The following is a 56947-nucleotide window of genomic DNA, read 5'->3' as shown; positions in this document are numbered from 1 at the left end:
CATCGTCCGCTCAACGACCCAGCGGAAGGTGCCCAGTCCCGTCCCGTGCGGCTGGCCACGCTCGGCGATCGCGGGCGTGATGCCGCGCTGCCGCAAGAGCCGTCGGTACTTGTCGTGGTCGTAGCCGCGGTCGGCGAAGAGCATGTCCGGCCGTCTGCGCGGCCGACCGACGACTCCGGCCACTGCCGGGATCTTGTCCAACAGGGGCAGTAGTTGTGTGACATCGTTGCGGTTTCCGCCGGTCAGAGACACCGCGAGCGGGATCCCTTGGCCGTCGGTGATGATGTGGTGTTTGCTGCCCGGGCGTGCGCGGTCGACCGGGCTGGGGCCGCTTTTGGGCCCCTGCGTGCGGCCCGGACGTGGGAAGAGTCGATCACCGCCCGCGACCAGTCCAGCTGGTTCTTCGAGCGCAGCTTGTTCAGCAGTAGCTGGTGCAGTTGGCCCCACACGCCGGCCTCGTTCCAGGCCGCCAGGCGGCGCCAGCACGTCATGCCCGAGCCGAAGCCCAGTTCCTGCGGGAGGTACTCCCACTGGATGCCGGTGTGCAGGACGAACAAGATCCCGCACAGGGCTTGACGATCGGGCACTCGAGGTCTGCCCTCGACCTGCTTCGGGGGCGGCTCGGGCAGCAACGGCTTGATGAGCGACCACAGTTCATCCGACACGATCCAGGGTCGTGACTGACGCTTCCCCATGCCCACATCAACGAACGATCAAGCGGACAGTCACATGAACAACCCGCTTTTGTTAGAGCCAGTAAGCGCGTCTGGAGGCGCGGGCGGCATCTTGCGCCTGGCAGCTGGTCATGTCCCGCTGAGTGGTGTAGTCACGGCAGCTGTTTCGATTCCGGTTGCGACGTGATCTGCGGTTCGGGCGGGGTCGGCGTGGTGAGGAGATCGGCCATGGAGGCTTCGGAGAGGTAGCGGCGGTCGAAGACCTGCCACTCGTCGTGGAGTTCGGCCAGGACCGCAGCGGCGAGTCGGTCCAGGGCTGCGGGGTTGGGGAAGACCTGGACGACATCGGCCCGTCGTTTGATCTCCCGGTTCAGCCGTTCCAGCGGGTTGGTCGACCAGATCTTCTTCCAGTGCGCCGGCGGGAAGTCAGCGAACGCCGTGATGTCCGTCGCCGCCTCCAGCAGCATCTTCTTGACCTGCGGGAACTGCCGTCCGAGCATGTCGGCTACCACGTTGAGCTGGGTGCGGACCTGCTCGCCGGTGGTCTGGGCGAAGACGGTGCGGATGGTGGCGGCGACCATCTCCCCGGAGCCCCTCTCGATCACCGAGAACACGTCCCGGACGAAGTGAACCCGGCAGCGTTGCCACGCCGCACCCAGGAAGACGGTGCGGATCGCGGCCACCAGCCCGCTGTGGCTGTCGGAGATGACCAGCTGGACGTTCTCCAGGCCACGGGCCCGCAGTGAGCGCAGGAACTTGGTCCAGAACGGCTTCGACTCACTGTCGCCGACCATCAGGCCGAGGATCTCGCGGTGCCCGGTGGCAGAGATCCCGGTGGCGATGACCACGGCCTGCGAGGCGATCCGGTGATTCACCCTCGCCTTGCAGTACGTGGCGTCCAGAAATACGTAGGGGAAGACGGTGTGATCCAGCGGCCGTTCCTTGAACGCGGTCAGTTCCTCGTCCAGTTCGCCGCAGATGCGGGAGACCTCGGACTTGGAGATCCCGGAGTCCGCGCCGAGTGCCTTGACCAGGTCATCGACCGAGCGAGTCGACACTCCGTGCACGTATGCCTCCATCACCACGGCAAACAGCGCCCGGTCGATCCGGCGCCGGCGTTCCAGCAGGGAGGGGAAGAACGACCCGGTCCGCAGTTTCGGGATCTTCAGGTCCAGGTCGCCGGCCTGCGTGGTCAGCAGACGCTCACGGTGCCCGTTGCGCCAAGTGGTGCGCGTCGCCGTGTGCTCGCCCGGGGCCGCACCGATTGTCTCGGTGGCCTCGGCCTCGATGAGCTCCTGCAGGATGCGCTCGCACGCCACCCTGATTGCTTCAACTCCATCCGCCCGATGTAGTGACTCAAGCAGCCGCATGAGCTCAGACTGGGACAAGGCCATCGCGTGCTCCTCCGGTTGAACTGCCCGTTCACCAGGGAGACTTGCGCGATGGCCTGCCCTTGTTCAGGGAGCACGCACGGTCAGCGGATGCACGCCCCGGGGCGGACACCGCGCGTTCCGGACCACGGCTCGGCTACACCACTTCACGGGACACGATCTGGCAGCTCGGTACTGACGGCCGTATGGCCGTTTGCGCTGCTGCTGTCCCGGAACGGGGAGCGTGCGACGGACGCTGAGCCGAGCCTGTCCCCGGTGATCGGCGCGGTCGGCGTGCATGCTCGTCCCTGGCCGGCGCGAGCGGTCCGCCGCGGCGCCGCAACGGCCTCCCTCCCGCTCCAGGACCCGCGACGCCAGCGGCCAGTGTGCCCATGGCCTGGCGGCGCGACGGGTGGCGGGAGTGCAGTTTCCCCTCGCAGTCCGGACCGGCACCCCCCGCCTGTCAGTGCATCGCATCAGAGCTGATCGGGGCCCTCCTGCCAGTCCTCAGCCTCGGTGAGACTCGCGAGGCAGCCTGCCGTCCTTGACAAGCAGTCAGGTGATGATTCTGAGGTGGTGTCAACGTCCGACATGCTTCCGATGTTCCGACAGGGTGAAGGGCCGCCGGTTCTTTCACCGGCTTGGCTTAATCTCCTCGCCAAACTTCCTGCAATTGCAGCTATTTGACGAGGTATCAGGGAAGTTCGGACTGCTCGTCAGGTGCTTTCGCGTGCGTCCGGTTGGCGGCTGCGCGTCACACGTTAGTGATCTTCGAGATGCCGTCGGAAATTGACGTCCGTAGGTTCATTTCCAGATCGGCAGATCAGCCGATTTCCCTGCAAGAAGGAGAAAACTGATATGCAGACGCGTACCGTCGCCCTGATCGCAGCCTCTGCGGCTGCCGTGGCCGTGACTGTCACCGGCGTTACCTACGCCTCCGCGGACTCCCCCCAGTCCGCCTCGTCCGCCCGTCCTGCCTCGGCCCCCCTCGGTGGCGGCGGCGACCACGACTGGAAGGACGACGGCTACAAGAAGGACCACGACGGGCACAAGAAGGACGACGGCAAGATCCAGATCAACGAGCGGACGTACTCGGACGACCCGGGAGCCTGCGTCAGCGTGACCAACCTGAACACCCTCGCCACCGGCACCTTCAACATCGCCAACGACACCGACAGGGTCGTTGAGTTCTTCGACGGGACCAACTGCAACAATGGCAACCCCGTCGCCGTGGTCCTGCCTGGTGACTCCAGCTTCGGAGTTGGTGACGGAACTGGCGATGGCAGCTTCCGCGTGATCGACAACTAAGGGACCGCGCAGCGACCGACCCCGAAGTAGGCGCCGCGGGATGTGACCGTCCCACCGATGCGTCACCAGGAGCCCCGGCCCGCCGTAATCGGGCCGGGGCTCCGGCGCACAGTACTTCCTTCAGCTGAAAACACCCAGCTGGCTCGTTTCACACTATGCGCCCACCCCGCAGTGACCGCAAATGCACGCGGGCATACAGCTGATCGGCGGCTGGGAGCGTCCATTACCCGGGAACCGGCGCGTTGCATTGGAAAAGCGCGATCAACTGACGGCACTGTGGAATCACTACCGGACGAGTACGGGAGTGATTAATGTGCTGTTGACGTTTGTCAGACAACAGAAGAGTCGTGCCGCTGTACAGCATGTCGACGGCACGATCCTGCGCCAGCTCGACAGCAGCGCCGTACGTGCTCGTTACTGGGTGAAACGAACGCCGAGAGAATCGGTTCGTCTGCTGCACAGGGCGCGCGTGTACCACATCGCTGGGGCCACACTCAGCATCATCACAGGGCTCGCCGCCTGGCCGGTCATCGCCGACGGTTCCCGCTTCAGAGCACAGGTAGTGATTTCCGCACTGGCCTGCCTCGCCGCGGTGACCATCGCCGCGCCCTACGCAACTGGCCTGCACGACCGCGCCGAGGAATCCATCATGCTCTGCGGAAGGTACGGAGCCATCTACGGTGAACTCCTCCGCGCGCAGAGCCAGATCGGCACGCAAGCCACCACGCAACACCGTGTCAGGGAACTCATCCAACAGTTCGATGACGTCGCCACACGCAGGGACGCCCTCGGACTTGCTGCACCAGCACCAGATTCCGGCCAGGCATCCGGTGAGCATTCCCGGTCAGTCCAGTGAACGGAGTCTGTGGAGTTGTCAGGGTCCAGCGAGTCCTACGACTCAAGGCCCGGGCTCGTGTGCAGTGGCCTCAGGACGCTCCGTCTCTTCCGGAGGAGACGGTGGGCCGCGGAGCACGACGTCCTCGAGCATCCCCATCGCAAGCATCAAAGCCATCATCAGCGCGGGCAGGCACAGAGCTATGAGGGGCACAGCGCCTCCCAGGTGACTGGATGTCGCGTTCTCGGACCGGATCTCGCTGGAGGCTGCGGGAAAGACGCGTAGTCGGAGTGAACGTTCCCCCTTCCCGGCGGCTTCGGTCCCGGGGCGTTTCGTGAGGGACGGTCACAGCCTTCAGTGTGGAGCCGAATTGGTTACCGCGCCTGCCGGGACTCCCCTCGTGCAGGCGGCGGGTGAGCGTGCAAAGCCACGGACGTGCCGGTGGCCAGGGAGCGGGCACACCACCGCTCGGCCTGCCCCCTCCGCCGCGGAGCCGGGCTGCCGGTCCGTGCGCGTGGGCGGTGTCCTGACGATGCACCGATCAGCGCGCCGTCCTCAGTGCCCAACGAGATCACGAGAGCGCCCGCGCCTCCAGACGCGCTTACTGGCTCTAACAAAAGCGGGTTGTTCATGTGACTGTCCGCTTGATCGTTCGTTGATGTGGGCATGGGGAAGCGTCAGTCACGACCCTGGATCGTGTCGGATGAACTGTGGTCGCTCATCAAGCCGTTGCTGCCCGAGCCGCCCCCGAAGCAGGTCGAGGGCAGACCTCGAGTGCCCGATCGTCAAGCCCTGTGCGGGATCTTGTTCGTCCTGCACACCGGCATCCAGTGGGAGTACCTCCCGCAGGAACTGGGCTTCGGCTCGGGCATGACGTGCTGGCGCCGCCTGGCGGCCTGGAACGAGGCCGGCGTCTGGGACCAACTGCACCAGCTACTGCTGAACAAGCTGCGCTCGAAGAACCAGCTGGACTGGTCGCGGGCGGTGATCGACTCCTCCCACGTCCGGGCCGCACGCAGGGGCCCAAAAGCGGCCCCAGCCCGGTCGACCGCGCGCCCAGCGCCGCCGCAGTCATTCCGCGTGCGGCCACACATCCTTCTTCCACAGGCCCACAGCCTGCTCGTCACGCTCGAGGGCTCTGCGGGCGGGAGATTGCCAGGACCAGCCGTGCCGGTGCAGCAGCCGCCACACCGCCGCCGACGAGCAGTCCAGCCTGAACTTCCGGGCGATCAGCACTCTGATCCTGGCCAGGGTCCAGCGCCGGTCTTCCCAGCCGTGCACGGCCGGCCCCCGCGCCAGCTCTTTCTCCAACTCGGCGAACTGCTCATCGGTCAGCCGGGGCAGTTTCGGCGGTCCAGCGGAGGCGAGCGCGGCCATCCCGCCCTGCCGCCAGGCGCGACGCCAGCGTTCCACCGACCGCTCACTTACCCGCAGGTCCTTCGCGATCACCGCGGTTCTCTCACCACGAGCGAACTGCTCACCAGCCTCGAACCGGATCCGCTCGCGAAACCGCCGCCGCTCCGCGGTCAGCCCACCACCCTGTGCGTACCGCATACCACGGGCCTACCGCAGGGATCACCACACGTCACTGCCCCCGACAACAATCCGAAGAGCTCAGTAACGGCAGCGATGCCTGCTGGGAAAGTACTTGCCGGTTGGGAAACTCCACGCTACTTTCCTTGCAGGAAAGTACTGCGAGGAGGGCAAATGACTGACCAGGTACGGCCGGAAGAGGCCGCGCGCGCGCTCACCGAGATCGACCAGCGGCAGGAGCAGATCATCCGGATGGCCAGCCTTCCCCGCTGGTTCTGGGGGGCCATCGCCTTCCTGATGGTCGCGTTCGCAGCGGTCGTCGACACCACCCAAGGTGGTCTCGTCCAGGGGATGGCCACCGCCTTGTTCGTGGCCGGTGTGCTCACCACAGTTGGGTTGGTGGCGTTGCGCTCGGTCCGTAGCGCCCAGCCCCACAACAGCCTGTTCGGCCCCCGTATCATGGCCGCGGACCTAGCCTTCGCGGCGGTCATCGTCGGCGTATCGCTGGCGGCAACGCTCATCCTGAAGGCGTCCGGGGTTTCGTACGCCGCGACCATTGGTGCCTCGATCACCGCCGTGATCCTTGTCGTCGGTGGACCGACGTACACGCGGTACCGTCAGGGCCTCATGCTCGCGAACCGGTCCGGGAGCCGACGGTGATCACGCCCAAGTTCGACGAGCTGATCCACGCACCCACCCGGCTCTCGCTCGTCTCCCTGCTCGCGGCCACCGAGTGGGCGGACTTCCAGTTCCTGCGCGACAGCGCCGGCCTGTCGGACTCCGCCCTGTCGAAACAGCTCACGACGCTTGAGGGCGCCGGCTACATCGAGATCCGTAAGGGTTTCGTCGGAAAGCGGCCGCGCACGTCGGCGAGGCTCACCAGCGTCGGCCGGGCGGCCTTCGACCAGCACGTCGCGGCTCTGCAGGAGATCGTCGCCAAGGCGGGCGCGTCAGTGCTCCCCTCGACCTGAGAGGCGCAAGGAAGGCGCCCTTGACGGCAACAGCGGCTCCAGCCACTGCCCTTGGCCGCCCGTCAGATCACCCCGAGGCATTCCATGATCGCTTCACGACCTTGATCAACATCTCAAACACGGCCTAGTCGCAATGCCGTTGCGTTACGGGTTTGCGGGTTGGGGTCTTTGAATGCGGACTGCTCGGGTACCGGCCTGGGTGGGTTGGGGCCAGGTGCGGTGTCCGGCCCGTTTGAGCCGGTAGTTGGACATCTTGCGTTTGACGACGCGGGGCTGACTGCGCAGGCGTCTGGTCGGCAGGAGTCGTTCGAGTAGGTCGTGCTGGAGCAAGACAAGGGCTCTGACCAGCAGTTCAGGGGGAAAAACTGCCCGGCGTGACGGTCACACTGCGCCGGGCGGAGCGCAGGGTTTCGGTGAACGAGATCCGGTCGGCATCCAGGCCCCGGGTGGCCGCGGTTCTCACCATCAGCTCACGCAGCGCGTGGTGGACGAGCAGGTGGGCCCAGATCTGCTGCAGGATTCCGTCGGGTGTCTTGCTGGTGAGCACGACGTGGGCGCCGCGTTGATGAGTCTTGAGCTCTGCGAAGACAGCCTCCGCTTCCCAGCGTTCCTGATAGAGCGCAGCCAGCTGGCGGGCGGGGTAGCGACGGGCATCGAGCAGTGTGGTCACCAGCCGGTAGTTCTCGCCTTCGCGGCTGGTGCCGTGCAGCTGATAGGCCACCACCCGCACTGTGACCGGATCACGGTGCGCGGGGTCGGTGTGGGCGTGGATGCGGGAGATCCAGGATCCGTCCCGTAACTGCCGCTCGACGGGCAGGATGCGGTTGGCGGGCACCCGCCACAACAGATCGGCACCGCTGTCGGTGAAGGCCCGCCAAAGCGGCACGCCGAGGAACTCCCGGTCTGCCAGGACCAGTTCGCCGGGCTGGCAGGAGCGTGGAAGGCGGCCCACCAGGGTGACTTCACCGGTGCGGCAGCCGGCCAGTTCCGCGTCCAGGACGAGGTGGGTGCCCACCTCGATCAGACAGGCCATCCGCACCTGAGGAAAGGAGGATTTGTCGTGGCCGCGGCTGTTTCCGGGACGGCCGAAAGCGGCCTCATTGGCCGGACTGTCGGCCACGTCCCAGCAGGTGCCGTCCACTGCCAGCAGCCGCAGCCCTCGCCAGAAGCAACCCGGCGTGGTCTCGGTGCCCATCGGCTTCGCGGTCGTGGCAAACAGCACCCGCAGTGGCTCCGATCCCAGCCGCTGGCGAGCCCGAAACAGCGACGACTTCGCAGGGATGCGCCACTCGCCCAGCAGGCCCTGGCTCCGCAGGCCCTCGACCAGATGCCGCATCACCTCCAGATACGGGGCCGGCGAGAACAGGGCAAGGGCGAGCACGAAATACACCACCAATCGAGCTGGCAGCAGGCGTCTGCGCTGCTCGCCACGACCGCAAGCGGCCACCACACGATCCACCAACCCAGGCCGATACACCCAGGTCAGCAGCCCCAGCCCCGATAACTCGCCGACATCCGCAGACACCCGCACCACCCCCGGGAAGCACTACGCAGCAGCGTACGCCCGCAGGCTAAAGCAACGGCATTGGGCCTAGTCGCGGCCACCAGTGCTGGAGCAGCGACGACTTGCCTCGGCGGAGCCGTCACCTTCACGAAGCCGGACGGCGAGTACTACCAGCCGAGTTCCCCCACCGTCTACAAGACGACGAGTCGTTGCGCCGACATCAACCTCCGGCTCAACACCGGCAAGTCCGTCAAGGTCTGCTTCTACAAGAGCGATTACACACTCAACTACTGCCAGTCCAACTACACGCAGGTCCCGTGGGACAATTGGACGGTGGTCGCCAGTGACGTCAACGACGGCACCCTGTTCCGTTTCCGGTACCTGAGCGACCTCTCGTCGACCAACGCCAAGGCAGCCTTCTGAGCCTGAGGCCGCGTCGTCCTGACAGGTACGATCATCGGCCCCGCCGGGCGTCCCGGTGGGGCCGCAGTAGTTGGAGTTCACAGGCACCGCCTGCGCCTCACTGCTCGAATGGGGTCTCGGGTTGCCTGCTCTCCGAGCGGGCGGCCGCCGGTTCACGCTGAGAGGGCAGCGGACGGAGCACGGCCGTACGGTCTGTCAGCTGTAGGCGCAGGAGTTGGTTCTCGGCTGCCGCTTGGTGCAGGGCACCGACAAGGGCTTCGACGTCGGCTTTGAGCTGGGCGATCTCCTCCACGTCAGCAGCGCGTAGTTCCTTGAGCCGGCGGACCTGCTTGCGAAGGCGCTGTTCGCTGTCCGGGGTGCCGCCTCGGGCGCGGACCTTGTCGTAGAACTCGTTCTTCAGGTCGGTGTGCCGTTGTGTGAGTGCGTTGCGCGGGACACCGGCTTCGACCGCGAGCGCGACGATCGTCAGGGCGCCGTTGGAGTGCTCGGGGGTATCGCCCAGGATGCGTTCCATCGCGGCACGGATGCGGTCGCGTTCGTCTGGGGGCGGGGCTCATGATGTCGGCTCCTGGAAGTGGATGCGGTCCTGATCGTGGCGGTCGGCAAGTTTCCGTAGGCGCCCGGCGCGTTGGGTGAGCCGGTCGGCGAGCGGACCCGGCACCGTCTCTGGGGCGGCCTGTTTCTCCAAGGCCCGGGCGTGCCGCAGGAGTTCGTCGGCGTGCCGGCCACTGCGCGCGATGTTCGCGCAGGACGGTCGGCACCGGTTCAGGCTCGGGGTGTCAGCGATGTCCAAGCGGTGGCACAGGGCACGATCACGGTTGTAGACGCACATCAGGAACGCGTGCGGGTTGTCGTAGACGGTCAGGGCAGGGTTGTTGAGGATGTCCCGGGATTGGCGGTGCGTGCGGATGGACCCGGCGAACGTCGAGGCCTGGGCGGCGGCGTGGATCGCCGCCGGGCGGCCGTCCCCGAGACGCCCGCTCCGGTGGCGAGATCGTCGTGGAGGGTGGTGAGCGTGTCGGCGGTGGCCCGGGCGGTCTCGATGACGAGGAGCTCGTGGATGCCACCGCGGCCGCGAGCTGCGTAGCCGGCGCTCATCGTGGTGCGCATGTGCCCGTTAACGGGGACCGGGGTGGGTGGGCTGCGGGAGCTGGCGGCGCCGTTCGTGGTGCCCGGTGAGGTCTCGCTGTCGGTCTGACCGTCTGACGGTATGGCACCTGGTCCGCGGTGCCACGGTCCCCGCGTCCGCCCGTATTCTCTGATGGCCTGCCTACCGGTCGCTGCCGCCGATAGAGTCCGCCACGGAGGACTGACCGTGACGCGAATACCCAGACCGGCTGTAGCGCTCATGTTGGCTGCCTCGGCTGTCGCGATGACGGCGCTCGCCGGGTGCGGGGAGCAGAAGTCCGCGTCGGCGGTAAAGAGTCCGTCGGCGAGCGGGCCCACACCCGCACCTCACCCGGTCATTCATCTCAGTGCGGACGGCAACACCCTGGTCCCCGGGGGCCCGCCTCTGCCCCTCCACCTCTCCGTCGCGGGTCTCACCGCTGGGCAGGCCGAGCGACGCCATGTGGCGCTCTACATCGGGACCGTCCCTGACGAACTCCAGATCCGCGAGAACGGTTCCTGGCATGATGTGCCGTTGCAGTGGACCAACGAGCAGGACGACAACGGAGAGTTCGCCGCCATCGTGCCGCTGTCGTATCGCGGCAAGGCACGGACGGAGCTCGACTTCCGGCTGTTCACCGCTGACCAGCGCATCGACGACGTGGATGGAAAGGTTCCTGCCGTGACCACCACGGTGGCCGCGGAGATGGCCAAGGATGCCGGTTATGCGGATATCCACCCGGCAGCATCCGCGACGCGCCTGCGTTTTTCCGTCGACCCCACGCATCTCACCGTCAAGGTCCCGCAGATACTCCGGGCGACCGAGGGCGGGACGCCGGTGGAGTGGTACGTGCGGGTGCGCAACGCCGCGGGCAAGCTCACTCGCTCCCACCTCCGCATCGCGATCTCCCTCGCCCCCGGAGAGATCAGCCAATCCATGCGACAAGTGCACTGGTCGATCAACCGCGAGGGCCGTTGGGCCGACCTGACAGGCCAAACACACGTGGAGACGGACGAGTTCGAGCTCGAGCCCGGTCAATCGCGGACCGTGCGGATCCGCCTCGCTCTGCCGGCCGACGCCAAGCCAAGCAGGTCCGACGACGTCGGCGCCGTACTGCGGGCGGCGGTCACGGCTCCTTGGTGGCCCTCCGACCCGGATCAGCCGTCGGGGGTCACGCACGACGCGGTGGCCACGAACATTCTCATCGAACGCTGACCTGAGAACGACAACCCCTCGTGGGCCGACCTGGCGCCTTACCAGACTGACCGGGGCGCGGGCCCGGAAGAGCGAAACGACGCCGGGCACGCCGCGGCAGGCCGACCTTGGGTCTGCCCCCGGAGGGTCGGACTGCATCACAAGGGTCCGGTCATCCACGTCGTCTCGGAGGCAGGTCGTCGAAAAGACCCAACTCGTCATCGTCGGGCGCCTGAAAGAGCTTCACATACTCCTCGAGCAGCTCGCGGCTGACCGGGACGGTCCCTGGCTCACCCTCCCGGCTGCGGACTTCGAGGCAGCGGCACAGCTCATCGATCGACACGGCAAGGTAGTGGAGTTCAACGGGAACCCCGAGTGCGCGCGCCGCCAAACGCTTGTCATCCCGCTCAGAACGCCCCCAGAAACCGAACTCCAAAATCACCGTCTGTCCGAGCCTCAGCAGGTCCTGGGCATGCTCCCAAAACCGCCCCTCAAGCCGGTCGCGCGTTCGTTCATCGAACAGATCGACACCGAGATCCGCCAGCCATTCGTCCGGACACAGGCGCACCGCTGGAATCTCTCTCGCCAGGCGTTTGGCCAGCGTTGTCTTCCCGGAGCCAGGAAGCCCGCACAGCAAGATCAGCCTGGGCTCGGGACTCGCATCCGTCAGGCGCCTCCACAGCACCACAGCAAGGTCATTCCGGCTCTCCCCGCATGGGGCCACTTCTCAATCTTGAGGCCACGCCGTAGCTGGTGGCTGCGTCGAGGTCGCCGCTCTCTGCCGCTCGGCGGAGCCAGGCTTCGGCAATCTCGCCGCGTCCCCTGAGGACGTCTCCGAGGAGGGCCGCCCGGGCATGGCAGGCAGTCCCCTTCCTCATCGGCTCCGGCGTCAGGTCACTGCCTGCCGGGCCACGTCAGGTTGTCGATCAGCATTGCCAAGGCCGACGTCAACTCACATCAAAGAGCCTCATAAATGAGTTAGTTACCCCGAGAACGTTATGACTTAGCTGATCAAAATGAGTGGATTCTGGTATCATGGTGGGGAGTTGAGTATTTGGGAGGGTGCGTGAGTCAGGCGCCGCAGGCCGAGAACGCGGTGAACGCGACCGAGGCCCGTAAGGATCTCTACGCCCTGGTCAAGCGTGCCGAGGAACACGGGGTCACGACGCTGATCCATAAGCGGCAGGACCGCGCTCTGCTCGCGCCGTTGGACCGGCTTCCGGCAGCCCGGCAGGCCGAGGCGTTCCCGTCCCACGTGTTGAGCGCGGCGCAGAAGGACTTCGGGGACCTCATCACGCGGGCGGCTCAGGGGCAGCCGCAGGTGCTCCGGCGGAACACCACGCCGGTCGCGATACTGCTCCCCGTCGACACCGCCTCAGGTGCCCTCTCGTCCGACACGGCCGCGCACACCGGCGCGGCGCCCGCAGGAGGTGCGGTGAACAGCCAAGGCAACCCGGACCGCGACAGGACGCCCCGCAGGCTCGCCACGCTCGGCGACGCCATCGGCTCCGTACTCACCTCCAGCCCGAGCGGCCCCACGTTCGGGCTGCCCGGGCTGGACGCCGCGACGGGCGGTCTGCAGCCGGGCCGGCTGATGCTCGTCGCGGCCGCCCCGAACGTGGGCGGAAGCCTGCTGGGGCTGGCTGCCGCACGCCAGACCGCGCTGGTCGACCACCGCAAGGTCCTGTACGCGGCGTCGGGTCCGAACCGGGCCGACATCTTCCGCCGGGTCCTCGCCGCGGAGACCGGCGGCGACTACCCGCGCCTGAAGCAGGGTCACCTCACCGAGCACGAGCAGCAGGTTGCCCAGCAGCTGCGCCAGAAGGCCTCTGTGCTGCTGATCGACGACGGCAGCGACCTGACCGCTGAGGCCATCGCGGAGACCGCCCCACACGTCGAGGATCTGGCGCTCGTGGTCGTGGACCGGTTCCAGGCCGCCCACAACGCCCGCCTGCCGCTGTCCGGGAACCGCCTTCCTGACGCCTCCCAGGTCCTGGCCGGTCTCGCGCGCTCCCTGCACGTCCCCGTACTCGCCATTGTGGACAGCGACGATCCCACGCTCCTGAGCCTGTTGGACGCCGACATCCTGGTAACGCTCGCGCCGGCCGAGGACCCCTCCACGGTCCAGGTGACGGTCGCGGAACGCGACTTCGGGGCGATCGGCTCGGCGTACCTGCGCCCCGACCTGCTGCACGCCCGCTTCCTCGACGCCGGCATCGCCCCCGCCAGCGGTACGGGCGGCGAAGGCCCTGCGCGGAGCCTGGCCAGTGCGGTGGAGCAGGAGCTGGCCGAGGCGGCGCTTCCCTACACGTCCGGTGCCCAGCAGGGGCTGCCAGCCTCCGTCACCCATGTACTGGCCGCGCTGCGCACCGCACTGACCGATGGCGACCAGGAAGCCCTTACGGAACTCGGGCCGTCCCTGGCCCAAGTGGCTGCGCCGCCGCTGCAACTACCGGACACCGCCGAGGGACGCCGCCTCGCTGCCGCGCTGCGCGCCTACGCCACCGCCGGGAAGCCCGCCGCTGCCGCTCCCCAGTCCGGCGCGAGCACCGGGCACGTCCCGGACGACGCCAACGTAGAAGACACCGAGGAAGACGACGAGGACGGCCTGGCACCGGGGGACGAGGAAGACGAGCCCGAGGACGCGGTCTTCCCCGCCCTCAGGATCCTCAAGGACGCGGTGGACCGCTCGAAGATGCACCCGATCAAAGTCATCCGCCTTGAGGAGCGGGACAACGGTCCGTGGCCGCTGATCAGCGAGGACATGGACGGCGAGCCCCGCTGGGTCCACCCCGACGTCACCAGCACGCGCGTCGCCCACACCAGGGAAAACGGAAAGCGCGTCCGGCGCGACAGGCTCGACGTGCCCGACTCCTTCGGCGGCGGCGTGATGTGCCTGATCGACCGCAACGGCAGCTACCCGTCGGCCTGTTCGGCCGTCCCTCTCGCCCCGAACAAGCTCCTGCACACCGGCGCCCTCGAGGCGTTCGACAAGACCCACGCCGGCATCTACCTCATCGACATCCCGCAGTGGACCCGCACCGACATGCCGCACCCCCTGGGCCGGATCATCGAGCGGCCTGACGATCAGGGCCGCGTGTGGGTCACCACCCCCCACATCAAGCAGCTCGAGAAACTCGTCCGCGACGGCCACCTCGGCGCCGCGCCGACCATCCACGACTCATGGACCGGGAAGGCCAACGAGTCCCTCTTCAAGCCCTTCTACGAGGCCACCCGCAAGGCACGGACCGAGCTCGTCCAGGTCGGCGGTGACCCCTACAAGGCGTACAAGACCCGGCTGTCCATCGCCCTGCGGCTGCTGTGGCCCAAGCGGGAGGAACAACGCTCCCCGTTCTGGCGGCCCGACTGGCGCATGAGCATGGTCGCCGAGGCGTCCGTGCGTCACTGGGCGGTAGCCTTCCGGGCCGTCCAGGACGGGCACACGCTCATCGCCCTGCGCAACGTCGACGCGGCCGTCTTCTGGACGCCTGACGGCACGCCGCCCGCCACGTACACGATCGGGACCGGCTTCGGCGAAGTGAAGGCCAAGTACATCCAGCCCGGCGAGATCATCCCCGAAGGTGACGACTGATGGCCGGACCCACCGGCCGCGGAGGCTCCCTGGGCGCCGCCCTCAACGACCTCCTGCGCTCCCAAGTCACGCCCCGGCACCGGCTGTCGTCGTACACCGCCAAGCACTGGCACGCCCAGCTCAGCCAGCTCACCGGAACCCACCGCGGATACCAGGCCCTGGAAGAGGCCAGCCTCGACGTGACGCCCAAGACCCTGCTCAACTGGCTGTCCGATCCCGAGTACAACATCCGCCGCAGCTACCGCGACCTTATCCACACTGCGTACGAGAACGTCGCCATCGTCCCCGCTGACCCGATTCCGGACCACGTCAAGGACGGTCAGTTCGAGATCAGCGGCGTCGTCAAGACGGGCGACGACGAACGCGAGCGCGGCACACGGCGGGCCGCACCCCTGCGTATCGACGCGAGCAGGGGCGACTGGGGCGGGATCGAGGAACTCTGGGCTGCTGGCGAGCTCACCGACGACGAGTTCGAGGACCACTTCGTCGACGACGTCATTGTGGCGGACATCGGCGAAGGCACCGACGGATGGGAGTTCCCCGGAGGCTCGTACTCCGTCGAACTCAGGTGACACCGCCGCTCGCTGAGCGCTCGGTGGCCCAGGGCCTCACCTCGTTCGAGTCTAAGCCTGCCCTGGCAGGTCATACGGCCTGCCCCTCGACCTTGCCCTGGACTGTCCAGGTCTTGCGCACGCGCTGGGGGCCGTCGGTCTCTTCGATGAGCCGGATCACCACGCCCGGGTCGGTGCCGTAGAGCCCGACCCACTCCGTGTACCGGTCCTGGGCGGTGCCCGGGACGGCCCACTCGCCCTCGACGGCCGGGCCGTATTCCTCGTTCCCTGTCAAGTCAGTGTGTTGAGGTTGAGAAGCTGTGTCACAACTCTCGCTGCTGGTCATCGGGTTGAAGAAGCGTGACGGTTGGCGTGACGTTCGGCTGAGCGTCGCGGGAGGATCAACCCTTAAGCGGGACATGCGAACGGCCCGTGTCCTCAACCTGAGTGCTAGTGGTCGTCGCAACACCCCAGTTCAAGGGGTGCGATGGACTTCGAGATCCGCGAGGACAGGAAGTCGGGGGCTGCAAGCTGACCCAGGCCTCGATGCCGGCGCGCAGCACCAATCCCGGGTCGGGACCCGTCCCGGCAGGCTTGCGCTACACCTAGGGATGTCGCCTGAGGCGGGAAACATCCGCAGCTACCGGCGGCGTGGGTGCCGGGGAATCTCCCGTGGCTCAATTCCCCGGCGCACCGGTCCGTCCTCTCGGAAAGGAAACGATCGTGGCGCGAACTTCGCGAATTGCGTTATTCGTCATGGCCTTGCTCGGCGTGACCGTCCTCAGCACGCCGGGCAACGCCGTGGCGGTCCCGGCACCGACGGCCTACAACACCTACACCCAGTTTCTGACGCACGAGCCACGCAACGGCATGCCTGAAAGCTGCACCCAACGCCGGATCTATTTGGCAGACGGCGAGTACAGGTGGGGCGGGGAGATGAAGCCCGTGGCCTCCGGCGCCGCAGCCAGGGGCCTCTTCGTCGATGCGGGGTGGTACACCTGGCGGGACTGCCTGGACCCGAAACACAAGTACTACTCCCACAAGACGTCGCTGGCGCCCGAGGACTCCTCGGATTCGGGCCACACATACGGCTTCGAATGGCGCCTGCCGTTTTCCGGCACCTACACCTGGGGCTCGTCCCTCGAGCCGGTGGACATCGACCCGCGACCGAGCGCGGTGGCGCCGCGGTGATCCTGCACTCCCGGCGCCCCACCTGCTGACGGGTGGTCACTCGCCGCTTGGTGTCCGCCGTTGTAACCGTGGGACATCAGGCGGAAGGCATCTCCGTCCATGGGTGCACGCACAACGCTCGGCTGGGAAACCCCAGCCGAGCGTCTCCCTAAGCTCCTGGCCACGGCCAGTTGATCGCTTATGTTGCAACGACCCCTGGAATTCGCCAACCCACCGGCGGGGCGCTCGTGCGTCAGGCGGCGGTAACGAAGGATGCCGGCTGGCGGGCGTCCGCCCACTGCCGGAGGAGCCGTTCATAGGCCGCGGTGCGTTCGGCGGAGGGCGGCTGGTCCAGGAGACGGCGTATGCGGTCGTTGAGCTCATCGAGGGCAGGCGTCCTGGCCGTGAGGCCGGGGAGGGTGGGGCATGGCGTCCACGGTACGGCGCGGCACTGACACAGGGCCGAAGCCACGCTGTTCTATTCTGTTCGAGGCGATGCCCTCGCCTGAGCAGAACTGACGCACCCATGGCCACAGCCGTAGAAACCCCGGAGCAGCGCTACCCGTCGGCAGTGTGGGACTCCTCCGAGGAGGGGTTGTGCTGCAAGTGCTACGCGAAGTGCAAGCGCTACGGCAGCGGCGCCAATCCGCTCTGTCGCTCATGCTTCGTGGAGGCCGCGGCGAAGTGGGCACCGGGCGTGCGGCAGCAGGGGTACAACGCCTGACAGTCTGGACGGCCAGCCCCAGTGGGAGCGGGTTCGCTGTGGTGGCCGCGGGTGGTCAGGCAGGGCGGAGCTCTCGGAGCATGACGGCGAAGTTCGGAGAGTCCGGGAAGGGCTGGCGGTTGCCGACCTTCCGGTAGTTCCACGACTCGTAGAGGGTCTGCACCTTGGGGTGGTCGGGGTCGACCAGGAGGACGGCGAGGGCCTCCGGCCGGTTTTCCAGCAGGGCCATGTGCAGCCGCTCGGCCGTGCCGGTCTTTCGCCACTTCGGGCGCACCATGAGCTCAGACACGGAGAACGTCGAGTCATCCGCCGGCGCCGGGGCCACGTGCTCGCGCCACCACTCCCGGCCAGGGGTGGCCGGGGCGCCGTAGGCGAAGCCGACCGGTTCGCCGTCGTCGTAGCCGATGACGCAGGAGAACCCGGGGTTTCCGCCCCAATGGTCGACGAACCAGGGGAACCGCTGGTTGAACTCGTCTTCCATCTCATCCGCGTACGCGTCCGCGTGCACATCAAGCAGAGTCTGCCGGATCTGCGGTAGATCGTCGTGCCCGTAGTGGCGGAGTTCGACGGTTGCCGTGGTCAAGGGGTGCTCCATTCAGTCCGGTAGCGGTCGATCCATTCGTGCGCGATGTGCTCGGAGGGAGCCAGGGTGATGAGGTCGCGCTGGAAGTCGCCGAGGGTTTGACGCATGCGGCCGGGGATCGGGTCACCGGCCATGATCTCGAACACCTCACCACTGGTGGTGACTGCTTGCTCCACATCCCCTTGATGGAGTTGGGCGAGGGCGAGGCGCACGGTGGTGTTCGCGCGATTGCGGCGGTACCCCTCGGGCAAGGCAGCGAGCGCCCTGTAGGAAGCGGCCTCGGCTTCCGCCGCGTGCCCGACGACGTCCTGCACGATCGCGGTGATGGAGTACAGCTCCGCGGGCCCGTAGAAGGCCATCCAGATAGGCAGCGGGATCGACAAGTCCGCCTTGGCTATTGCGTCCTCGGCGTGGCCAAGGGAGCGCAGAGCTGCGCGGTGTTCCCCGGAGTGAGCGAGACCGATAGCAGTCCGGGCGTGGGCGAGGGAGGCATGCATCGGGCTGCGGCGGACGATGGACGTCGCCCGGGCTGCCTGGGCGGCGGCGACCGCTTCGGCGTAGTAGCCGCGCTGCCGGGCGAGCATGGCCCTCAGATTCCACACCTGCATGGTCATATCGGAGTCCTGGGCCATGCCTGCGAGGGTGAGCGCACGGTCGAGGTGTCGGCCAGCGTCGTCCGGCTGCCCGGCGTCGATCATGGACCAGGCGGCAGTTGCGGTGAAGTCCGAGGCGAGCGCGAAAAGACGTTGCCGCACGCGCTGTGTGGTGGACCGCTTCTGTAGGTCGATGGCTTCGTCAGCCCCCGCGAGGGCGGCCCGTTCGAGTGCGGTGTGTCCGCCGCGTTCCGCGTCCAGCTCGACGAGGTTCTCGACGGCGTCGCGGAGCCGGATCACGTCAGAGGTGCCGACGCGGGACGGGCGGGAGGCTGCACTGGCGAGGGGTACGGCGACGGCGGCGGCGGTGCCGGTGGCCGCCCCGACGAAACGGCGGCGGTGCACTGAAGGGTCCTCCGGTGGTGCGGGTGGGGGCGTTGAGACGGTCTTGGCTTTCCCCCGAGGCACGAACCCTAGGGCCGTGATGGTGAGGCCGGTGATCATCTCCAACGCGATGCGCTGGCGCTCCTGCGGCCATTTGTTCTCGCCGGATAGCCACCGGAACACAGTCCGCTCCGACGTGGCGCCGGGCTTGCCGGTGAGGTTTTGAACGGCGACATTGACGGCGTCGGTCAGCTCCGCGACCGACATTCCGTGAGCCTTGAGCCAGGCGGCTAAGGCTTCGTTTCGGGTCTCCCCCATGGATTCACGGTAGAAGGTGCCGACTGCGTCGGAGGGTAAAGGGCAAGTCAATTCGTCAGTCTCGGCGCAGGCAGCCCGACCAACTTCGTCATATACGACCCCTGGTGACGGTGGGTTAGCTGTTGTGCACGGCCCCGCAGAACTTCCCAACCTCACGTGCGATCTAGCGGGCACCGAGACGACGAAGAGGCCCCACCATGACCCAAGTAGGAACCTCGCGGGAGAACATCGCCGCTCAAGCCAACTCAGGTCCCACTGACGCCGGGCCGCACGAGGACGGCGGCGCGCTCGAGGCAAGAGGGCTGACGACCCTGGGGGAGCGGCAACTCGGCGTCACGCACTGGCTCCTCACGGCCGCGGAAGACCGCGCCCGCGCACGTGCGGAGTGGAAGGAGCAGGGGATCGCGCTCCTCACCTGCGGCGCCACCCTCTCCGCCGTACGCATCCCAGCCCACCTCGTGTGGGGCGCCGCGCGGACGGAGGAACTGGAGAAGGTGGACGCCTTCCTCCGCCGGTTCTTCGACGGCGGAGCGATGTTCATGGACATCCATGCCCACCACTACTACGCACTGGTGCCCGTGACCTCCGAATGGCGTTGGACCAACCGGAAGGCCCCCGGGGTGGAACGCCTCAGAGGCCGGACCTACTACCTCGGCGTCCCGCACATCGCCCTCACGGAGCCGAAGGGGCGCTCTTACTGGTCCCTTCCGATGGACACCGCCGGGGACCTCTGTTACCTGGACGAGGTGGAGAGCCTGGTCATCACCGGCCTGGCGGCTCGCGGTGAGGGAGTCGGTCGGTGACTGTTGAGGCCTTAGCGCCCTCACATTCCCCGCAGCTCGACGCGCAGACGATCCGCGCGGCGTACACCGGCGTTCTGGGGACGCCAGACCTCCCGACCGGGCAGCAGCTCGACGAGACGTGCGAGCAGATCACCGGGCACGTCGGACTGCTGGTCCCCAAGGTCACGGCGATCACGGCGCGGATGCGTTCGAGCATGCGGGTGGTGGCGGTTCACTGCCTGGTCCGCGCCCACCAGGCGCTCGCGATGGATCCGGGCGCCGGGAAACGCGAGCGCTACGTGTACGAGGTCGCCACGTGTGCTCGCGCGCTGCTGACGCTCCTCGAGCATCCGGGCCCGCTCGGCGAACCGACCGGCGCCGACGAGATCGAGCAGGTTGTCCGCCGGAAGATCTGCGGCGGCTGCTCCGGGTCGATAGAGGACGGCGAGGGCTTCGAAGAGGCGGTGTTCGCGTCGGAGGCGAGCGGAGGTACCCGCGGCTACCGGCACACCGACAGTTGCCCCGCCGTTGCCACCGAACGGCGCGGACTGCTCGCCATCGTCAAGGCGCCCGCCGAACACCCGGCGGGAGGTGCGTCCCCATGACGCAGCAATGGGTCATCGGTGACTGCTGGCTCGGCTGCGAGTGCACGGACCTGCCGGTGATCTGGCTCGGGCCGGTCACCTGGGACGGGCAACACGCACCGTTCAACGCGTGCCGCGACTGCCTGGACCGGCTGATGCGGCAAGCGCTCGCCTACTTCCTCGATCACCGCCCTGCCGACGCCGCGTCGTTGGCGGGATAGGACTCGCGGCCGGCCTCCCCTGCCGGTTGTGAGCCCCCTGGAGGCTCCACCCGCATCGTGCCTCCGGGGGTGTGGCCTCGGCTCGTCCGCGTCGCCCCCGTGGCGGATGAGCCGGGGCCACCACGGGGGATGGCGGGCACGCGCGGTTCTACGGGTGCGCGCCGCGCCGCGTCCCCAAGGCCCAAGCGCTCGCCCTCGAACTAAGCGGCCCTCTCCCGTCCCTTCGCCCCGAGGGGCGGGAGACCCGCGCGAGGCCCCACAAGCCCCCGGCCGGGGCGCCTCGTAGCTCCGCCCGCCCCGGCCGGGTTTGAAGATCCACTGTGACCGAGGAGGAGACCCATGCAGACCGAGCGAGACCACTTCACCGACCCACCCCCGCGCCGCCTGGGGGCGCTGGGCATCATCCGTAATCCCGCCGGTGCGGTACTTATGACCGAGAAGGCGAAAGCCGACCTCAGGGGCGAGGAGCGCACGCCCTGGTTCCACCCGGGCGGCTGTGTGGAGGAGAACGAGGCCATCCGCGACGGCCTCGTTCGCAACGTCCGCACCAAGCTGGGCATCAACCTCCAGCCCGGCCGCCTGCTGGGCGTGCACCACATGCCCGACGAGCAGCACGAGACGCATCTGTCGAAGGAGGGGGTGAACTTCCTCTTCGACTGCGGGGTCCTCGACGTAGACGCGCCGTTCATGTTCGGCGGCGGCAGCATCAAGGGCGTGCGGTGGATGCTCCCGGATGAGCTGGAGGAGCACCTGACACCGTTCACGGCGGCGCGTACGCACGCGGCGCTGCGGGCGCTGGCCGGCGGCGACGTAGAAGTGCTCACCGGGCATCCCGTGTAGCGCTGGCTTGCCGGTGCTGATGACCCCTGCCGCGTTCGCCGCGGCGGGGTGCTCCCCGCACCAACACCCCCGACAGCCTGTGCCTCGCCGCCCAAGGCCCAAGCGCTCGCCTTGGGCAGAACAGACACCCGGCGCGGGGAGAGCGGTTCCGACTGCTTCCCCACGGCAGGTCACTCACCTCGCACCGGGCCCTGTGCACTCGACCCACTACCCCAACTACCTCTCTGGACAGGACTTCAGTGACCCCGACCCGCTTCACCGTTCTTGACGACACCCGCGGCCACCCTGACCTGGCCGATCAGATCTCCGCGATTCTTCACCGGGTGGCGCCAACGGTGAAGGAGATAACCGACCTCCCTCTCCCCTCGGAGGGGGTCCGTTTCCGTCTGCTGACGCCGAAGGCGTGGCGGGAGGAGTACCGGCAGAACCTGCACCGCGTCCTCGCCCGCGACATCGCCGACCTGGACCTGTCGCCGAAACAGATCGATGCCGCCCGCACCGGGCTCAAGATCACGGGTTTCGTCCCGGCTCTGGTCTGGCCCATGGTGCTCGCCAGTACCCAGAAGGCCGCCGACGGCCAGTGCGGACGGTCATCGCCCCGAGGGCCCTGCATCACGGCGGCGCACTGGCCGACGAGCGCGTGCTCCTTCAGGTCGTCGCGCATGAACTGGTCCACCACCTCCAGGACGAAGCCCGCAGCGGCACGGTCTGGAAGAGCTTCTTCCCGCAGCAGCGGGAGATCCTTGCACCGCCGCGCAGTGTCTCAACTGTCCTGGAGGGGCACGCCACTTGGGTCGACCGGCAAGTCACCACGCGGCTTTTCGGCACGCCGGCCGATCACCGGCAAGCACGGAAGTCCTGGCGCTACCGCCTGCACAGCTCGTTCCCCGGCATCGGCCGCCTCGGCCCCAGCCGTGAAGGCTACGAGCAGGGGGCCCAGCTCATCGGCCACGCCATGGCGGCGCACGGCGTCGGCTTCGTCAACCGGATCTGGAAGGACCTGTCGCTCCTGCCCACAGCAGACGAGATCGCCGACCCCGAGGCATGGACCCTCCGCATCCATCCCCAGCCGTGACGAAGGGAAGACGACATGCACGAGCTCGTTGCGACACCGTTCGGAGAGCGGCGCCTCATCCTGCGACCGGGTAGTACCAAAGCCGTGCAGCTCCCGTATGCCAAGTTCGATGAGCTGCTCGCCCTGGCGTCGGTGCCCAGTACCGTGCCCCGGTGGCTTGTTGACGCCGTACGCGCGCAGTGGCAGATGGACTTGGCGGGCCGAAGGCTCGGCGAGGTCGTCCTGATGCGGGAGGCGTGCCTGTTCGAGTTCAGCCGGGCGACGTGGGAGATCAACCTGGGCTGTGACCTCGACTGCGTGATGTGCTACCTCGGCAGGAAGCGTTTCGAGGGCCTGGACATGGAGGGCAAGCGGAAGCTGCTGGCCGTCATGCGGGACGCGGGCGTGATCTGGCTCCAGATCACCGGCGGGGAACCGCTCATCGACCCGGACTTCCCCGAGTCGTATCGACTCGCGTACGAGCTGGGTATGCAGCTGGAGGTCCTGTCGAACGGTTCCCGGCTGCACAAGGACCACGTCCTGAACCTGTTGTGCACGTATCCGCCGGCCAAGCTGACGCTGAGCGTGTACGGCGCGACGGCCACGACCTATGACGCGGTGACACGCAGGCGCGGCGCATTCGGCCGCTTCCGGGCCGGCTTGCACAAGGCCGTCGACGCTGGTCTGAACATCGACCTGAGCCTGATCATCGTGCAGGGCAACGTGCACGAGCTCGACACGATGAGGGCCTGGGCGAAGCAGCTCGGCGTGCCGTATCGCGAGTACGCGAACATCTCGCCGACGATCCACGGAACCGCGGAGCCGCTGCCGTCGCAGTCACCCCAGTACCTCACCAACCGGGCCCCGTTCACCGGATGCCCGGCAGGCGTGACGTTCTTCCATGCCGACCCGTTCGGGCGGGCCTCGATCTGCAAGGTCGGCCGCGAACCGAACATCGACCTGATCGCCGAAGGCGTGGAGGGTCTGACCCGGCTCGGCGAGATAGCCGAGTCCCTGATGCTTCGCACCGGAGGATGCAGCGGCTGCACGCTGTCCGGCACGTGCCGGGTGTGCAGGCCGATGGCGAAGGTCTTCCAGGAGGCGAAGGCACCACTGAAGCACTACTGCCAACACGGAACGAGGTAGAGATGACCGCCGTCATGATCGAACTGATACGCAGGCCGGAGCCCGTCGTCGAGGACCCCGACGCGATCGTTCTCGTCGAGGACGTTGAAGCGCTGACCGTAGGCACCGTCCCGGGCTGCGGCGAAGACAACCCGTACAACTGACCCACTGTGTCGGGGCCGTGCTCACGCACGGCCCCGACCAGACCTCTTGGAGGATTGATGCCCACCCCGCGTCTGACCGAGCTACCGGACGCCGTGCTGCGGCTGATCGAAAAGGCCAGCGGTCCCATTGCCGGCGTCGAGACCGTGAGCACGGGTCGCAACAGCGCCATCGCCGCTCGCGTGCGCACGGCGGATCGCACGCTGTTCGTCAAAGGTCTCCCGCTCGATCACCCGTGGGTCTGGACGCAGAAGCGGGAAGCGGACGTCGGCCCGTACGTGAGGGACATCGCGCCTGAGCTCCACTGGCATGTGGAAGAGGACGGGTGGAGTGTCCTCGGCTTCGAACACATCGAGGGCGGACACGCCGACTTCACGCCCGGCTCCCCCGACCTGCCGGCGGTCATGGCCACCATGGCGAGGCTGGCCGACGTACCCGCCCCGGACGTCGACCTGAAGACCATGCCGCACCGGCTCAGGACCTACGTCGACGACCCCGCAGATCTGTCCTGGTTCACCGGAAACCGCCTGCTCCACAGCGAGTGGAACCCGCACAACGTCCTCATGACGGACCGCGGAGCCCTGTTCGTCGACTGGGGGTGGGCGTCGACCGGCGCGGCATGGATCGACCCCGCCTTGTGGCTGCTGTGGCTCATCGCCCATGGCCACACCCCCGGCCAGGCCGAGAGTGAGGCCGCCGCGCACTCAGCATGGCAGGACGCCCCGCCTGCCGGCCTTGACGCGCTCGCTCGCGTCCAGCGCCGACTGTGGGACTCGATCGCCGGCGAGAGCACAGACAACTGGGCCAAGCCGATGCAGCACGCGGCACAGGCCTGGGCCGAGCACCGGACCGCCAAGCCCTGACCGCCGTGGTTCATCGACGCGGCCAGCCACTGAGCACCCCCGAGCCCCCGCCCCTGGCGTCCAGAGGCGCGGACTTCCCGGCAAGACGGCCGCGCGGCCGGGGGCGGGCCCTTTTGCCGTCCTGACAGCACCAGGCGGCGAGTGCCACCGTAGGAGCGACCGAGACGAGGAGACCCATGCAGGCCATAGCGTCGGACGATCAGGTCACCCCCTGGGGCGTCAGCCGTATGAAGCCGTTCCCTCCCGCTGAAGTCCTGCCCGCGGCCCGCGCGGTCATCGACCCCGAGACGCAGACCGCCGCGTGGGTGGACCCCGACGGCACTCTGGTGCCGACGCTGGACAAGCACAAGCGGTCGGAGACGTCGAAGGAGACAACGACGAAGACCAGCATGGACGGCAACTCGGACCAGGGCAGCGACCAGCAGGGAGACTCCGACTGATGGCCACGGGTGGGCCGCCCGTCCTCGTCGTCACCCGCCTGGACGACGCAACAGCCGACGAGGTGATCACCGAACTCAACCGGCGCAGCGTGCCCGTGGTACGCCTGGACCCCGGAGACTTCCCCACGACGGTCACCGCGGCAGCAGTGTTCGACAGCAACGGGCCCGGCGGCACCCTGACCACTGAGACGCGCAGTCTCGACCTGGACAGCGTGCGCTCGGTGTACTGGCGGCGGCCCACCCCCTACACCGCCGACCTCGCCATGAGTGAGCAGACCGCCCGCTGGGCCGTGCAGGAGGCCCGCTATGGGCTCGGCGGCATCCTCGCCGCCCTCCCCGGCGCCCACTACCTGAATCACCCCTGGCGCAACCGGGACGCGGAGTACAAGCCGGCGCAGTTGGCGACGGCTGCCCGCTGCGGGCTGACCGTGCCTCCCACCCTGATCACCAACGACCCCGACCAGGCCCGCGCGTTCGCGGCCGAGCACGGGCCGGTCCTGTACAAGCCGCTGCGGGAAACCGACTACGACGACGGTGACGGCCGGGCGCTGACGGTGTGGATCGACGACGTCACCCCCGCCCAGATCGACGACCGGATACGGCACACCGCGCACCTCTTCCAGCAACGTGTGGCCAAGACCGCCGACATCCGCCTCACCGCCGTCGGCGAGCACCTGTTCGCCGTCCGGATCGACGGCTCGCCCGGTGTCGACTGGCGACGCCACTACGACCAGCTCACCTACACCCCCATCACCGTCCCGCCCGAGGTCGCCAAAGGGGTACGCGCTTACCTCGACGCCTTCGGCCTGGTCTTCGGCGCATTCGACTTCGGCCTCGACGCCCATGGCCGGTGGCACTGGTACGAGTGCAACCCCAACGGCCAATGGGCATGGTTCCCCGACCACATCACCGCACCGATCACCGTCGCCCTCGCCGATCAGCTTCAGCACGGAGGCCACACATGACCGACGACCCGGCCCAGCTCCGCCGCACCCTCGCCGCAGCCATCCCTGTCGAAGACTCCGCATGGCGTGATGCTCTCGAAGCGGTCCCACGCGAACTCTTCCTCGACGACACGGTGTTCCGCCCGTCCGGCACCCAGTGGGAGCCCGTACACCGCCATACGACCGGCGACGACGAATGGCTTCGCCTCGTCTACCAAGACACCACGTGGGTCACCCAGATCGACGGCACCGCCGCCGCGGACGCCCCCGGACCGCTGGCCGGCCGCCCCACCTCGTCCAGCACCCTGCCCTCACTGATCGTGCGCATGCTCGACCTCGCGCGCATCCGCGAGGATGACAAGGTGCTGGAGATCGGTACCGGCACCGGCTACTCCACCGCCATCCTCTGTCACCGCGTCGGCGACAAGAACGTGTACTCCATCGAATACGACCCGCACCTTGCCGCTGCCGCAGCCGACCACATCCACGCCGCCGGATACTCCCCGACGCTCATCACCGGCGACGGACTCGCCGGGCACCAGGACGCCGCTGACTACGACGCAATCGTTGCGACCTGCGCCGTCCGGCACATCCCTCCCGCCTGGCTGTACCAGGTACGCGACGGCGGAACCATCACCACCACCATCAGCGGGTGGATGCTCGCCTCCGGCCTCATCCGCCTCACCGTCCACGACGACGGCACCGCCACCGGCCACTTCGCCGGGGACCAGATCGGCTACATGCTCGCCCGCCCCCACGAACGCCCGCCACGCCCCACCTACTACCAGCACCCAGGCAACACCCGCCCCGCCCGCCTGGACCCCGGCCTTCTCGACGACTGGACCGGACAGTTCCTTGCTCAGCTCGCCGCGCCCTCCGCCGAACTCATGACCACCGGCGACGGCGTGATCCTCGTAGACGTCGCCACCGGCTCACAGGCATGGACCGAACCCGCCGGAAACGGGTGGCAGGTGCACCAGCACGGCCCCCTGCACCTGTGGGACGCCGTAGAGGACGCCCTCACCATCTGGCAGGCTGCCGGAGCACCCCCACAGTCCGAGTTCGGTATGACCGTGGGGGCCGACGGCACGCAACGTGTCTGGCTTGGGGAGCCCGACGGACCCGCTTGGTGCCTGCCGGTCTGACCAAACCGTAGGTGCGGAACCGGGCCCAGGCGGGGACGATCGACGAGTATTTCGAGGCCAAGCGACCGCTGCTGTTGCCGCTGCCGGAGGAGCCCGTTCGGGACCGGGTGGGTGTTTACGCCGCTCGTCGACCAGCTACGGCCAGATCGGGGGACGTCTCCCGCGTCCGCAAGTAGCTCAAACATGGGATTGGCCAGCGGTTGTTGCAACTTTGGTCGCGGCCCCCACCCCTGCATCATCCCTTGGTCGGGCGCCGTGCGACCGCCGACCGATATCGGGGCGTGTCAGGCCCTTTTTAGCGTGGGTCGTCGTTATCTAGTGCTGTCAAGTGTCTCTACAGGTCAACGTCTTGGAGAGGCGTAAGGCAAGTTAGGCATGTGGCTCTGCCCACGAGAACTAACAGCACTCGCGAGATGGAGGCGCCGAGCGCACCTGCCGCGACGAGCCCGTCGTGGTCCAGCGCCCCGAACCGGGGCACGAGGCACCGGCCGTCGAAGTCAGCGGACACGGAGTCGATATGTGACGCACGAAATGAAGGGCCCGCGTTGACGAGGCCCTCCATCATGGTGCCGATCGATCAGATGTACCGGTCGTCGGGTGTCGAACTTCGGCCGGGCACTTCCTGGGACACTCGGGTGCGACTACGAGGAGATGCCGGTGGCGGACCTGGAAAGTTTGATAGCGCAAGTCCGGAACCCGGACACGCGGCCGCTCGCAGAGGAAGCATGGCGCTGCTACAACTCCGGCGCCATCCGCGCAAGCATCGCCGCAACCTGGACGGCGGTCACGGCGGACATCATCACCAAACTCATCCAACTCGCCGACAACGGCGATGCCGGGGCAATCGCATTCCGCACCGAAATTATGAGTGCACGGGAAAAGGGCATCACGCCCGACGGCGTGCGCGCGATGCAAAACATCGAAGCCAGCTTGCTGACCCAGGCAGTTGACTTCGAGCTGATCGACTCGATCGGCCAGCGAGAACTCGAACGCATCCGCGAAGACCGCAACCTCTGCGTACACCCGTCACTACGCAGCTTCAGCGAGGTCTACGAGCCTCGCCCCGAAGTCGCCCGCGGACACCTCGCGGTCGCGCTGGCAACGCTGCTGACCCATCCCGCTACCCAGGGCGGGAAGATCTTGGACGCGTTTCTCGACTACACCTGCGACCCCTCGTTCGTACCGGTGGTGTCCCACATCCAGACCAACTTCTTCGACCGCGTACGCAAAGCTGCCCGCAGCAACATCGCCAAGCTCGCCGCGAAGCACGCCCTACGCGAACTCGATCCCAATGGACGTTTGGCGGCCATCGAGTACGCCAACAGGTCCGCCCTCGTGCTGTTCGCGTTCGCGCAACGCGACAGAGAGCTTGTCCGTTCCGCCATAGCTGGACAGCGTGAAAACTTCCAGACACTCGACGGCGAGACACAGCTTCGCGCACTCATCCGCCTCTGTGACCAGGATTTTTTCTGGGAAATGGTGGACGAACCACTCCGTGAGCGGCTTCAAGGTTTGCTGACCAGGAGCATTACTTCTGCCACCTGGGAACCTCTTCGCGCCGACATCGCAGCAAGCCTGGCGGTCGTCAGCAGCAGCTACGCGAGGGAACGAATTCCCGCGCTCGAACAACGCTTTGCTGACCTTCCCGAGCTGCATCGGATGAACGTGGTGGCAACGCGTCCCCACCCGTACTTCGTCCCCGCAGTGCTGAGGTTCATCGAGGTAGCCGGAAGCTGGCGTACCGGGGAGCAAGCTGGTCAACTCCTTGTCCAGCACGGCGTCTTCCTCGGCATCGACGATCTCCGGGCAGCGTTGACGACGTGGGCGGGCAACCACGAGTGCCGCACCGCCGCCCAGATGCCCGACCTTGCCGTGGCGCTCTTCCGTAACACGGCGCATCTGGGCTTGGCGCAGCCCGCGGAGTTTGTCTCCTTCCTCTCTAAGGTTCAGTCCATGGCCGAGGAGGGAGATAGCTTCTACCGGTACCCGGCGCTGGAGGCGGTCTTGCGCGCTGGTGGCCACATTCGGTGACACGCCTCCCGCGGACCTTCCGCGGCCGCGTCCCCAACGGCTTCCGGGACAACATCGAGCTCCGGGATGAACCGGAAGCTACGGCGGGCGTTGGGGCGATCGCCCGGCCTACGCCGCAGAGGGCGCGACAGCACGGCAGTATGGCGGCCATGGATGCGGGAATGGCGGCTGTCGCGGCCTCGGTGGTCACGGGCGTGGTGTCGCTGGCGGCAATCGGGGGCGGGCTGCTGACGTCCCGAATGAACACGAAAGCTATGCGGCAGCAGGCACTCGACCAGTCGGTGGCGGAACACGCTCACTGGCTGCGGGACAGACGGGCCGACGCCTGCCTCCGCTTCCTCCAGCAGGCCACCAAGACCCTCCTGAAGCTCGACGAGGTCGAAACGAGGGTGGACGCCGTCCGGGCGGACAGGGATGCGAGCACCCGCGTGCGCCACGACCTGCACGACAGCACCCGAGATGTGCTGTACCGCGGGATGACCGAGGATATGGCCGCCCTGGACAACACGGTCGCGCACATCCGGCTGATGGTGCCTGCCCTCGTGCCGGCCGCCACCGACTTCCAGAAGACCGTCCAGACGTACGTCCGGGCGATGTACGACGACATGACGCACAGGCTGGTGCCCGAGTCCGTGCCCCAGTACGAGCCCCTCGACATGGAGGGTTGGAACCACTTGAAGGACGAGTCCGGCGACCAGCTCCAGCGCTTCACCGACGCGGCGAACGCCGTTCTTGCCGAACTCCCCCGGCCGGCCGTCCGCCAGCATGACCTGTAGCTGTGGCACCGGGCTCGGCGGGAGCCCTGTACCCGCATCGGTGCCATGTTCCGCAACCGCGTGACCCAACTAGTCATATTAATACGGTCGTTCGAGCCTGACGGTTCACTCGGAATCTGGCATTCCTGTGTGAGATAGGCGACTCCTTCAAAGGGAACTGGCACTCCGTTCCGGACGTACGCCCAGGGGGCGTTGCAGGTAAGAGTGCCGTGATCGCGCGAAGTTGAGGATGCGTGCCCCGTGCAGCCGTCCGTCGCGGCACGCGGTGCCTCGCTCGCCTTGCGGCGAGGGGAAGTTGACGGCCCCACGGATTCCGCACCGTGCGGGTACGCTGCTCTGCAATCAGTCACCCCAGGGGTCCGCGAACACTCGTGCCTCCCGCGGAGTCCACGAAGGATGTGGACCCAACCACCGGACCTACGAAATCCGTAGGTCCCACGGAATGGGGTGATAGATCCCGATGGCCGACAAGAACGAGAAGCCAGAGGGGCACTGCCGCTGCTGCAGCAAGCGGATTCCGCCGCACCGACGGGCGGTCCGCTGGCTGGGGCCGGTCGTCTTCACGGTCTACAAGATCGTGCGGGACTACGGGCCGATGTAACGCGAAGAGCCCCGACCTAATGGTCGGGGCCGCGCTGCAGACGGAGTGCTGAGGGAGGGCCTCACTTGGATGCTTGGCCGGCGTCGGGTGGGGCCTTCCGTATTTCCGAATGCGGTTACCGCCGCGTACGCAAGCCAGAGGCCGCCTTTGTGGCGACGATCACACTCGGGTACGGCGATGCCCCCATCTTGCCTTGCGTTGTTGTGGTTGTGCATCGTGTAGCCACATGTTGATCTGCGTAGTTTGATCTTGCTTATCCGGTAACAGCCCAGGTTGGCACCCCTTTTTTACCCTTTGAGTGACGCACATCACACACTCTAGAGGGTGAGGGAAGGCACACCCGAGCGGTTAACTTTGGGTTGATTTGCCGGATGTTCACCCAGTGAAGTGGGCGGAATCCGTTGCCCCGCAAATGCGCGGGGGCACTGTACCCGCGCCCACTGACAGTCGATGGTCGCCGAGCCGTGGTTTCGTCCAGATGGACGGTGTGCTCACTGACCGTACGCTGCGGCACTGACAGCCTTCCCTGCCCGCGCTGTTGGTCACCCTTCGCGGAACGGCACGAAGTGGACAGGATCTTGGGTCCCTACGGGTGGGAGCCTATTCAACTTTCGTGAGAGCAGGCATGGCGGCAGTTGGCCCCCGGCGGTGGCCGGGCGACGGCGGAGACGAGTTCAGCACGTGGGCACAGACCACCCCACGGGGCGTTGCGCCCGCCCCGGCGGGCGCTCGGGCTGTCCTGGACCGTGTTCCACCGGGGCGAGCAGTCCCCTTGCCCGGACTCGAACTGGGGTCTCCCGCGTATGAATCTGTTCAAAGATCAATCCCAAGGAAGGGTTTGAGATTCACACACTTGGTGTTGCTCTTCCTGACTGAGCTACAAGGGGTTTGGCCCTCCCCCGCCCGGCGGGGATACGCAGGAGATTTGCGAACCGCGCGGGGGAGGGTGTCTAGCCTCGAAGTTTCGTGACGGTCCGCCGACGGAGTCGGTGGGCCGTTTTGTGCCGTGGGCTGAGGCTGTGCAGGCCGAAGACCCGAGTGTCGCCTTGGGATGGCGCCGGATTCCACTGCTCCGGGTGTTGAGGTGCTGTCGAAGGGACGGGGAATCTGCTGGTCAGCCAGGGTCGGGCAGTTGGGTGAGCCGATCGAGGGCTGCGGTGATGTGATCGGTCCAGGGCCAGTGCCGGGCCAGGCGGAGGATTCGCCGACGGCCGGTGGTCACGAGCTGTCCCGCTGCGGTGAACAGGCGGAGCCGTAGTCGGCGGGGCTCCCAGAGTCTGGTTTTGCCGGTCAGGGCGAGCATCGGCATCCAGGCCAGCAGGTCGAGAGCGATCTGCACGATCTCCAGCCATATCCGGTTCTGGGCCGTGCGGTGCAGGGGCAGGTTGCGCAGGCCGGTGGTTCGGGCGGCGCGGATGCGGTCCTCGGCCCGGGCCCGCAGCCGGTGACGGAGCTCGGGCTCGGCGATCGGTCGGCCCGAGGTGTTGGTGGCGAAACAGGTCAGCCGCATGCCGTCCGCATCCGTGAGCCGCAACTGGGCCCCGGGGTGCGGTCGTTCCTTCCTGACGATCAGCCGCATGCCCTTGGGCCAGCCGTCCAGAACGTCGCCGGTGAGTTCAGCGACCCAGGCGCCGTCGCGGATCTCGCCGTCCGTCTCGACGGCCGCCGTCCAGGCCGATGCCGGAACCTTCAGCACCTGCTGGTGGACCTGCTCGGTGATCACCATGCCGACCGAGTAGGACAGCCACCGTCCCCGCTGAGCGAGCCAGGCGACGAAGTCGTGAGTACCGCCCGCGGAGTCGGTGCGGATCAGGGTCCGGCGTCCGCGCCGGTACTTCTTCGGCAGCTGGGCCAGGGCCAGTTGGGCGGCGGTGATGTGGTCGGTGGCCGTGTTCGATCCCGCGTTGCCCGGTCTGAGCAGGGCCGCGACCGGTTCACCCGTGCCGCCGCTTCCGTGGTCGACGAACCCCATCAGCGGGTGGTGGCCGTAGGTTCGCTTCCACGTGGGTGCGGCGTCCTCCTTGTCCGAGTGCGCGATCACCAGCACCCCGTCGAGGTCCACGGTCACCGTCCCGCCCGCATCAGGCGCTTCCCTGTCGGCCAACCGCCAGACGTGCTGGCGGACTTCAGCCCGCGCGGCACGGATGGCCCGCAGGGCTTTCTCTCCGGAGGCTGCGAGGGTGTCGATGAGGCGGGAGACCGTCGGGTCGGAGGCCACCGGCCCGAACACGGCCGGCTCGGCCCGCAGCATGGCGACATCCGCGAGGCAGTCCCCGCCCAGCGCGACCGCCAGGGCCATGTCCAGCAGGATCTTGCCCGGGTCGTGCACCGCCCGAGCCTTCCGCCACGGCGTCAGCACCGCTGATATCGCGGTGTCCAAACCGGCCTTGCGGACGGTCTCGACCAGCAGCACGCCCCGGCCTGCGAGACCACCGCCCGGCCGCCGCCCTCGATGCGGACGTGCGGGTACGACCCGATACGCTTCTTCACCTGGAGAGTGCTTCTTTCCGTGCAGCCAACAGGACCCTAGACAAGTCCCATCGTTGCAGGTCAGGAGCACTCTCCGCTTATTTGATCAAGCCTCGGACGCCCCACTTGGTGAAAGCGTGAGGCTAGACCGACTTGAGCACCAGGCCGCAGGGCGAACCGTCAGGATTGGCCCCGGTGACGTGGCCGTTGTCCGCAGCATGACGGACAAGATCGCCGATATCCTCGACGAACTCGGGGGCGCTCACGCGCGCCCGATGGCCGCCGCGTTCATCGTCAACTCTGTCTCCTCCTACCTGCGGGCAGACGGAACCGAAGCTGTCAAGAACGACATGCGCGCCGCAGCATCCGATGATCGTGTCCCGTGAAGTGGTGTAGCCGAGCCGTGGTCCGGAACGCGCGGTGTCCGCCCCGGGGCGTGCATCCGCTGACCGTGCGTGCTCCCTGAACAAGGGCAGGCCATCGCGCAAGTCTCCCTGGTGAACGGGCAGTTCAACCGGAGGAGCACGCGATGGCCTTGTCCCAGTCTGAGCTCATGCGGCTGCTTGAGTCACTACATCGGGCGGATGGAGTTGAAGCAATCAGGGTGGCGTGCGAGCGCATCCTGCAGGAGCTCATCGAGGCCGAGGCCACCGAGACAATCGGTGCGGCCCCGGGCGAGCACACGGCGACGCGCACCACTTGGCGCAACGGGCACCGTGAGCGTCTGCTGACCACGCAGGCCGGCGACCTGGACCTGAAGATCCCGAAACTGCGGACCGGGTCGTTCTTCCCCTCCCTGCTGGAACGCCGGCGCCGGATCGACCGGGCGCTGTTTGCCGTGGTGATGGAGGCATACGTGCACGGAGTGTCGACTCGCTCGGTCGATGACCTGGTCAAGGCACTCGGCGCGGACTCCGGGATCTCCAAGTCCGAGGTCTCCCGCATCTGCGGCGAACTGGACGAGGAACTGACCGCGTTCAAGGAACGGCCGCTGGATCACACCGTCTTCCCCTACGTATTTCTGGACGCCACGTACTGCAAGGCGAGGGTGAATCACCGGATCGCCTCGCAGGCCGTGGTCATCGCCACCGGGATCTCTGCCACCGGGCACCGCGAGATCCTCGGCCTGATGGTCGGCGACAGTGAGTCGAAGCCGTTCTGGACCAAGTTCCTGCGCTCACTGCGGGCCCGTGGCCTGGAGAACGTCCAGCTGGTCATCTCCGACAGCCACAGCGGGCTGGTGGCCGCGATCCGCACCGTCTTCCTGGGTGCGGCGTGGCAACGCTGCCGGGTTCACTTCGTCCGGGACGTGTTCTCGGTGATCGAGAGGGGCTCCGGGGAGATGGTCGCCGCCACCATCCGCACCGTCTTCGCCCAGACCACCGGCGAGCAGGTCCGCACCCAGCTCAACGTGGTAGCCGACATGCTCGGACGGCAGTTCCCGCAGGTCAAGAAGATGCTGCTGGAGGCGGCGACGGACATCACGGCGTTCGCTGACTTCCCGCCGGCGCACTGGAAGAAGATCTGGTCGACCAACCCGCTGGAACGGCTGAACCGGGAGATCAAACGACGGGCCGATGTCGTCCAGGTCTTCCCCAACCCCGCAGCCCTGGACCGACTCGCCGCTGCGGTCCTGGCCGAACTCCACGACGAGTGGCAGGTCTTCGACCGCCGCTACCTCTCCGAAGCCTCCATGGCCGATCTCCTCACCACGCCGACCCCGCCCGAACCGCAGATCACGTCGCAACCGGAATCGAAACAGCTGCCGTGACTACACCACTCAGCGGGACATGACCCATCCGATCTCGTCTACTTGACGGGTTGGATGGCCATGTACGAGAAGGCTCACGGCCTTGGACAGCGGTACTACCGCCAGGCCCTCGGCCTGGCCAGGGCGGGCAGCGACGAGGTCACCTACTGCCGGACCCTGCGCGGCATGGCCCTTCAGGCCGCCAACCTGAAGCACGCGAACAAGGCCCTCGAACTTGCCGATTCGGCTGCAGAAGCCGCACCTCAAGCCGGACCCCGACTGCAAGCCTTCCTGCGCGGGCAACAGGCGCATGGGGCCGCCCTGGTGGGGGACCGGCGGCTAGCCTTCGCGCGACTCCGAGAGACGGAAGACGCTCTGGCGAAGGCTGACAACAGGCGGGACGCTGTGGGCGGTTACGACCGGGCAGCGTATGAGTTCCACCGATCGAGCGTCCTGTACGCCCTCGGCGACGTGCCGGGTTCCATCGAGGCCATGAGGGCATCGAACCGCGCACGGCCCCCGATGGAGAAACAAGGCAGCGCGCACGCGAACGGCCTACTTGCGCAACGACAGTTGGAAATCGGGCACCTCGAAGCGGCATGCGAGACGTGGGGCTTGTTCCTCGACGACTACGCGGCCTTGTCGTCCGCGCGGGCAGACGAGCACTTTGGCATCATGCGCCGACGCATCCGGCCCTACCTGGGCAACCCGAGGGCGCGAGAGTTGAACGAGCGAGCGCGCGAGCTTGCTCGACAGAAGGCGGCTGCGTAGATCGCAAGCGTTTAAACGCCCTCCGTGGCCTGCCGACTTGGGGAAACGAGCCACTGCAGGCGCGTGTAAACGCCCAACGGGCCGAACACCACACCTGGCCCCAGCCCACCCACACCGGCACCCGCGCAGTCCGCATCCAACGACCCGAACCCCTCAACCACGTAAAGCAACCCGGGTCTCCGACTGGGTGTCCAGCAACCCCAGAACTCGCCGCCGTACCACGCGCTGTGCGCAGCCGTCGCATGACCCAGACAACATCACCAGTAGAGTCACGGCATTGGTACTAGGGCGCCTTGCTCAGCACGGTGATGACGAAACCGGCCAAAGACACCAGGAACGCGACTGCCGCCCAGCGCAGTACCCGGGCGGCGGAGCGCAGTCGGACGTAGCGGAGGCGGTGCTGGCGGATGCCGATCCAGAGTTCGACCTGTGCGGCTTCGAGCATCGCCGCATAGCCCTGGTCGGCGACGGCCGTCCTGAACGCGGCATATGTCTTCAACTCCCGCACCGTGTCTGACGGGTTGAAGGTCAGGGCGAGGGGCAGGTCGTGGCCGTCGGTGAAGGTCTCCCTGCTGGCCTTCGGGGTGACGAGGACGCCGGTGGCGAAGATAAGGGACAGGACAACGAGTCCGATGCTGGTCAGCAGGCCCGCGCCGAAGAGCAGGGCCACAGTAGTGTCGAGCGGGGGATCTGTCCCGTCGATGAGGCGTACCAGGACGACTGCATTTCCTGCCGACAGGATCGCGCCTGCGCTGAGTACGACTGACGCGCGGGATGCTGTGGAGGCGCGGAGCCGGTCGTACCGGTCAAGATGCCATCGTAAGAGAGCCAACTTCTCGCTGGGCTGCGGCATTTGCTCCCCTGAACCATTTCCGCGTCGCGTCGGTCGCGTCATGCGTTCCTCCTGCTGGGAGACCGCCGAGGGATGACGGTAGATCACGCCGAGCCGATTGTCAGGGGGCAGGGGGGTCGCGATACTCGGAGCCCTTGGGACGAGATCTTCAGACCGAGGGGGGCCGGTCCATGGTCAGGACCGACAGAATCGGCAGGCTCCAGGGGGGCGAGCGCTGGCGCTCGGAACACGGAGGCGACGACGAAGAGTTCCGTCACGTCATCCGGCAGCTTGAGTCCTGGCTCCATGATCAGACCTTCAACCTGCGCTACCAGCGCTCACTCTCCGGCGGGGGCAGCGGGGCCTACGTCGCCGTCGTGCACCGCACACCGCACCGGCAGCCGCGAAAATGGGATCGCCTGATCGTCAAGCTGGTGCCGCCTGATGATGCGCATGTGGAGACCAACAACGTTCGGGACGCCATGGGTTCGGGCCCTGAGGCCTTTCGCTCGGCTCATCTCGTGGAGCTGGAGGAGCCATCCGGCAGGCTGGCGGGCGAGGGATCGTGGTGGATCCACCTGCAACGGGTGGTGCTGGGCGATCTCACCCTTGAAAGGGCGCCCAGGCTCGTTGACCTCGTCGATGACGAGGAGTTCGACAGGTACTGCGCCACCCTCGTGACAGCGATCATCACTGAGTGGGGTTTGGGTTCAGACCCAGTGGACGAAATCCCCAGCAGGTTCCTCGAGAGATTCCTCGGCCAACGACTCGAGGACCCTGCCGTCCGCGCGTTCTTGTCCGAAGAGGGCATCGACACCGTCGCGCCGGCGGAACTGATCAGGATTCCCGGGCGGCAGACTCCGCTTCCCAATCCGTTCGCACTTCTCAAGGGGGCGAAACAGGACTGGCAGGCGTCCGTCCCCGTGTTCCTCGGCAGCAGCCACGGGGACCTGCACGTGCGCAACGTACTGCTGCCGAGAACGGAGGCTGGGCAGGTTGAGGAGCACGCATTCCAGCTCATCGATCTGGGCCGGTACTCGACCACTGGGCCGCTCTCGCTCGACCCCATGAGGCTCCTGCTGTCCATCGCCGCCGAGTGGTTGCCGTCTCTCGTGCCGCATTCCGCGATCCGCAGCGGGCTCGCCGAACTGATGGTGGCCCCCGGACGTTGTGCAGCATCGCCGCCCATGGTCGGGTACCGGACCGTCGCAAAGGCCATTCACACCGCGGCGGAGGACGGGTCAGCGCAGCACGGTGATCGCGAAGCGTGGAAGAAACAGAACCATCTCGTCCTTGTCGGATGCGCGTTGCGTTTCTTCGCCCGTCCTGGCATGGCTCACCATGACCGCTGGTGGTTCCTGGAAGTGGCTGCCCTTGCGACCCGCGCCTTCGTAGGCGGCACGGGCACGCCGAAAGAAGACTGGACCACATCTCCAACCGAGGCCTGCGCAACAGGCCGTGCCCCACTGGGCAAGGGCGAGCCAAAGACAGCGGTCTCCGACCGCCTGGCCGAAGTCATCCCGCTCACTCCGCCACCACCAGATAACCAAGCCGCGGCAGAACTGGCCGCACTCGTACGTGAAATCGAGCGCCTCCCGCACGACGCGTCCGCCGCGCGGCTGGGCTTCATGGCAGTGAGCCTGCGCCGGCAAGCCGAGGATCTTGCGGATGCTCTCACCGATCGACGCGCCACACTGCTGCGCAACCAACTGAGAGATGCCGGCGCCCTGTTGTCCCAGTTCGGCGATGCCTCATCGCCCGGCGAAACGCTTCGCCGCGTGCAGCAGGCCGGAAGACGACTGCGCATATACGGGCAGCGTTTGTGGCCGGACGAGGTTGGCTGACGTCATCCCACAGGGCGCGCAACATGGCCACCGGTGAAGTCCCGCTGTCTCAGTTCCTTGAGGGCCAACTGAGAGAGGTGGAGGAGGCACTCGACAACCTCGGATCTGCCATGCGCGCACGGGATTACCAAGTACTGCTCGATGGTGTTCAGGCGGCCGCTCACATGCTCGACGAGTGGCGTCAAGAATTGGAGGAGCGGCTGAGACAGGAGTCGAGATCCAAGAGCTGGGACGGAACGGCGGCTGAGCGGCTGGAGAAACTGCGCACGATGATAAAAGGGGGAATCAGACCAAAGCTCCGTACACTGCTGAGCATCGCTGGCATGGCTCAGGCAGGACGCCATGGAGTAACCGGGTCACAGCTGGTGAATGCCGACTTTCGCAAGATCGGTGCGGAGATCGTCGTAGCCGAGGACGCTGTTGAGACAGAGATGGAGCACATACGCGACAGCCTTGAGGAGGCGCTCGACAGTGTGAGGGACGCTCCGGAGACAGAGCGTCCCCCTGGCGGCCGCGAGAGCCGGGCGTCGACCGCCCGACGCGCTGAAGTCCGCCTCCTGCTGCCGCCTGAACGCGACGAGAGTGCGTGAGCCTTCGTGCTCGAAACGACGCTGATCAGCCTGATGCCGCGGAGGACCGCCCACCCGGGCGCCGTGCGCTGGCGGGTTTCCCTATGCGCCTGGCCGGCGGCCCGCATATGCAACAGGACGTGGTAGGCGTCGGTGCACTGCGCCCCGCGGTACGGCCGCGGGCGCGCACGGTGGTCATGCCAGGTCCGTCAGGTTGTGAAGGTCCCCGCGGATGAGGGTGTCGCGGTCCGCCGCACTCAGCCAGTGGGCCCGGGAGCCGTGGTGGTCCTTTTCGACCCACAGCACGTCGTGCACGGTCTCGGCGACCGGGCGCAGATGGCTGATGACGGCCAGCAGCTTGTCGCTGCCGACATGGGTGCGCAGGACCTGCAGGGCGCTGTCGAGGGAGGCGGTGTCCAGAGTGCCGAAGCCTTCGTCGAGGAAGAGGCTCTCCAGGCGGGTGCGGCTGCGGCCGTGCATCTCCATCAGAGCGAGGGAGAGGGCGAGTGAGGCCTGGAAGGTCTCCCCTCCGGAGAGGGTGCGCGAGCTGCGGCGGGCGTGGCTGGCGAGGTTGACGATGTCGAAGTTGGCGGCGAAGTCCAGCCGGCCGCCGGAGAGCTGTTGCAGCTGTGGACGATCGCGTAATTGGTTCTGGCCGCGATTCCGTGAATCCCCAGGTCGTCGTGCGACTGCGGGAACGTTTCTCGTGGGGATTGCCCAGGTATGGGGGCCGTGGCGATCGAGGATGTGCTGTTTCCCGGGATCGATGTGCGTGTCACCGCGGTGCACGTCACTGCGGAGAGAGTCTCTGTCGAGGCGTCGTCGTGCGGGCGGTCACCAGTCTGTCCGGACTGCGGCTAGCCCGGACGTCGCGTGCACTCTCGGTATGTGCGGCGGGTAGCTGAACGCCCTGTGATGGGGCGGACGTTGGCGATCTGGCTCAGCGTGCGCCGGTTCTTCTGCGACCGGGCCTCATGCCGTCGGAGGACATTCGTCGAGCAGGTCCCGGATCTGAGCGAGCGGTACCGTCGCCACAGCGTTGGCCTTCGGCGATGGATGCGGAGCATCGCGACGTTCCTGGGCGGCCGTCCCGGTGAACGCCTGTGCCGGGTCCTCCAGTTGCCTACCGGCCGTACCCACCTGCTGGGGCTACTCACGGCCCCGGTGGCGCCCGAACAGGCGCCTCGGGTGCTGGGAGTCGACGAGTTCGCCTTCCGGAAGGGCTGGCGTTACGGCACTGTCCTGGTCGACATTGAGGCGGCCCGGGTGGTGGACGTCCTGCCCGACCGGGACGCGGCGACCTTCGCCGCCTGGCTGCGCGAACACTCCGGCGCGGAGATCATCTGCAGGGACCGGGCCAGCGCCTACTCCAGCGCTGTGCGCGAAGCCGCGTCAGGCGCCCAAGAGGTCGCCGACCGCGGGCATTTGCTCAACAACCTCTCCTCCGCGGTCGAGAAGACGTGCCACCAGCACCGCTCCTGCCTGCGCAAACAGGCCGAAGGCGACCGCATTGCAGAGCCCCGGCGGATCATCAATCCCCTGCCTCCGCCGACTCTGCCACCCACGAAGATCGCTGTCCGCACCGTCGACCGTTACTCAGACATCCACCGTCTGCTCGGGCAAGAATGGTCCGTCTCCGAGATCTCCCGCCGCCTGCACCTGGACCGCAAGACCGTCCGCCACTTCCGCGACACCGGCCTCGACGAGCTGCTGGCTTCCGCCCGGATGGGGCGTCCCAAGGGCGTGCTGGAGCCCTTCACCGAGTACCTGACCGAGCGGTTCACCAGCGGCGTGACCAGCCCGACCGACCTCTACCGCGAGGTCCGGGAACGCGGCTACCAGGGCAGCGACTTGCCCGTGCGCCGCTACGCCGCCGGCCTTCGAACCGGCACCGTCGAACCCGCCCGCGGCGCTATCCCAAGCCCACGCAAGATCACCAAATGGATCATGCTGCCCCGCGGCACCCTGGAGCGCCACGAGGAAGACGAACTCCTGAGGGTTCGCCTGGCCTGCCCCGACATCGCCCGAGCCTGCGACCTTGCCCGCACCTTCCATGACCTGCTCCAACACCGCCGTGGCCATCAGCTGTTGGCGTGGGTTCGCGAGGTCGAACGAGACGCACCCGCCCCCGTCCTCGCTTTCGCGCAGGGCCTGTGCCTCGACCTCGATGCCGTCACCGCCGGCCTCACCCTCCCGTGGAGTTCGGGAATTCCCCATCATCGGCAGCTTGAGCGTCACGTTATTCCCCGCTGGGGCAACGTTTCCGTTGGTGCGGGTGAGTGGGCCGATGGGTTCGATGTCCTCATGGCGCTTGACCACCTGCGGGGCGGTGACGGTGCACTACGGGTGGCTGGGCATGCAAGGCTCCTACTTCTGCGGGGCGATGCCCAAGGAGCGGATGAGTTGGGCCAGTTCTTCGCGGAACAACTTCTCCGGGCTGAGGGCCTGCGCCTGTAGGTGGCCGTAGATCTCCAGTGACACCAGGCCGTGCAGGTGGCTCCAGATGCGCAGGGCCAGGGCCACGGCGGCCGGGGGCAGCTCGGGGAAGGCCGGGCGGACTTTGTCCAGTAGACCTGGGTCGAAGTCGGACCAGTCGAAGTCGCTGTCCGCGTAACGGAGTTCGGCCTGTGGCCAGGCGGCGGCCGCGAGGGCGGTGATCCCGGTGCAGACGCGGTGGGCGGCGTCCGGTGCGGCGCCCCCCTCGGGGGGCTGGTAGCCGGGGACGGGATCGCCGTAGATGAGGCGGAAGCCCTCGGGATTGGCCAGCGCCCAGTCCCTGAAGGCGCAGGCCCATGCCTGGATCCGGGTGGCCGGGTCATGCGCGGGGGCGGCCTCCCAAGCCGCGTCCACGGTGTCGGCCAGCGAGGTGTAGACGTTGTTGATCAGCGTGGTGACCAGGTCGTCACGAGTGGCGAAGTATCCGTAGATGGCGTTGGCCGTCATGCCCATCTCGCGCGCGATGGCCCTCAGGGTGATCGCGTTGGGCCCGCCCGAAGCCATCAGCTCCAGCGCGACCTTCTTGATCTCGGCGGTCGTCTCGGCGCGCAGCCGCTCGCGGCGCCCCTTGATGCTTCCCACGCTTCCCATGGCCGCTCACTCTACAGCGTCACAAACTTGAGCGCCGTATTTTTACTTCATGGCGTATAGTTTCCGCGTGCCGTGCAGTATGGTCAGCGGAACCTACCCAGGGGAGAGCTCATGCACCTAGGAGTCATCGGGGCCACGGGCACCATCGGCAGTCGTGTCGTCACCGAAGCCCTCGGCCGGGGCCACCAGGTCACGGCCTTCAGCCGCGACGCCACCCGGATCGAGGAGAACCGGAAGGACATCACCTGGAAGAGCCTCAACGTCCTTGATGCCGATGCAGTCGCCGCTGCCATACCCGGCCTCGACGTACTGATCAGCGGATTCCAGCCCGGAAACGCAGCCCAGGACATCGCTGACACCGTGGCCCGCTCCATCGCCGATCCCACGGTCTACGCCACGGCCGCGCAGGCACTCCTGAAGGCGCTGGAGACCCACTCCCGGACACGGCTCATCGTCATCGGCGGCGCCGGCAGCCTGGAGATCGAACCCGGAGTCGTACGAGCCGACTCCGACGAACTCCTGAACGAAGCCCTTGACGCGATCGGCCTGCCTCGGGAGTACGCCGCCGCAGTACGCGGCCACCGGGACGCCCTGAACGTCCTTCGCCTCTCCAACCGGCTATGGACCTACTTCAGCCCCGCGGAGGACATCGCACCCGGGGAACGTACGGGCCGGTTCCGCGTCGGCAGTGACCAGACGATCCTCGACGCGGACGGACGCAGCCGCATCTCCGCGGAGGACGCAGCCGTCGCCCTCGTCGACGAGGCGGAACTACCTCGCTTCGTCCAACGCCGCTTCACTGTCGGCTACTGAGCACCCCAGCGCACCAACCCCCAGCCATCGGATGGCCCTGAGAGTGTGTCACTACGTCTGCCGAGACCATTGCCCACGGAAGCGACTCCGGGATCCCCATGGGGAAGTTCATGAACTGTCCCATGGGGAATATCGTGACCGTTCACAACCGAGGCACTCGCAACACGATTCATCCCCTTCACGTCTCTCCCCACCGCTCCTCTGGACCCGTCCCGACCGACACATGGGGCAACTCCTCACCGCAGAACGGTGAGGAGCTGCGCAGGGTTGAGCCGCCTCAACGGCATCGGCTCAGTAGGAACCGTTGGCCTGCCAGAACAGCCAGGCATCGCACGGACTGCCATAGCGGTCGTTCATGTAGTTCAGGCCCCACTTGATCTGCGTGGCCGGATTGGTCTGCCAGTCGGCTCCGGCAGACGACATCTTGGAGCCGGGATAGGCCTGTACGAGACCGTAGGCCCCGGAAGAGGGGTTGACCGCCTTGTAATTCCAGCCGGACTCGTGGTCCACGATGTTGCTGAAGCACTGGAACTGATCGCTGGGCACCATCTGCTGCGCGATAGCCCGGACCTGGGCAGTGGTGTACGAGGACTGCGTCGCGAGGCTGGAGTTGTCCGTCGCCGAGGAGTCCGTCGACGATCGACTGGCCTTCTGCCGCGCCTCCTGGCGCTCCTTGGCGTCATTGAGGGCCTGCTGCTTGGCTGCCTGCTGCTTGGCGATCGCGGCCTTCGCGGCCTGCTTGCGGGCCGACTCCGCCGCGGTCTTCCTTGCGCTGTTGTCCGCGGCGATGGCCTGCGAGTCGGCCTGCTGAGCCAGAGCGGCCGTCTGCACCTGAACTTGCTGCCCCGCGGGTAAGTCCGCGAGGAGGGTCGAGTTGCTCGCTGTCGTTTCGGTGTCGTTCACCGACTGGCCGGTGCTGCTCTGGGCAGCTCCCGCAACGGCGCCGACAGTGGTGACCGCAGTGGCAGAGGCCACCGCTAATCCCCGCACCAAGTTCCCGCTCACACGGTTTCCTTCCAGCATCGCTAGATCAAAAGTTCGAGCGTCGCAAGATTAAACGGTTGAGCGGCCGAACTGGCGGCAACGACTCCGAGCGTTGCCCGGAAGAAACAGCCGCCAGCGTGGTCGTGACGCCGTTGAGGGCCCCATCGTGACGGCTTGAGATGACCCCGCCTATGGAGGGACGGCTGCAACCGGCCCCACCGGACTCGTGCTGTGGCTCGCGGTGGCTGCTTCGTACCGTCATTGATCTTCACCTTGATGCAGCCGATGCGCAGGCGGCGTGCGCTCGCGGACCTACCGTTGCGTGCTGGTGCGGTGGTGGGTGAGAGCTTGCCAGCGTCGTTCGAAGTCGTCGGCTTCGTGGGTGAGGTGATCGGTGGTGATGGTTTTGTTGTACTGACCGGTGATCCCGCGGGCTGCGCATTCCTGGGCGATGGCGTTGAGCGAGGGCTGTGGGCCGTGCGCCCGGTGCTGGGCCCAGACGTTGTACAGGCGGAAGGGCAGGAGGTAGCGGCGCAGGTTGGCGGGGCTGACCGGTTTTCGGCCGCGGCCGTACATGCCCTTCGCGGCGAGAGCGGCGGACAGCTGCTCGGCCGTGGGCTCCTCGCCCTGCCCGGCCTGGCACTCCATCCATACGAGGTAGTAGCGGTCGACGGTGGTGAGGGCCGCTCGTTTCGTGGCTACGTCGTCGTGGCCTGGCAGCGGAGCATCGATGGGGGTGTTCACCTGCAGGCCGCGCCGCTCCGTGGCGGCTTGCGCGCCCATACCGGCGGGTGCCGCCTCGGGATGCTCCTCCTGCGGGAGTTCGTCGGCGGCCTGCCCGCCGGGATCGGCGGCAGCCTCATCGGCGGGTGATCCGATGCCGGTGAACTCGCGCTCCTTGCCGCTCATGACGAAGTCTGCCTGTGGTTCTTCAGAGACGGCGATCTCTTCGGTCTGAGGAACAGCGCGCCGTGGGAGTACCCGGAGCAGGGGCTGGGTCTGTTCCTCGGAGAGCGGGGCACCGGCTGCGGTGGAGATGCCGTACGCGTCGCGGAGCCAGAGGGCCCACTGCGCGGCGGTCGGCTCGACGTGGAACTGCGCAATGTACGCCTGGTAGGACTCGGCGAACCGGTCGACGGCGTCCTCGGTCGACTCCTGAGGGGCAGGTGACCGCTTGGGCGCGGAGGCTGGGACGTGTCGCGGCCTTGCTCCGTCCGGCTTGGTCATTTGCTGGTCAGGGACCGCCGGTGTCTCGAGGGAGGCGTGTTCTGGCGGGGTGGAGGCGCCGGCGCGCTCGGCAGGGGGTCGGAAAGTCGGTGCGAGGCCTGCTGCAGCCAGTCCTGCGGGGGCTGTGTCTGCCAGGGGGACGCCGTACTTGGCGAGGCGTAGGGGCATCAGGGACTCGACCGGGGCCTTGCGGCGCCAGCCGCGGCCGAAGCGGGAGCGGAGGCGGGCCTGGTAGACGAGACGTTCCTGCTCGAGCTTGATGACCTGGTCGTAGGAGCGGAGCTCCCAGAGCTTCATACGGCGCCAGAGGAGGAACGTGGGCACGGGGGCCAGGAGCCAGCGCGTCATGCGGACCCCCTCCATGTGCTTGTCCGCCGTGATGTCCGCTATGCGGCCGATCGCGTGGCGGGCGGCCTCGACCGAGACCACGAACAGGACCGGGATCACCGCGTGCATGCCCACACCCAGCGGGTCCGGCCAGGCCGCCGCGCCGTTGAAGGCGATCGTCGCCACCGTCAGCACCCACGCCGTCTGGCGCAGGAGCGGGAAGGGTATGCGTATCCACGTGAGGAGCAGATCCAGGGCGAGCAGGACGCAGATGCCCGCGTCGATGCCGATCGGGAAGACGTAACTGAAGTCCCCGAAGCCCTTCTGGAGGGCCAGTTCGCGGACAGCGGCGTACGAACCCGCGAAACCGATGCCGGCGATGACGACGGCACCGAAGACGACCACGCCGATCAGAACCCGGTGCGTCCGTGTCAGCTGCACCGGCGCGGCCACCCGTACCCCTCTCCCACTACGTGCTGTACGTCGTGGTCGTCTCTTTCCGGCTGCGTGCGGGCAGCGGATCGTCCCCTGTTCGTCATTCATCTGCCCTGGGCTCGTGCAGGAGAGGTCCGGGTGAGGAGGGCGCGAATGAGGTCCTCGGTCTCCGTCTCGAGTGAGCAGTCCAGTGCCCGGTTGACCTGTTGGACGCGGGTGATTGCGGTGTGCAGCCCCTGCCGGTTCCCGGCAGCATGCTCGATCCGGAGCCAGTCCCGATACAGCAGTTCCGCCGTGTCGTCGACGTCGAGACCGGTCGCGACGGCCCGGCGGGCCGCGCTGAGGTCACGGTGGGGGCCGGCGGGGGTGCGGTAGGTGGCCACGGTGTGCGCGACGTCGATGATCCGCGTGATCATTTCCTGCTGGTAGGGCTCGGCCCAGGGCAGGGGTTTGCCGCCGAACGGTTTGCCGCGCACCAGAGTCAGCGCCCTCTCCAGGTCGGTGAGGCCTGACGGACCCATCGGCAGGGCCCTTTCGACGAGCTGCAGGAAGCGGATCCAGTCGCAGTGCACGCCGGGGGCGAGCCGGTAGGGGTCCTCGCCGGTTTTGCGGCGCGGTACGTAGGGGCTGCCGGCCGGATCGTTGCCCAGGGAGCGACGCAGGCCCTGCAGCCGGGCGTTGAGGGTGCTCGCCGTCCAGGGGCTGAGAGGGTCCATGTCGGCGCACAGTACGTCGGAGCTTCGCCCGGGTCGGAAGAACAGCAACGCGGCGAGCTGCGCCATCCGCGGGCCGTGGCCGGTGCTGTCCACGTCCGTCACCTCGACGGGGCCCAGCACGCGGATCTCCGGGGCGTGCAGGTCGTGCGCTTCGCACTCCTCTGCCTCCGCCGCCGTGGGTTCTTCGGCGGAGTCCTCCTGGTCGTCCGCCTCGGCGGCTTCCGCGGCCGCCGGGGGTGCGGGGGCCGGAGGCGCTGTTGCTTCGACGACTGCGTCGGGTTCGTCGGCAGGCATGGTCGACGACGCGGCGGAGGACAGGAGGCGGAGCCCGGACGGATCGGTGGTGGCGGCGAGCAAGGCCGGGAAGACCTCGCCGCTCGGGTCCGCCGACGCCGTCGCGCGACTGGTGGCAGCGGCGGCGGGCGCGGTGGACTCCTCCGGGACGGTCTGCTCGGGCTGCTGCAGGCTGTCGGGCTCGTCCGGGACGTCCTGCCAGGGGCCTTCGGCCGGGTGGGACGGCTGTCCGGACACCCTCAGGGCCGTGGTGATCTGCAGGTAGGCGGCGTGCTCCAGGCGCTGCACCGTGATGTCGGTGCCGGCGTAGTCGAGGCTTTGCGGTTCGCTGAGGGAGGCGTTGAGGATCTCCGCCTCGGGGAAGTGCGCGGCCGCCGTGCTCGCCGGGGCGATCAGCGTGACGGGGACCGTGCCCGCCTTGTCGATGACGTCGGCGAACTGCCAGGCCGTGTCCGTGTCCAGAGAGGACGCGCACAGCAGCAGATACGGCTGATGCTGGGTTTCGGGCATCTGGTGCGCTTCCAGCAGCCGTTCGCTCAGATCGCGCAGCGCGTGCGCGGCCTGCCGCATGTGGGCGATCCGCGCGGTGGGCAGCAACTGCGGCAGGTCCTCGCCGAACCCGACGGTGACGACTTCGATGTCGCCCGCCCACGGGCTCATCGCGAGCTCCAGGGCGAGCGAGGTGCACACCTCGGTGATGTGAAGCGGGTTGCCGTCCAGCAGCAGTGCGGGAAGTTGCGCGAGGTTGAGCAGCAGGAGGTCATCCGCCGCGGTGCGGCCGATCGTGACCAGCCCGGGATACGGCGCGGGCACCTCGCGGGCGGTCTCTTCGTCCAGGAGCACGGCATCGGCGGGCAGGACCCACCATCCGCCCTGCCCGGAGACGAAGGGCGCCTGCGGCTCGTGAGCGAGGTCCTCGGGCAGCACCTCCACCGTGCGGGCGCCGATCCGGGCCGCCCGCAACGGCGGCAGGAACACGGTGTCCTTCTCCTGCTGGGCCGCGTGGTGGGCCAGGGTCCGCAGCGCCGCGTCCGGGCGGGTTGCGCCGTCCGGCTCGGCGGCCGCCGCCAACTGCGCCTCTGCCGTGGACGTTTCCGAGGCGATGGCGATCGTCTCGCCGGGCTTGCGGCGGCGGCGCTGCAGTGTCCGGCGCAGGGCGAGGGCACCGGTGACGGCGGCGGCCAGCAGTGCGCTGGCGCCGAGCACGGTGCGCAGGTTCAGGTGGCTGTTGGCCGGAGCCGATGCTGGGGTCTCGGACGCCGTGGTGGCGGGGGAGGAGGCCACGGTGCCGGACGGTGCAGCTGGCGCCGACCGTGCGGGGGCAGATGATGCGGCACTGGGGTCGGGCGTCACGGCGGCGGCCGGAGCGGAAGGGGAGAGCTGTTCCTGCCCGGGCTGCTGGGCGGGGCGACTGGCCGGCGTGTCGGGGGCCGACGACTGCGGTGCAGGCGCGGTGCTCTGGCTCGGCGCGGGTGCCTGATCCGTGCCCGCGCCCGGCTGCTGTGTGTCGTCGGGCTTCTGGGCGGCCGGGGGAGTGGTCTCCTGGCTGCCCGGCTCATCACCCAGGTCACGGCCCTGGCCCAGCTGGTCGGACTGGGCTCCGGGCACAATGACCTGCTGCCCCGCGTAGATGACATCCGGGTCGGAGATGGCGGGCAGGCCGTGCGGCTGCGGCTTGCCCCGGCTGGCCTCGAACAGCTTCGGCCACTCGCTGCCGTCGCCGAGCTCCTCCTCTGCGATCTTCGACAGGTAGTCGCCCGAGTGGACCGTGACGGCGTGCCCGCTTGCGTCGGCAGCCGGGGTGCTGTCATCCAGCTGCGTACGAACTCCTCCCGCGGCTGTGGCGGTTGAGGGCATCTGAAGCTGCCAGCCGGGCTGCAGAAAGCCGTTGGCGTGGAAGACCTGGCCGTCGACCATGGGGCGGCCCTCGTTCAGGTCGGCGATCTCCCGCCACCGCTCGCCGTTGCCCAACTCCCGCTCGGCGATGCCCCACAGGCTCTCCGCTGGCCGCGTCTCGCGCACCGTGTACGTCGTGCGGGAGGCTGGCGTGCTCGCCGTCGATGCGGAGCTGGTGTCTGCCTCGGTCGTCTCTTGTGCTTGGGCTTGCCCGGGGACGTGGGTGGCGCTGACGGCTGGTGCGGCCTGGGCGGGGGAGGACGCAAGGGCCGAACTCGTCGGCAGGAGGACCAGGATGCTCCCGATCAGCGCGGCCGCGGCCCGCTGCGAGGAGCCCAGCCCCCGCGGTGCGTGCCAACTCCGGCCGCGCAACTGCGCGACCAGCTCCCGGATCGCGCAGAACGCGAACTGCCCCCAGCCGATCCACCCCACCACGATGAGCAGCATCAGGAAGGCTGCGCCGGTGTCCTGCCGGTCCAGCAGATGGGCCAGGTCGTCGCGGCCGGCATCCCAGACCACCGGACTGGCCCAGGCCAGCACGAGCGGCAGCCCGGCGACCGCGCCGGTCAGGACGAGCAGGCTGCACACGGCCTTGAGCACCCTGGCCAGGGTGCGACCTCGGGCGGCGGGGGAGTGGCTGGTGCGCATCATGGTCCTTAGGGAGCGGCGACGCCGTGCAGGAGGGTGGCCGTGGCGTGACCGGTCACCGGCATCGAGCCGACCCCGACCACGGGCAGGAACTTCGTGTCGTACGAGCCGTTGACGGTCACGGTGAGCGTTTTGCCGTCGGCGGACACGGCCACTGTGCCCGCAGCGTCGACGGAGCGCAGGTACGCCTGGGCTGCGGCCTGCGCATCCTGCGGATCGACGACGATCGCCTCGCCGGTGATGGCCTGGGCAGGGTCGATGGCCTGCCCACCCGCCCGGGCGGCCTCCCCCGCGACGAAGTCGGCTCGTTCGGTGGCGCGCATCTTGCCACCGCCGTCGACGGCCACGCCGACGATGCCGATCAGCGCGACCACGCACACCGCGACGAACACCGTGACCCCACCACGGTCGTCGAACCCGATGCGGGTGCGCCCCCGTACCTGCTGCAAGATCATCAGTTCCCCCGCTGCCGGTACTGGTCCACTACCGAGGTCGCGGTGGACTCCAAGGTGCGAGCCCCGGGCACGCCGGGTAGCAGGAGGTCGGACAGATTGACCGTGCAGTTCACGGTCACGGTGACGGTCCCTACCTGCCCGACGGGCACGTTGAGCCCGCCCGTGTTCACGGTGATGCTGCTGGAGGCGCACTTGATGCCCTGGTCGGTCAGTGACTCGTTCGCGGCCGAATGGGCTGCGTCCTGGGCGGCGGCCACGGTGCGGTGAATGGAGGCCTCTCGTGCGGCGTCCTCGGCCGCGGCGTTGATCTTCGCGCCGGAGGTGATGAGGCGGCCGCCGGCGATCGCCATACACACGAACATGATCAGCGCAGGGAAGATGATGGCCGCTTCGATCGCCACGCTGCCCGCATCCCCTTGGGCCACCCCCCACCGGGTCCTTGGCACGACGTTCACTCTCCCGGGGTCGTCCAGCGCTCCACGGCGCCGGAGGCCGACTGGCTGACCTGCAGGCCGTCGACGCCCGGGATCATCGACTGGGCCGTCCCAGTCACCTGGATCCGCACCCGCTCGGCGGTGCTGCCGGCCGTGGAGACGCCGGGGTTGATCAGGCTGTCCCCCGCCACGCGGCCCAGCACATCGCGGGCCCGGGCCGCGCCGTCGGCCGGGGTGGCCTGGTAGGAGCGGGCCGCGGTGGCACCTTCGCGGGCGGCCGTCAGGGCGATCTGCCGCGCGTAGTACCACATGGAGGCCTGGATGACCGCCATGGTGGCGAGCAGCACGAACGGGAAGACGATCGCCATCTGGATGGATGCGTCCCCGCGGTCGTCGCGCCATCGTCGCCCGCGCCACCAGTCCTTAAGCCGGCCGGAGACCATCAGATGCCGGACAGGCTGACGTTGTACTTGTTGATCACGATGGCGATGGTGCCGGCGATCGCCACAGCGCCGGCGACCGCGGCGACCCAGATGATGACGGTGGTGATGCTGATGTCGCCCCGGTCCGGCCGTCGGCCGGCTTCGCCAAGCCCGTCTTCCAGGCGGGACGTCAGCCAGCGGACGGCGCGTAAGCTGCGGGCTGCGGTGTGCTTCATGAGGGGAACCTCCACAGAGTTCGTGCTGTGCGTTGCATCAGTTCGGTCAGACGGTGAGCATGCGGATCACCGCGGGGAACGCCATCAGGAGCATGACCAGCACGGCGAGCAGGGCGCCGGGGGCGGTCATCTTTTCGCTGGCGGCGTTCGCCTCGGCGGCCTGCGCGGCGAGTAGTTCGGTGTTGAGCGCGGCGGTCCGTGCCCGCAGGGCTTTGTAGACGGCGGCGCCGTCGGTGGCCGAGCCGCGCATGATGTCGGCGACGTCCTCCAGGACCGGCAGGTCGTACTCGTGCGCCAGGTCCTCGAGTGCCTGATACGGCGGGATCTTCTCCAGCCGGGCGCGCCGCAGCGCTGCTTGCAGGTAGAGGAAGGGCCAGCCGCGGCCGACCGCGGCGGCCTTCTCCAGGGCCTCGGTTGGGCCCGCGTCCGCGGCCCGCTTGAGCGCCACCAGGTCCAGGTAGGCGGACAGCGCGTGGGCGAACTCCTCCCGGGCCCGCTTGGCCTGGTCCCGCACGACCAGATCGGGGGTGATGAACAGCAGCCCGGCGACGGCGAGCCCGGCGACGGCGGGCACGTAGAACGGCAGGGAAACACCCGCGATGATCCACGGAATGGAGACCAGCACCGGACAGAGCAGGCCGAGCCCGGCGAGCGCGGCCTTCTTCAGCATGAACGCTCCCGGCCCCTGCCCGAGCAGCGCCAGGTTCTTGGCGGGGATACGCACTGCGGGCAGGCGCCCCAGGCGGGTCAGCAGCCACCGGCCCCAGACCTCGTCCCGGTCCAGCTCCGGCTCCGGCTCCGGCATAGTCAACAGGCCCGGGGCACTGCGCTGCAGCGCCGCGGCCAAGGCGGGCTGTGGGCGCAGCAGTTCACGCACCAACAGGGCGACGCCGGCGCCCACTACGCCGCCGGTGACCACTGCAGGCAACAGGTTCACGAGCTCACCCCTTCAACCTCGCGCTCGCCCGGCACATCCGTCTCCACCAAGAGCGCGGGCAGGCGCACCGTGCTGCTTGGATCGGCCTCCAGGAAGCGCGCGATCCGGCGGAAGATGCCCAGCGACCTCATCAGGGCGAGCGTGCCGACGAACCCTGCGGTCAGGACCGCCAGCACCAGCTGCCCGAGTAGCGTGTTGTAGGGGCGGGTGAAGGAGGGCACGAAGAACCCGGCGACGACGATGCCGAGGGTGATGAAGGTCATCCAGCGCACCGTGGTGCGGGACTTGGCCCGGTCGGCCTCGACCTTCCGCTTGCCGGCGACTTCGTCGCGAACGGTCGCGGCGAGGTCCTCCAGTGCCTGGGCCAGGCCCGGGCCGCGGTCGTTGACGGACAGGATGAGCGCGGCCGCCACCTTGTCCGCGGTGATGTCGTCCAGCTCGTCTGCGAAGGCCCGCAACGCTTCCTCGGGCCGCCACCCCAGGCGCAGCCGGTCCGACAGGCCCGCGATCTGCTCGGCGAGCTCCTCCGGTGCCCCCTTCCGGCTGGTGATCATCGCTTGTTCCAGGCCCATGCCCAGTCGCAGCAGCCCGGCCAGGCGCTGCGTCCACTCGCTCAGGGCTTCCAGCTGGCCGATGCGTTCTTGCACGATTTGCGCTGGCGTGATCAGCCACGGCACGCCCACCACGGCTGCGCCGAGCATCGCACCGGCTACGAAGTTTCCCGAGACCAGCCACACCACAACGGACACCACGGCCCCGGCCGCCGCGAGCGTCCGCCGCCGCAGCCGGACATCCTCCGCCTGCCCCGCGCCCAGGACCTTCCACCGCTGCCTCAGCGACGGCCTGCGCGGCGCCGTGGTGCCCACGACGCCTGCCACCACACCGATCAGCCCGCCCATGACAGCCATGCCGCTCAGCAGTGCCAACAACAGCGTCATCGGCCCGCCCCCACCTTCAACGGCAGCGGCGCCGCCCACGCCCCGTACGGGTGCTGCAGCAGCGTGGAGTCGAAGCCGACCCGGCGCAGATCGTCGATGCAGCCCGGGTCCATGCGTGGCACTGCCCGCAGTTCGCCGAACTCCCGGCCGGGGGAGAAGATCTCGTTTGTCGCCGGACGGCCGGACTCGCCGATCCCGGTGAGCTCCAGGACGTGCGAGACGTAGCGGTGGCGGCGGCCGCCGATCTGCGTCTCGTCCGTCATGTCGACGTACACGATGAAGTCGAGACCGTTGGCGGTCTGCCGGTAGGCGAGCTGCTCGGACAGGTTGCCTTGGGCGAGCGCGTACAGCTCGGCGATCCGGTCGAAGATGATGTCGGGGCGACGCGCGTGGATGGTGCACAGGTTGCCGCCCGACCCGTTCGTCAGTGCCTGCATCATGGCGACGACTTCGGGACCACGGACCTCGCCGACCACGATCCGCTCCAGCGACATCCGCAGCGCCGGGTGCATCAGGTCCAGCAGCGTGACCTCACCGGCGCCGCGGCCGGTGACGTCCTTCTCACCGTTGGACTCGCGGCCCACCAGGGAGACGACTTGGCGGTGGTAGCCGTTGGCGTGGGCGAACAGTTCGTCCTCGGTCTGGACGGTGGCGAAGCGGCACTCCGGGTCGAACTCCTTGAGCATCGCCCGCAGCAGCGTGGTCTTCCCGGCCTTCTGCTTCCCCGCGATCATGATGTTCTTCTCGGCGCGTACACAGGCGCCGAGGAACTCCCGCAGGATCGGGTCGATCGTGCCCAGCCGGACCAGGTCGTCGAGATCGGCGTGGGAGACCCGGTGCCGGCGGATGACCGCGTAGGTCATCGGCCCGAGCCCTGTGATCGCCTGGAGGCGGGAGCCGTCCTGCAGCGACAGTGCGAGCGTCGGGTTCGCCGTGGAGATCGTGCGCTCGCTGTGCCCGGAGCCCCGGGCCAACTCCCGCAGCAGCTCCAGCAGTTCCTCCTCGGAATCCGCGATGGGGCCGACCATGCGGCGCTCGCCGTCGCCGTAGTCGAGCCACACCTGGTCCGGGCCCTGGATGATGATGTCCTCAACCCGTTCGTCGTCCAGATACGGCTGCAACCGGCCGGCCCTGAAGAGCAGGTCATAGGCAGCGCGTCGCAGGGCTTCGTCCTCGTGCGGGGCCATCGCCTGGGCGTCCGACCACAGCGCGACCGCCTCGTTGATCCAGTCCAGGCAGCGCTGCTCCTCGCTGGCCCGGTCCACGTCCGGCGTGGTCTTCAGCCACTCCTCGCGCTGTTTGGCGACCTGGGCAGCGATGTGCCGGGCGACCTTGTAATCCACGCTGACCTGCGGAGCCGCGGCGCCGAGCGCGTGCGCACTCGAGGCAGCTCCGGCCGGTGTTCCGTTCGCCGGACGGGGCCAGGCCTGCTGGGGGCGGCCGGGCGGCGGAGCGACGGTCGGATCGGCGTGCAGAGGCCTACCGCGCACGGGTCACCTCCCCCGTGGCAAAGGCGCCGCGCGGATCGAGGCGGGCCCGCCGCATCGCGGCCCGCTGGACCAGCACGCTGCTGGCTGTCCGGGCCGCCTTCATCAGCGGCGACTTGGTGAAGTGACGCGTCTGCTCGGCGCCGTCGGACAGCACGCGGGCATCCTTCGGCGCATACGGCAGGGTCGCCACCACCGGCACCTGCAGAACCCGCTGCACCTCGCCCGCGGGGTAGGGCCCCTCATCGATCACAATCAGCCCGACGTCGCCGACGCGCTCCTCCAGCTCGCTCACCCGGGCCTGAGCGGCCTGCAGGCAGCGCAGAGTGTTGCGGATCACCACCAAAACGGCGTCGGACTGCTCGGCCAGGACACCGGACGGCCCATACGCCCCCCGGCGGCCGAGGTCGATCAGGACGTCGTGGCCGGTTTCGGCATCGATGCCGCGGAACATCTGCGCCAGCACCTTCCACACCGAGCCCAGGCTCGCCGCCTGTGCAGGGTCGGTGATGCCCGGCAGCAGCAACCGGTCGCGCGGCGAGACCTGTTTGCCGTCCTCGCTGCTCAAGTCGATCAGCTGACGCCAGAACGCGTCGCTGAACTCGCCCTTGCGGGCAGCGACCGAGATGTTGCGCAGCCCGTACCGGTCACCGAGCGTGCCCTGCAGCAGACCGTGCAACACAGCCCCGCCGTCCGGGTCGCACTCGGCCAGGATCATCCTCCGGCCCGGCTCCAGCGGCCACGACAACAGCAGAGCGAGCGCGCTCGTGGTCACGCCAGGAGCGCCGCTGCACCCGGCCAGCGCGATGACAGCCATCAGCTGCCGTCCGGGGCCGCGAGGTTCAGGCGCAGGGTGCCGGCCGCCACCCACGCGGCGGCCGTCGGCCCCTCCTGCGCGGTGGTGGCGACGTCGACGACTACGATCCCCGTGCCGGGGGCGGCGCTGGAGGCCTTCACGACCCGTCCGGTGATGGTCTCCCGCAGGGTGCCGGACGTCTTACCTGTGTCCGCCTGGCCCTGGGCCGGGACGTGCACCAGATCCACCTTCTGGCCCGGAATCAGTGCCGTGGCCGGCACCTGCTCCGGCTTCAGCCCGATCGGCACCAACTGCTCACCAGCCTTCACCAGCGAGTCCTTCGTCACCTGGGACGGGGCGAGCAGGGAACCGGGCTTGAGCTCAACAGCGGCCCGCTTCCCCACCATCGAGTCCAGGTCGGTGCCGCGCACCGACTTGACGGCCGGGTCCAGGGCCACCGAAGCCGTGCCCAGGTCGTCTTCGGTCACGACCTGGCCGACCTGGACGGTGCGGACCACGGTTACCACCTCGGTGCGGTGGCCGACCTGCAGCAGCAGGACGGCAACCCCCGCTCCTCCGGCGGCGATCAGAGCCAGTGACAGGGCGATGACACCTGGTCGGCGACGGCGGGCCGACACCCGTGGGGGAGCGACGGGCCCGGCCCCACGTCCCTGGTGGGGGACCCCGTTCGAGCTGACTGCCTCTACACGATCCTGGGTCCTGCTCAACGTCTCGTCCTTCCGCGGCGCTACCTGACGACCTGCAGCTCGCCGATCGCCACCTGCACGTTGGTTTGCCGGATCTCGGTGAGCTGGCCGGCCGCTCCGCCGCCCTGCCAGTCGATCGTCCACGTCGAGGTCGCCGTGACCGGGTACTTGCCGCCCTGGGAGCCGCCCGAGGTCTTGGAGTACACGTGTCCGCAGGTCGGCGACTGGGTCATGCCTTCCGATGCCTCGTAGGGCGTGCCCGGGCCGTTGCAGGTCACGGAGGAGCCGTCGCCCATCTGCCACACGATCTTCGACACCTTTGCGGTCGCGGTGACGGTGATCCCGCCCGCCGTGGCCGACGCGGTGTTCGGTCCAAACGTCGTGGCGCTTTGGTTGACCCACATCCACATCGGGACGCCCACGGTGTACTTGCCGGCCGCCTTGGGGCTGGCGATGTCCGGGCGGAGCAGCGTCATGGAGTCGACTGCCTGCTGCGCCAGCTCCTGAGGATTCGCCTGCTGCTGAGGGGGCTGGCCGTTCGGCACGGTGATGAATCCGTCGGGGTTGTTCTGGCCGCCGTCCGAACAGGAGTAGAAGTACAGGTCGCTCTTCTTCGGGTCGGCGCCCTTCCAGAGCTCCTTCGCACTGACCGGCGGTTCCGGGTCGATCTTTGTGTACCCGCACTTCAACTTGCTCTCGCCGCCGCTGCCCTGCGAGCTGGCCTGCTGGTTTTCCCCGCCGGTCTCGCCGGGCACGCTGACATCGACACAGAACTTGACGACTTGGCACTTGCCCGCACCGACATCGGGACCGTCGTCGGCCTGGGCGGTGCCCGCGGCGGCCAAGACGAGAGCGGCACCGAGTAGGGCGGGGCGCCGTATCAGCAGGTCTGCGGTTGAGCGGTCAACTCTGTGACCATCCACTTCGTTCCCCACTTCTCGAGCTTTGCGGTGCTGACGTATTTGACGAGCCGCGTTGACGGCAGTGGGACCTTCTTCTTCGTGGCCTTGTCGATCAGCGTCCAGTTCGTGGTGTCGACGCAGTCCGTGAGGGTGGCCTTGGGAATCTCACCGTCGGTCATCTTGGGATCCCGCGGGCGGATCATCGGCTTCCCGATCGTCACCTGCCCGGCCTTCCGCATGGTCTTCAGGTCCTGCTCGATGAGCCCCAGGGCTCGCAGAGTGGTGGTCTTCCTCAAGTCGGTGCCTGCGGAAGACGCCTTGGCGTAGGCCTTGGTCTGGGCTTCCCAGGACTGGGTGTACGCGGCGAGGACCGCGGTCTCCTCCGGATCAGCGCTGGCAGAAGCTGTCGGCGACTGCGTGACCGTCGGTGACTCGTCGCTCGCCTCGTCTTTCCCGTCGGATGAGCTGCACGCGGTCAGTGCGAGCGCGGCGCACAGTGCGAGGGACGCGGTGGCGGTCTTTCGGAAGTGAACAGCGGAGTGGTGTGCGCGGCGTTTCACGAAGCCTC

Annotated in this window: 54 protein-coding genes, 1 tRNA gene and 5 pseudogenes; 32 read left to right on the top strand and 28 right to left on the bottom strand. The window is 68.0% G+C overall.

Annotated features, from left to right (window positions below; genetic code table 11):
* Nucleotides 1–3: 3 nt before the first annotated feature.
* A pseudogene (locus OG828_RS00600) lies at nt 4–695 on the bottom strand (IS5 family transposase); the annotation flags it as partial.
* A 131-nt stretch (nt 696–826) separates the two neighbouring features.
* Nucleotides 827–2068 carry an IS256 family transposase gene (locus tag OG828_RS00595; protein ID WP_328351705.1) on the bottom strand — a complete coding sequence of 414 codons (1242 nt, stop codon included), beginning with the start codon at nt 2066–2068 and terminating at the stop codon, nt 827–829.
* An 834-nt stretch (nt 2069–2902) separates the two neighbouring features.
* Between OG828_RS00595 and OG828_RS00590 the strand changes: the two genes are divergently transcribed.
* The 3 genes and pseudogenes from OG828_RS00590 to OG828_RS00580 all read left to right on the top strand — a co-directional run.
* Nucleotides 2903–3352: a hypothetical protein gene (locus tag OG828_RS00590; RefSeq protein WP_328499681.1), complete on the top strand. Its 450-nt coding sequence runs from the start codon at nt 2903–2905 to the stop codon at nt 3350–3352.
* Between the two features lie 181 nt (nt 3353–3533).
* Nucleotides 3534–4208: a hypothetical protein gene (locus OG828_RS00585; protein WP_328499680.1), complete on the top strand. Its 675-nt coding sequence runs from the start codon at nt 3534–3536 to the stop codon at nt 4206–4208.
* Nucleotides 4209–4853: 645 nt separating this feature from the next.
* Nucleotides 4854–5242: pseudogene (locus OG828_RS00580) on the top strand (IS5 family transposase); the annotation flags it as partial.
* A gap of 19 nt (nt 5243–5261) precedes the next feature.
* On the opposite strand, the pseudogene OG828_RS00575 reads toward OG828_RS00580, so the two are convergent.
* Nucleotides 5262–5741: pseudogene (locus tag OG828_RS00575) on the bottom strand (winged helix-turn-helix domain-containing protein); the annotation flags it as partial.
* Nucleotides 5742–5894: 153 nt separating this feature from the next.
* On the opposite strand from OG828_RS00575, the gene OG828_RS00570 reads away from it, so the two are divergent.
* Together OG828_RS00570 and OG828_RS00565 are read left to right on the top strand one after the other, a co-directional pair.
* Nucleotides 5895–6380 carry a hypothetical protein gene (locus OG828_RS00570; RefSeq protein ID WP_328505062.1) on the top strand — a complete coding sequence of 162 codons (486 nt, stop codon included), beginning with the start codon at nt 5895–5897 and terminating at the stop codon, nt 6378–6380.
* Complete coding sequence (locus tag OG828_RS00565; protein WP_319668554.1) at nt 6377–6691, top strand: winged helix-turn-helix domain-containing protein; 315 nt, start codon at nt 6377–6379, stop codon at nt 6689–6691. Before OG828_RS00570 ends, OG828_RS00565 begins: the two co-directional genes overlap by 4 nt.
* Nucleotides 6692–7043: 352 nt before the next feature.
* Here the strand turns inward: OG828_RS00565 and OG828_RS00560 are convergent, their stop codons facing one another.
* Nucleotides 7044–8216, bottom strand: a complete 1173-nt coding sequence (locus OG828_RS00560) for an IS4 family transposase (RefSeq protein WP_328357115.1) — start codon at nt 8214–8216, stop codon at nt 7044–7046.
* A gap of 60 nt (nt 8217–8276) precedes the next feature.
* Between OG828_RS00560 and OG828_RS00555 the strand changes: the two genes are divergently transcribed.
* Nucleotides 8277–8618, top strand: a complete 342-nt coding sequence (locus tag OG828_RS00555; protein ID WP_328499679.1) for a hypothetical protein — start codon at nt 8277–8279, stop codon at nt 8616–8618.
* Nucleotides 8619–8715: 97 nt separating this feature from the next.
* Here the strand turns inward: OG828_RS00555 and OG828_RS00550 are convergent, their stop codons facing one another.
* Complete coding sequence (locus tag OG828_RS00550) at nt 8716–9132, bottom strand: hypothetical protein (RefSeq protein WP_328499678.1); 417 nt, start codon at nt 9130–9132, stop codon at nt 8716–8718.
* Between the two features lie 858 nt (nt 9133–9990).
* Between OG828_RS00550 and OG828_RS00545 the strand changes: the two genes are divergently transcribed.
* Entirely contained in the window at nt 9991–10941 is a 951-nt protein-coding gene (locus OG828_RS00545; protein ID WP_328499677.1) for a hypothetical protein, read from the top strand.
* 151 nt (nt 10942–11092) lie between these two features.
* On the opposite strand, the gene OG828_RS00540 is transcribed toward OG828_RS00545, so the two are convergent.
* Entirely contained in the window at nt 11093–11608 is a 516-nt protein-coding gene (locus tag OG828_RS00540) for an AAA family ATPase (RefSeq protein WP_328499676.1), read from the bottom strand.
* Between the two features lie 378 nt (nt 11609–11986).
* On the opposite strand from OG828_RS00540, the gene OG828_RS00535 reads away from it, so the two are divergent.
* Both OG828_RS00535 and OG828_RS00530 read left to right on the top strand, forming a co-directional pair.
* Nucleotides 11987–14512, top strand: coding sequence for a DnaB-like helicase C-terminal domain-containing protein (locus tag OG828_RS00535; RefSeq protein ID WP_328499675.1), 2526 nt, complete (start codon nt 11987–11989; stop codon nt 14510–14512).
* Entirely contained in the window at nt 14512–15084 is a 573-nt protein-coding gene (locus OG828_RS00530; RefSeq protein WP_328499674.1) for a hypothetical protein, read from the top strand. The genes OG828_RS00535 and OG828_RS00530 overlap by 1 nt, the downstream gene beginning before the upstream one ends.
* Nucleotides 15085–15154: 70 nt before the next feature.
* On the opposite strand, the gene OG828_RS00525 is transcribed toward OG828_RS00530, so the two are convergent.
* Nucleotides 15155–15358, bottom strand: coding sequence for a hypothetical protein (locus OG828_RS00525; RefSeq protein ID WP_328349168.1), 204 nt, complete (start codon nt 15356–15358; stop codon nt 15155–15157).
* 428 nt (nt 15359–15786) lie between these two features.
* Here OG828_RS00525 and OG828_RS00520 point away from each other — a divergent pair, with 428 nt between their 5' ends.
* A complete protein-coding gene (locus OG828_RS00520; protein ID WP_328499673.1) occupies nt 15787–16254 on the top strand; it encodes a hypothetical protein in 468 nt (155 codons plus the stop codon).
* A 505-nt stretch (nt 16255–16759) separates the two neighbouring features.
* Complete coding sequence (locus OG828_RS00515; RefSeq protein WP_328499672.1) at nt 16760–16957, top strand: hypothetical protein; 198 nt, start codon at nt 16760–16762, stop codon at nt 16955–16957.
* A 55-nt stretch (nt 16958–17012) separates the two neighbouring features.
* Here OG828_RS00515 and OG828_RS00510 read toward each other — a convergent pair whose 3' ends face one another.
* Together OG828_RS00510 and OG828_RS00505 are read right to left on the bottom strand one after the other, a co-directional pair.
* A complete protein-coding gene (locus OG828_RS00510; protein ID WP_328349164.1) occupies nt 17013–17552 on the bottom strand; it encodes a GNAT family N-acetyltransferase in 540 nt (179 codons plus the stop codon).
* Nucleotides 17537–18835 (bottom strand): XRE family transcriptional regulator, encoded by a 1299-nt coding sequence (locus tag OG828_RS00505; RefSeq protein ID WP_328499671.1) that lies wholly within the window; start codon nt 18833–18835, stop codon nt 17537–17539. Before OG828_RS00505 ends, OG828_RS00510 begins: the two co-directional genes overlap by 16 nt.
* 197 nt (nt 18836–19032) lie before the next feature.
* Between OG828_RS00505 and OG828_RS00500 the strand changes: the two genes are divergently transcribed.
* From OG828_RS00500 to OG828_RS00435, 14 genes are all read left to right on the top strand, one after another.
* Nucleotides 19033–19638, top strand: coding sequence for a hypothetical protein (locus OG828_RS00500; protein WP_328499670.1), 606 nt, complete (start codon nt 19033–19035; stop codon nt 19636–19638).
* Entirely contained in the window at nt 19635–20222 is a 588-nt protein-coding gene (locus OG828_RS00495) for a DUF6415 family natural product biosynthesis protein (RefSeq protein WP_328499669.1), read from the top strand. Before OG828_RS00500 ends, OG828_RS00495 begins: the two co-directional genes overlap by 4 nt.
* Nucleotides 20219–20422 (top strand): hypothetical protein, encoded by a 204-nt coding sequence (locus tag OG828_RS00490; protein WP_328499668.1) that lies wholly within the window; start codon nt 20219–20221, stop codon nt 20420–20422. The genes OG828_RS00495 and OG828_RS00490 overlap by 4 nt, the downstream gene beginning before the upstream one ends.
* A gap of 339 nt (nt 20423–20761) precedes the next feature.
* Nucleotides 20762–21262 carry an NUDIX hydrolase gene (locus tag OG828_RS00485; protein WP_328499667.1) on the top strand — a complete coding sequence of 167 codons (501 nt, stop codon included), beginning with the start codon at nt 20762–20764 and terminating at the stop codon, nt 21260–21262.
* Between the two features lie 580 nt (nt 21263–21842).
* Nucleotides 21843–22337 (top strand): zinc-dependent metalloprotease, encoded by a 495-nt coding sequence (locus OG828_RS00480; RefSeq protein WP_328499666.1) that lies wholly within the window; start codon nt 21843–21845, stop codon nt 22335–22337.
* A 15-nt stretch (nt 22338–22352) separates the two neighbouring features.
* Nucleotides 22353–23462, top strand: a complete 1110-nt coding sequence (locus tag OG828_RS00475) for a radical SAM protein (protein ID WP_328499665.1) — start codon at nt 22353–22355, stop codon at nt 23460–23462.
* A gap of 2 nt (nt 23463–23464) precedes the next feature.
* Nucleotides 23465–23605: a hypothetical protein gene (locus OG828_RS00470; RefSeq protein WP_328499664.1), complete on the top strand. Its 141-nt coding sequence runs from the start codon at nt 23465–23467 to the stop codon at nt 23603–23605.
* A 57-nt stretch (nt 23606–23662) separates the two neighbouring features.
* Nucleotides 23663–24466: an aminoglycoside phosphotransferase gene (locus tag OG828_RS00465; protein WP_328499663.1), complete on the top strand. Its 804-nt coding sequence runs from the start codon at nt 23663–23665 to the stop codon at nt 24464–24466.
* 176 nt (nt 24467–24642) lie between these two features.
* Entirely contained in the window at nt 24643–24906 is a 264-nt protein-coding gene (tgmA, locus tag OG828_RS00460) for a putative ATP-grasp-modified RiPP (RefSeq protein ID WP_328499662.1), read from the top strand.
* Complete coding sequence (gene tgmB, locus OG828_RS00455) at nt 24906–25871, top strand: ATP-grasp ribosomal peptide maturase (protein ID WP_328499661.1); 966 nt, start codon at nt 24906–24908, stop codon at nt 25869–25871. Before tgmA ends, tgmB begins: the two co-directional genes overlap by 1 nt.
* On the top strand, nt 25868–26995 hold the full coding sequence (gene tgmC, locus OG828_RS00450; RefSeq protein WP_328499660.1) for an ATP-grasp peptide maturase system methyltransferase: 1128 nt from the start codon (nt 25868–25870) through the stop codon (nt 26993–26995). The genes tgmB and tgmC overlap by 4 nt, the downstream gene beginning before the upstream one ends.
* A gap of 651 nt (nt 26996–27646) precedes the next feature.
* Complete coding sequence (locus tag OG828_RS00445; RefSeq protein WP_328504770.1) at nt 27647–29026, top strand: hypothetical protein; 1380 nt, start codon at nt 27647–27649, stop codon at nt 29024–29026.
* A 161-nt stretch (nt 29027–29187) separates the two neighbouring features.
* A complete protein-coding gene (locus OG828_RS00440) occupies nt 29188–29802 on the top strand; it encodes a hypothetical protein (RefSeq protein ID WP_328499659.1) in 615 nt (204 codons plus the stop codon).
* A gap of 460 nt (nt 29803–30262) precedes the next feature.
* Nucleotides 30263–30403, top strand: a complete 141-nt coding sequence (locus OG828_RS00435; RefSeq protein WP_328499658.1) for a hypothetical protein — start codon at nt 30263–30265, stop codon at nt 30401–30403.
* A 767-nt stretch (nt 30404–31170) separates the two neighbouring features.
* On the opposite strand, the gene OG828_RS00430 is transcribed toward OG828_RS00435, so the two are convergent.
* Nucleotides 31171–31290: transfer RNA gene (locus OG828_RS00430), tRNA-OTHER, on the bottom strand.
* 227 nt (nt 31291–31517) lie between these two features.
* Nucleotides 31518–32893: pseudogene (locus tag OG828_RS00425) on the bottom strand (IS1380 family transposase).
* Between the two features lie 197 nt (nt 32894–33090).
* Between OG828_RS00425 and OG828_RS00420 the strand changes: the two are divergent.
* The 3 genes and pseudogenes from OG828_RS00420 to OG828_RS00410 all read left to right on the top strand — a co-directional run.
* Entirely contained in the window at nt 33091–33258 is a 168-nt protein-coding gene (locus tag OG828_RS00420) for a hypothetical protein (RefSeq protein ID WP_443062358.1), read from the top strand.
* A gap of 143 nt (nt 33259–33401) precedes the next feature.
* Complete coding sequence (locus OG828_RS00415; protein WP_328351705.1) at nt 33402–34643, top strand: IS256 family transposase; 1242 nt, start codon at nt 33402–33404, stop codon at nt 34641–34643.
* Between the two features lie 27 nt (nt 34644–34670).
* Nucleotides 34671–35393: pseudogene (locus tag OG828_RS00410) on the top strand (hypothetical protein); the annotation flags it as partial.
* 283 nt (nt 35394–35676) lie between these two features.
* On the opposite strand, the gene OG828_RS00405 reads toward OG828_RS00410, so the two are convergent.
* A complete protein-coding gene (locus OG828_RS00405; RefSeq protein WP_328499657.1) occupies nt 35677–36246 on the bottom strand; it encodes a hypothetical protein in 570 nt (189 codons plus the stop codon).
* A gap of 170 nt (nt 36247–36416) precedes the next feature.
* Here OG828_RS00405 and OG828_RS00400 point away from each other — a divergent pair, with 170 nt between their 5' ends.
* Both OG828_RS00400 and OG828_RS00395 read left to right on the top strand, forming a co-directional pair.
* Nucleotides 36417–38069: a hypothetical protein gene (locus tag OG828_RS00400; protein ID WP_328499656.1), complete on the top strand. Its 1653-nt coding sequence runs from the start codon at nt 36417–36419 to the stop codon at nt 38067–38069.
* A 23-nt stretch (nt 38070–38092) separates the two neighbouring features.
* Nucleotides 38093–38659: a hypothetical protein gene (locus OG828_RS00395; protein ID WP_328499655.1), complete on the top strand. Its 567-nt coding sequence runs from the start codon at nt 38093–38095 to the stop codon at nt 38657–38659.
* A 174-nt stretch (nt 38660–38833) separates the two neighbouring features.
* Here the strand turns inward: OG828_RS00395 and OG828_RS00390 are convergent, their stop codons facing one another.
* Complete coding sequence (locus OG828_RS00390) at nt 38834–39427, bottom strand: SbcC/MukB-like Walker B domain-containing protein (protein ID WP_328499654.1); 594 nt, start codon at nt 39425–39427, stop codon at nt 38834–38836.
* Between the two features lie 84 nt (nt 39428–39511).
* Here OG828_RS00390 and OG828_RS00385 point away from each other — a divergent pair, with 84 nt between their 5' ends.
* Nucleotides 39512–41095 (top strand): ISL3 family transposase, encoded by a 1584-nt coding sequence (locus OG828_RS00385; protein WP_328499653.1) that lies wholly within the window; start codon nt 39512–39514, stop codon nt 41093–41095.
* Here the strand turns inward: OG828_RS00385 and OG828_RS00380 are convergent.
* Nucleotides 41006–41725 (bottom strand): TetR/AcrR family transcriptional regulator, encoded by a 720-nt coding sequence (locus OG828_RS00380; protein ID WP_328499652.1) that lies wholly within the window; start codon nt 41723–41725, stop codon nt 41006–41008. The two genes, OG828_RS00385 and OG828_RS00380, sit on opposite strands and share 90 nt — an antisense overlap.
* 111 nt (nt 41726–41836) lie before the next feature.
* Here OG828_RS00380 and OG828_RS00375 point away from each other — a divergent pair, with 111 nt between their 5' ends.
* The gene (locus tag OG828_RS00375; protein WP_328499651.1) at nt 41837–42538 is read left to right on the top strand and encodes an NAD(P)-dependent oxidoreductase; all 702 of its coding nucleotides are present in this window, start codon (nt 41837–41839) and stop codon (nt 42536–42538) included.
* A gap of 291 nt (nt 42539–42829) precedes the next feature.
* On the opposite strand, the gene OG828_RS00370 is transcribed toward OG828_RS00375, so the two are convergent.
* The 14 genes from OG828_RS00370 to OG828_RS00305 all read right to left on the bottom strand — a co-directional run bounded on the left by OG828_RS00370 (nt 42830) and on the right by OG828_RS00305 (nt 56939).
* Nucleotides 42830–43561, bottom strand: coding sequence for a transglycosylase SLT domain-containing protein (locus tag OG828_RS00370; protein ID WP_328499650.1), 732 nt, complete (start codon nt 43559–43561; stop codon nt 42830–42832).
* Nucleotides 43562–43834: 273 nt separating this feature from the next.
* Nucleotides 43835–45529, bottom strand: coding sequence for a DUF2637 domain-containing protein (locus tag OG828_RS00365; RefSeq protein ID WP_328499649.1), 1695 nt, complete (start codon nt 45527–45529; stop codon nt 43835–43837).
* A gap of 86 nt (nt 45530–45615) precedes the next feature.
* Nucleotides 45616–49065 (bottom strand): hypothetical protein, encoded by a 3450-nt coding sequence (locus OG828_RS00360; RefSeq protein ID WP_328504769.1) that lies wholly within the window; start codon nt 49063–49065, stop codon nt 45616–45618.
* Nucleotides 49066–49073: 8 nt separating this feature from the next.
* The gene (locus tag OG828_RS00355) at nt 49074–49520 is read right to left on the bottom strand and encodes a pilus assembly protein TadG-related protein (RefSeq protein ID WP_328499648.1); all 447 of its coding nucleotides are present in this window, start codon (nt 49518–49520) and stop codon (nt 49074–49076) included.
* Entirely contained in the window at nt 49520–49921 is a 402-nt protein-coding gene (locus tag OG828_RS00350; protein WP_328499647.1) for a TadE/TadG family type IV pilus assembly protein, read from the bottom strand. The genes OG828_RS00355 and OG828_RS00350 overlap by 1 nt, the downstream gene beginning before the upstream one ends.
* Before the next feature lie 50 nt (nt 49922–49971).
* Entirely contained in the window at nt 49972–50397 is a 426-nt protein-coding gene (locus OG828_RS00345; protein ID WP_328499646.1) for a TadE family protein, read from the bottom strand.
* Complete coding sequence (locus tag OG828_RS00340) at nt 50397–50612, bottom strand: hypothetical protein (protein WP_328499645.1); 216 nt, start codon at nt 50610–50612, stop codon at nt 50397–50399. The genes OG828_RS00345 and OG828_RS00340 overlap by 1 nt, the downstream gene beginning before the upstream one ends.
* A gap of 46 nt (nt 50613–50658) precedes the next feature.
* Nucleotides 50659–51549 (bottom strand): type II secretion system F family protein, encoded by an 891-nt coding sequence (locus OG828_RS00335; protein WP_328499644.1) that lies wholly within the window; start codon nt 51547–51549, stop codon nt 50659–50661.
* Complete coding sequence (locus tag OG828_RS00330; protein ID WP_328504768.1) at nt 51546–52487, bottom strand: type II secretion system F family protein; 942 nt, start codon at nt 52485–52487, stop codon at nt 51546–51548. Before OG828_RS00330 ends, OG828_RS00335 begins: the two co-directional genes overlap by 4 nt.
* Nucleotides 52484–53977: a CpaF family protein gene (locus tag OG828_RS00325; protein WP_328499643.1), complete on the bottom strand. Its 1494-nt coding sequence runs from the start codon at nt 53975–53977 to the stop codon at nt 52484–52486. The genes OG828_RS00330 and OG828_RS00325 overlap by 4 nt, the downstream gene beginning before the upstream one ends.
* Complete coding sequence (locus OG828_RS00320) at nt 53967–54791, bottom strand: hypothetical protein (protein ID WP_328499642.1); 825 nt, start codon at nt 54789–54791, stop codon at nt 53967–53969. Before OG828_RS00320 ends, OG828_RS00325 begins: the two co-directional genes overlap by 11 nt.
* Nucleotides 54791–55408 (bottom strand): SAF domain-containing protein, encoded by a 618-nt coding sequence (locus OG828_RS00315; protein WP_328499641.1) that lies wholly within the window; start codon nt 55406–55408, stop codon nt 54791–54793. Before OG828_RS00315 ends, OG828_RS00320 begins: the two co-directional genes overlap by 1 nt.
* A gap of 110 nt (nt 55409–55518) precedes the next feature.
* Nucleotides 55519–56322: an ATP/GTP-binding protein gene (locus tag OG828_RS00310; protein WP_328499640.1), complete on the bottom strand. Its 804-nt coding sequence runs from the start codon at nt 56320–56322 to the stop codon at nt 55519–55521.
* A gap of 35 nt (nt 56323–56357) precedes the next feature.
* On the bottom strand, nt 56358–56939 hold the full coding sequence (locus OG828_RS00305; RefSeq protein ID WP_328499639.1) for a hypothetical protein: 582 nt from the start codon (nt 56937–56939) through the stop codon (nt 56358–56360).
* Nucleotides 56940–56947 lie beyond the last annotated feature (8 nt).

Source organism: Streptomyces sp. NBC_00457 (assembly GCF_036014015.1).
Taxonomy (GTDB): domain Bacteria; phylum Actinomycetota; class Actinomycetes; order Streptomycetales; family Streptomycetaceae; genus Streptomyces.
This window is presented reverse-complemented; position numbering and strand designations above follow the sequence as displayed.

Coding starts and splice junctions, on each gene's coding strand:
- OG828_RS00515 (WP_328499672.1), top strand. CDS start 16,760: ATGGCCACAGCCGTAGAAACCCCGGAGCAGCGCTACCCGTCGGCAGTG.
- OG828_RS00355 (WP_328499648.1), bottom strand. CDS start 49,520: ATGATCTTGCAGCAGGTACGGGGGCGCACCCGCATCGGGTTCGACGAC.
- OG828_RS00570 (WP_328505062.1), top strand. CDS start 5,895: ATGACTGACCAGGTACGGCCGGAAGAGGCCGCGCGCGCGCTCACCGAG.
- OG828_RS00550 (WP_328499678.1), bottom strand. CDS start 9,132: ATGGAACGCATCCTGGGCGATACCCCCGAGCACTCCAACGGCGCCCTG.
- OG828_RS00595 (WP_328351705.1), bottom strand. CDS start 2,068: ATGGCCTTGTCCCAGTCTGAGCTCATGCGGCTGCTTGAGTCACTACAT.
- OG828_RS00465 (WP_328499663.1), top strand. CDS start 23,663: ATGCCCACCCCGCGTCTGACCGAGCTACCGGACGCCGTGCTGCGGCTG.
- OG828_RS00475 (WP_328499665.1), top strand. CDS start 22,353: ATGCACGAGCTCGTTGCGACACCGTTCGGAGAGCGGCGCCTCATCCTG.
- tgmC (WP_328499660.1), top strand. CDS start 25,868: ATGACCGACGACCCGGCCCAGCTCCGCCGCACCCTCGCCGCAGCCATC.
- OG828_RS00545 (WP_328499677.1), top strand. CDS start 9,991: ATGACGGCGCTCGCCGGGTGCGGGGAGCAGAAGTCCGCGTCGGCGGTA.
- OG828_RS00585 (WP_328499680.1), top strand. CDS start 3,534: ATGCACGCGGGCATACAGCTGATCGGCGGCTGGGAGCGTCCATTACCC.
- OG828_RS00590 (WP_328499681.1), top strand. CDS start 2,903: ATGCAGACGCGTACCGTCGCCCTGATCGCAGCCTCTGCGGCTGCCGTG.
- OG828_RS00485 (WP_328499667.1), top strand. CDS start 20,762: ATGCAGACCGAGCGAGACCACTTCACCGACCCACCCCCGCGCCGCCTG.
- OG828_RS00375 (WP_328499651.1), top strand. CDS start 41,837: ATGCACCTAGGAGTCATCGGGGCCACGGGCACCATCGGCAGTCGTGTC.
- OG828_RS00340 (WP_328499645.1), bottom strand. CDS start 50,612: ATGAAGCACACCGCAGCCCGCAGCTTACGCGCCGTCCGCTGGCTGACG.
- OG828_RS00510 (WP_328349164.1), bottom strand. CDS start 17,552: ATGGAGCACCCCTTGACCACGGCAACCGTCGAACTCCGCCACTACGGG.
- OG828_RS00505 (WP_328499671.1), bottom strand. CDS start 18,835: ATGGGGGAGACCCGAAACGAAGCCTTAGCCGCCTGGCTCAAGGCTCAC.
- OG828_RS00435 (WP_328499658.1), top strand. CDS start 30,263: ATGGCCGACAAGAACGAGAAGCCAGAGGGGCACTGCCGCTGCTGCAGC.
- OG828_RS00395 (WP_328499655.1), top strand. CDS start 38,093: ATGGCCACCGGTGAAGTCCCGCTGTCTCAGTTCCTTGAGGGCCAACTG.
- OG828_RS00445 (WP_328504770.1), top strand. CDS start 27,647: ATGCCGGTGGCGGACCTGGAAAGTTTGATAGCGCAAGTCCGGAACCCG.
- OG828_RS00330 (WP_328504768.1), bottom strand. CDS start 52,487: ATGACGCTGTTGTTGGCACTGCTGAGCGGCATGGCTGTCATGGGCGGG.
- OG828_RS00415 (WP_328351705.1), top strand. CDS start 33,402: ATGGCCTTGTCCCAGTCTGAGCTCATGCGGCTGCTTGAGTCACTACAT.
- OG828_RS00345 (WP_328499646.1), bottom strand. CDS start 50,397: ATGGTCTCCGGCCGGCTTAAGGACTGGTGGCGCGGGCGACGATGGCGC.
- OG828_RS00530 (WP_328499674.1), top strand. CDS start 14,512: ATGGCCGGACCCACCGGCCGCGGAGGCTCCCTGGGCGCCGCCCTCAAC.
- OG828_RS00380 (WP_328499652.1), bottom strand. CDS start 41,725: ATGGGAAGCGTGGGAAGCATCAAGGGGCGCCGCGAGCGGCTGCGCGCC.
- OG828_RS00360 (WP_328504769.1), bottom strand. CDS start 49,065: ATGCGCACCAGCCACTCCCCCGCCGCCCGAGGTCGCACCCTGGCCAGG.
- OG828_RS00500 (WP_328499670.1), top strand. CDS start 19,033: ATGACCCAAGTAGGAACCTCGCGGGAGAACATCGCCGCTCAAGCCAAC.
- OG828_RS00490 (WP_328499668.1), top strand. CDS start 20,219: ATGACGCAGCAATGGGTCATCGGTGACTGCTGGCTCGGCTGCGAGTGC.
- tgmB (WP_328499661.1), top strand. CDS start 24,906: ATGGCCACGGGTGGGCCGCCCGTCCTCGTCGTCACCCGCCTGGACGAC.
- OG828_RS00470 (WP_328499664.1), top strand. CDS start 23,465: ATGACCGCCGTCATGATCGAACTGATACGCAGGCCGGAGCCCGTCGTC.
- OG828_RS00405 (WP_328499657.1), bottom strand. CDS start 36,246: ATGCCGCAGCCCAGCGAGAAGTTGGCTCTCTTACGATGGCATCTTGAC.
- OG828_RS00400 (WP_328499656.1), top strand. CDS start 36,417: ATGGTCAGGACCGACAGAATCGGCAGGCTCCAGGGGGGCGAGCGCTGG.
- OG828_RS00320 (WP_328499642.1), bottom strand. CDS start 54,791: ATGGCTGTCATCGCGCTGGCCGGGTGCAGCGGCGCTCCTGGCGTGACC.
- tgmA (WP_328499662.1), top strand. CDS start 24,643: ATGCAGGCCATAGCGTCGGACGATCAGGTCACCCCCTGGGGCGTCAGC.
- OG828_RS00440 (WP_328499659.1), top strand. CDS start 29,188: ATGGCGGCTGTCGCGGCCTCGGTGGTCACGGGCGTGGTGTCGCTGGCG.
- OG828_RS00370 (WP_328499650.1), bottom strand. CDS start 43,561: ATGCTGGAAGGAAACCGTGTGAGCGGGAACTTGGTGCGGGGATTAGCG.
- OG828_RS00420 (WP_443062358.1), top strand. CDS start 33,091: ATGACGGACAAGATCGCCGATATCCTCGACGAACTCGGGGGCGCTCAC.